The organism is Chitinivorax tropicus (genome assembly GCF_014202905.1).
Taxonomy (GTDB): Bacteria; Pseudomonadota; Gammaproteobacteria; order Burkholderiales; family SCOH01; genus Chitinivorax; species Chitinivorax tropicus.
On sequence record NZ_JACHHY010000024.1, the window covers coordinates 1 to 55,048 of the forward strand.

General features: G+C 56.8%; 50 protein-coding genes and 1 other RNA gene. 28 read left to right on the forward strand and 23 right to left on the reverse strand.

Features of this window, described 5'->3' with window-relative positions; genetic code table 11:
- Positions 1-341, forward strand: a 341-nt coding sequence (locus HNQ59_RS16295) for an integrase core domain-containing protein (RefSeq protein ID WP_184041459.1), incomplete at its 5' end; no start/stop codon positions are given.
- Here the strand turns inward: HNQ59_RS16295 and HNQ59_RS16300 are convergent.
- Positions 322-570, reverse strand: coding sequence for a hypothetical protein (locus HNQ59_RS16300; RefSeq protein WP_184041460.1), 249 nt, complete (start codon positions 568-570; stop codon positions 322-324). The genes HNQ59_RS16295 and HNQ59_RS16300 overlap by 20 nt on opposite strands.
- A 584-nt stretch (positions 571-1,154) precedes the next feature.
- On the opposite strand from HNQ59_RS16300, the gene groES reads away from it, so the two are divergent.
- From groES to HNQ59_RS16325, 5 genes are all read left to right on the forward strand, one after another.
- Entirely contained in the window at positions 1,155-1,445 is a 291-nt protein-coding gene (gene groES, locus HNQ59_RS16305) for a co-chaperone GroES (RefSeq protein WP_184041461.1), read from the forward strand.
- 45 nt (positions 1,446-1,490) lie between these two features.
- The gene (gene groL / locus HNQ59_RS16310) at positions 1,491-3,128 is read left to right on the forward strand and encodes a chaperonin GroEL (protein ID WP_184041462.1); all 1,638 of its coding nucleotides are present in this window, start codon (positions 1,491-1,493) and stop codon (positions 3,126-3,128) included.
- A 181-nt stretch (positions 3,129-3,309) separates the two neighbouring features.
- Positions 3,310-5,304, forward strand: a complete 1,995-nt coding sequence (locus tag HNQ59_RS16315; protein WP_184041463.1) for an Ig-like domain-containing protein — start codon at positions 3,310-3,312, stop codon at positions 5,302-5,304.
- A 127-nt stretch (positions 5,305-5,431) separates the two neighbouring features.
- The gene (locus HNQ59_RS16320) at positions 5,432-5,899 is read left to right on the forward strand and encodes a MarR family winged helix-turn-helix transcriptional regulator (RefSeq protein WP_184041504.1); all 468 of its coding nucleotides are present in this window, start codon (positions 5,432-5,434) and stop codon (positions 5,897-5,899) included.
- Positions 5,900-5,985: 86 nt separating this feature from the next.
- Positions 5,986-6,411 (forward strand): organic hydroperoxide resistance protein, encoded by a 426-nt coding sequence (locus HNQ59_RS16325; protein ID WP_184041464.1) that lies wholly within the window; start codon positions 5,986-5,988, stop codon positions 6,409-6,411.
- 407 nt (positions 6,412-6,818) lie between these two features.
- Here HNQ59_RS16325 and HNQ59_RS16330 read toward each other — a convergent pair whose 3' ends face one another.
- From HNQ59_RS16330 to HNQ59_RS16350, 5 genes are all read right to left on the reverse strand, one after another.
- Positions 6,819-8,177 (reverse strand): DUF3999 domain-containing protein, encoded by a 1,359-nt coding sequence (locus tag HNQ59_RS16330; protein WP_184041465.1) that lies wholly within the window; start codon positions 8,175-8,177, stop codon positions 6,819-6,821.
- Complete coding sequence (locus tag HNQ59_RS16335) at positions 8,174-11,851, reverse strand: DUF2339 domain-containing protein (protein WP_184041466.1); 3,678 nt, start codon at positions 11,849-11,851, stop codon at positions 8,174-8,176. Before HNQ59_RS16335 ends, HNQ59_RS16330 begins: the two co-directional genes overlap by 4 nt.
- 64 nt (positions 11,852-11,915) lie before the next feature.
- Positions 11,916-13,403 carry a CYTH and CHAD domain-containing protein gene (locus HNQ59_RS16340; RefSeq protein ID WP_184041467.1) on the reverse strand — a complete coding sequence of 496 codons (1,488 nt, stop codon included), beginning with the start codon at positions 13,401-13,403 and terminating at the stop codon, positions 11,916-11,918.
- 137 nt (positions 13,404-13,540) lie between these two features.
- Positions 13,541-13,831: RNase P RNA component class A (rnpB, locus tag HNQ59_RS16345), an RNA gene on the reverse strand.
- Positions 13,832-13,884: 53 nt separating this feature from the next.
- On the reverse strand, positions 13,885-14,892 hold the full coding sequence (locus HNQ59_RS16350; RefSeq protein WP_184041468.1) for a zinc-dependent alcohol dehydrogenase family protein: 1,008 nt from the start codon (positions 14,890-14,892) through the stop codon (positions 13,885-13,887).
- An 81-nt stretch (positions 14,893-14,973) separates the two neighbouring features.
- Between HNQ59_RS16350 and HNQ59_RS16355 the strand changes: the two genes are divergently transcribed.
- Positions 14,974-15,918, forward strand: coding sequence for a LysR family transcriptional regulator (locus tag HNQ59_RS16355; RefSeq protein WP_184041469.1), 945 nt, complete (start codon positions 14,974-14,976; stop codon positions 15,916-15,918).
- A 1-nt stretch (position 15,919) separates the two neighbouring features.
- Here HNQ59_RS16355 and pyrC read toward each other — a convergent pair whose 3' ends face one another.
- The 3 genes from pyrC to HNQ59_RS16370 form a co-directional block, all read right to left on the reverse strand.
- A complete protein-coding gene (gene pyrC, locus HNQ59_RS16360) occupies positions 15,920-16,957 on the reverse strand; it encodes a dihydroorotase (protein WP_184041470.1) in 1,038 nt (345 codons plus the stop codon).
- A gap of 48 nt (positions 16,958-17,005) precedes the next feature.
- Positions 17,006-17,854 (reverse strand): 16S rRNA (cytidine(1402)-2'-O)-methyltransferase, encoded by an 849-nt coding sequence (gene rsmI, locus HNQ59_RS16365; protein WP_343074305.1) that lies wholly within the window; start codon positions 17,852-17,854, stop codon positions 17,006-17,008.
- An 89-nt stretch (positions 17,855-17,943) separates the two neighbouring features.
- Positions 17,944-18,222, reverse strand: coding sequence for a hypothetical protein (locus HNQ59_RS16370; protein WP_184041471.1), 279 nt, complete (start codon positions 18,220-18,222; stop codon positions 17,944-17,946).
- On the opposite strand from HNQ59_RS16370, the gene HNQ59_RS16375 reads away from it, so the two are divergent.
- The 5 genes from HNQ59_RS16375 to HNQ59_RS16395 all read left to right on the forward strand — a co-directional run bounded on the left by HNQ59_RS16375 (position 18,221) and on the right by HNQ59_RS16395 (position 21,679).
- Entirely contained in the window at positions 18,221-19,162 is a 942-nt protein-coding gene (locus HNQ59_RS16375; protein WP_184041472.1) for a penicillin-binding protein activator, read from the forward strand. The two genes, HNQ59_RS16370 and HNQ59_RS16375, sit on opposite strands and share 2 nt — an antisense overlap.
- A complete protein-coding gene (locus tag HNQ59_RS16380; protein ID WP_184041473.1) occupies positions 19,159-19,497 on the forward strand; it encodes a YraN family protein in 339 nt (112 codons plus the stop codon). Before HNQ59_RS16375 ends, HNQ59_RS16380 begins: the two co-directional genes overlap by 4 nt.
- A 2-nt stretch (positions 19,498-19,499) precedes the next feature.
- Positions 19,500-20,087, forward strand: a complete 588-nt coding sequence (locus HNQ59_RS16385) for an SIS domain-containing protein (protein ID WP_184041474.1) — start codon at positions 19,500-19,502, stop codon at positions 20,085-20,087.
- On the forward strand, positions 20,088-20,660 hold the full coding sequence (locus HNQ59_RS16390) for a BON domain-containing protein (protein WP_184041475.1): 573 nt from the start codon (positions 20,088-20,090) through the stop codon (positions 20,658-20,660).
- A gap of 134 nt (positions 20,661-20,794) precedes the next feature.
- Positions 20,795-21,679 carry a DMT family transporter gene (locus HNQ59_RS16395; RefSeq protein WP_184041476.1) on the forward strand — a complete coding sequence of 295 codons (885 nt, stop codon included), beginning with the start codon at positions 20,795-20,797 and terminating at the stop codon, positions 21,677-21,679.
- A 76-nt stretch (positions 21,680-21,755) separates the two neighbouring features.
- On the opposite strand, the gene HNQ59_RS16400 is transcribed toward HNQ59_RS16395, so the two are convergent.
- Entirely contained in the window at positions 21,756-23,084 is a 1,329-nt protein-coding gene (locus HNQ59_RS16400; protein ID WP_246491045.1) for an alpha-L-fucosidase, read from the reverse strand.
- 371 nt (positions 23,085-23,455) lie between these two features.
- Between HNQ59_RS16400 and HNQ59_RS16405 the strand changes: the two genes are divergently transcribed.
- Positions 23,456-24,292, forward strand: a complete 837-nt coding sequence (locus tag HNQ59_RS16405) for a transporter substrate-binding domain-containing protein (RefSeq protein ID WP_184041477.1) — start codon at positions 23,456-23,458, stop codon at positions 24,290-24,292.
- Here HNQ59_RS16405 and HNQ59_RS16410 read toward each other — a convergent pair.
- The 5 genes from HNQ59_RS16410 to glnA all read right to left on the reverse strand — a co-directional run bounded on the left by HNQ59_RS16410 (position 24,274) and on the right by glnA (position 29,796).
- The gene (locus tag HNQ59_RS16410; RefSeq protein WP_184041478.1) at positions 24,274-24,813 is read right to left on the reverse strand and encodes a hypothetical protein; all 540 of its coding nucleotides are present in this window, start codon (positions 24,811-24,813) and stop codon (positions 24,274-24,276) included. The genes HNQ59_RS16405 and HNQ59_RS16410 overlap by 19 nt on opposite strands.
- A 175-nt stretch (positions 24,814-24,988) precedes the next feature.
- Positions 24,989-26,386 carry a nitrogen regulation protein NR(I) gene (gene ntrC / locus HNQ59_RS16415; RefSeq protein WP_184041479.1) on the reverse strand — a complete coding sequence of 466 codons (1,398 nt, stop codon included), beginning with the start codon at positions 26,384-26,386 and terminating at the stop codon, positions 24,989-24,991.
- Positions 26,383-27,447, reverse strand: coding sequence for a nitrogen regulation protein NR(II) (gene glnL, locus HNQ59_RS16420; RefSeq protein ID WP_184041507.1), 1,065 nt, complete (start codon positions 27,445-27,447; stop codon positions 26,383-26,385). The genes ntrC and glnL overlap by 4 nt, the downstream gene beginning before the upstream one ends.
- A gap of 247 nt (positions 27,448-27,694) precedes the next feature.
- Positions 27,695-28,177 (reverse strand): DUF4124 domain-containing protein, encoded by a 483-nt coding sequence (locus tag HNQ59_RS16425; protein ID WP_184041480.1) that lies wholly within the window; start codon positions 28,175-28,177, stop codon positions 27,695-27,697.
- A gap of 209 nt (positions 28,178-28,386) precedes the next feature.
- Positions 28,387-29,796 carry a glutamate--ammonia ligase gene (gene glnA, locus HNQ59_RS16430; protein WP_184041481.1) on the reverse strand — a complete coding sequence of 470 codons (1,410 nt, stop codon included), beginning with the start codon at positions 29,794-29,796 and terminating at the stop codon, positions 28,387-28,389.
- A gap of 312 nt (positions 29,797-30,108) precedes the next feature.
- On the opposite strand from glnA, the gene HNQ59_RS16435 reads away from it, so the two are divergent.
- From HNQ59_RS16435 to mtgA, 4 genes are all read left to right on the forward strand, one after another.
- Complete coding sequence (locus tag HNQ59_RS16435) at positions 30,109-30,561, forward strand: rhodanese-like domain-containing protein (RefSeq protein ID WP_184041482.1); 453 nt, start codon at positions 30,109-30,111, stop codon at positions 30,559-30,561.
- Positions 30,562-30,567: 6 nt separating this feature from the next.
- Positions 30,568-30,912 carry a DUF4124 domain-containing protein gene (locus HNQ59_RS16440; RefSeq protein WP_184041483.1) on the forward strand — a complete coding sequence of 115 codons (345 nt, stop codon included), beginning with the start codon at positions 30,568-30,570 and terminating at the stop codon, positions 30,910-30,912.
- A 266-nt stretch (positions 30,913-31,178) separates the two neighbouring features.
- A complete protein-coding gene (gene aroE / locus HNQ59_RS16445) occupies positions 31,179-32,000 on the forward strand; it encodes a shikimate dehydrogenase (RefSeq protein WP_184041508.1) in 822 nt (273 codons plus the stop codon).
- Positions 31,997-32,683: a monofunctional biosynthetic peptidoglycan transglycosylase gene (gene mtgA, locus HNQ59_RS16450; RefSeq protein ID WP_184041484.1), complete on the forward strand. Its 687-nt coding sequence runs from the start codon at positions 31,997-31,999 to the stop codon at positions 32,681-32,683. Before aroE ends, mtgA begins: the two co-directional genes overlap by 4 nt.
- On the opposite strand, the gene HNQ59_RS16455 is transcribed toward mtgA, so the two are convergent.
- Positions 32,671-33,183 carry a GNAT family N-acetyltransferase gene (locus HNQ59_RS16455; RefSeq protein WP_184041509.1) on the reverse strand — a complete coding sequence of 171 codons (513 nt, stop codon included), beginning with the start codon at positions 33,181-33,183 and terminating at the stop codon, positions 32,671-32,673. The genes mtgA and HNQ59_RS16455 overlap by 13 nt on opposite strands.
- Positions 33,184-33,304: 121 nt before the next feature.
- On the opposite strand from HNQ59_RS16455, the gene HNQ59_RS16460 reads away from it, so the two are divergent.
- Positions 33,305-34,309, forward strand: coding sequence for an MBL fold metallo-hydrolase (locus HNQ59_RS16460; protein ID WP_184041485.1), 1,005 nt, complete (start codon positions 33,305-33,307; stop codon positions 34,307-34,309).
- A gap of 79 nt (positions 34,310-34,388) precedes the next feature.
- Here the strand turns inward: HNQ59_RS16460 and polA are convergent, their stop codons facing one another.
- Complete coding sequence (gene polA, locus HNQ59_RS16465; RefSeq protein ID WP_184041486.1) at positions 34,389-37,103, reverse strand: DNA polymerase I; 2,715 nt, start codon at positions 37,101-37,103, stop codon at positions 34,389-34,391.
- 16 nt (positions 37,104-37,119) lie between these two features.
- Here polA and HNQ59_RS16470 point away from each other — a divergent pair, with 16 nt between their 5' ends.
- Positions 37,120-37,848, forward strand: coding sequence for an LOG family protein (locus HNQ59_RS16470; RefSeq protein ID WP_184041487.1), 729 nt, complete (start codon positions 37,120-37,122; stop codon positions 37,846-37,848).
- 19 nt (positions 37,849-37,867) lie between these two features.
- Entirely contained in the window at positions 37,868-38,197 is a 330-nt protein-coding gene (locus tag HNQ59_RS16475; protein WP_184041488.1) for a DUF2782 domain-containing protein, read from the forward strand.
- Here the strand turns inward: HNQ59_RS16475 and HNQ59_RS16480 are convergent.
- A complete protein-coding gene (locus HNQ59_RS16480) occupies positions 38,104-38,556 on the reverse strand; it encodes a hypothetical protein (RefSeq protein WP_184041489.1) in 453 nt (150 codons plus the stop codon). The genes HNQ59_RS16475 and HNQ59_RS16480 overlap by 94 nt on opposite strands.
- Positions 38,557-38,617: 61 nt before the next feature.
- The gene (locus HNQ59_RS16485) at positions 38,618-39,097 is read right to left on the reverse strand and encodes a hypothetical protein (RefSeq protein ID WP_184041490.1); all 480 of its coding nucleotides are present in this window, start codon (positions 39,095-39,097) and stop codon (positions 38,618-38,620) included.
- Between the two features lie 279 nt (positions 39,098-39,376).
- On the opposite strand from HNQ59_RS16485, the gene HNQ59_RS16490 reads away from it, so the two are divergent.
- Complete coding sequence (locus HNQ59_RS16490; protein ID WP_184041491.1) at positions 39,377-40,930, forward strand: sigma 54-interacting transcriptional regulator; 1,554 nt, start codon at positions 39,377-39,379, stop codon at positions 40,928-40,930.
- Between the two features lie 55 nt (positions 40,931-40,985).
- Here HNQ59_RS16490 and HNQ59_RS16495 read toward each other — a convergent pair whose 3' ends face one another.
- Genes HNQ59_RS16495 through HNQ59_RS16505 form a run of 3 tightly spaced genes read right to left on the reverse strand, consistent with a single transcriptional unit; the run spans position 40,986 to position 44,057 of the window.
- A complete protein-coding gene (locus tag HNQ59_RS16495; RefSeq protein ID WP_184041492.1) occupies positions 40,986-41,597 on the reverse strand; it encodes a hypothetical protein in 612 nt (203 codons plus the stop codon).
- A gap of 2 nt (positions 41,598-41,599) precedes the next feature.
- Complete coding sequence (locus tag HNQ59_RS16500; RefSeq protein ID WP_184041493.1) at positions 41,600-43,771, reverse strand: serine/threonine-protein kinase; 2,172 nt, start codon at positions 43,769-43,771, stop codon at positions 41,600-41,602.
- 7 nt (positions 43,772-43,778) lie between these two features.
- Positions 43,779-44,057, reverse strand: a complete 279-nt coding sequence (locus tag HNQ59_RS16505; protein WP_184041494.1) for a hypothetical protein — start codon at positions 44,055-44,057, stop codon at positions 43,779-43,781.
- Between the two features lie 379 nt (positions 44,058-44,436).
- Between HNQ59_RS16505 and HNQ59_RS16510 the strand changes: the two genes are divergently transcribed.
- From HNQ59_RS16510 to HNQ59_RS16530, 5 genes are all read left to right on the forward strand, one after another.
- Positions 44,437-45,933, forward strand: a complete 1,497-nt coding sequence (locus HNQ59_RS16510) for a YifB family Mg chelatase-like AAA ATPase (RefSeq protein WP_184041495.1) — start codon at positions 44,437-44,439, stop codon at positions 45,931-45,933.
- A gap of 207 nt (positions 45,934-46,140) precedes the next feature.
- The gene (locus tag HNQ59_RS16515; RefSeq protein ID WP_184041496.1) at positions 46,141-46,827 is read left to right on the forward strand and encodes an SPOR domain-containing protein; all 687 of its coding nucleotides are present in this window, start codon (positions 46,141-46,143) and stop codon (positions 46,825-46,827) included.
- A 21-nt stretch (positions 46,828-46,848) separates the two neighbouring features.
- Complete coding sequence (locus tag HNQ59_RS16520) at positions 46,849-47,520, forward strand: thiol:disulfide interchange protein DsbA/DsbL (RefSeq protein WP_184041497.1); 672 nt, start codon at positions 46,849-46,851, stop codon at positions 47,518-47,520.
- A 105-nt stretch (positions 47,521-47,625) separates the two neighbouring features.
- Positions 47,626-48,879, forward strand: a complete 1,254-nt coding sequence (locus tag HNQ59_RS16525; protein WP_184041498.1) for an Hsp70 family protein — start codon at positions 47,626-47,628, stop codon at positions 48,877-48,879.
- A gap of 48 nt (positions 48,880-48,927) precedes the next feature.
- Positions 48,928-49,878, forward strand: coding sequence for a ketopantoate reductase family protein (locus HNQ59_RS16530; protein WP_184041499.1), 951 nt, complete (start codon positions 48,928-48,930; stop codon positions 49,876-49,878).
- On the opposite strand, the gene HNQ59_RS16535 is transcribed toward HNQ59_RS16530, so the two are convergent.
- Entirely contained in the window at positions 49,870-51,027 is a 1,158-nt protein-coding gene (locus tag HNQ59_RS16535) for a dipeptidase (RefSeq protein ID WP_184041500.1), read from the reverse strand. The two genes, HNQ59_RS16530 and HNQ59_RS16535, sit on opposite strands and share 9 nt — an antisense overlap.
- Before the next feature lie 256 nt (positions 51,028-51,283).
- On the opposite strand from HNQ59_RS16535, the gene HNQ59_RS16540 reads away from it, so the two are divergent.
- Both HNQ59_RS16540 and HNQ59_RS16545 read left to right on the forward strand, forming a co-directional pair.
- Positions 51,284-53,020, forward strand: coding sequence for a ShlB/FhaC/HecB family hemolysin secretion/activation protein (locus HNQ59_RS16540; RefSeq protein WP_184041501.1), 1,737 nt, complete (start codon positions 51,284-51,286; stop codon positions 53,018-53,020).
- 25 nt (positions 53,021-53,045) lie between these two features.
- Positions 53,046-55,048, forward strand: a 2,003-nt coding sequence (locus tag HNQ59_RS16545; RefSeq protein WP_184041502.1) for a two-partner secretion domain-containing protein, incomplete at its 3' end; no start/stop codon positions are given.

Sequence of the window (55,048 nt, forward strand, 5' to 3'; positions counted from 1 at the left end):
CCAAGGCGATCAGAACCGACAACGGCAAGGAGTTCTGTAGCCGGGCCCTGCTGACATGGGCTCATGCACGAGGTGTTCAACTGTTTCTCATTGAGTCCGGCAAGCCAAGTCAGAATGCTTACATCGAGTCCTTCAACGGACGTTTCCGTGATGAGTGCCTGAATGAACACTGGTTCACCAGCATTCGACACGCACTGGTCGTCATTGAAGCTTGGCGACGTGAATACAACGAGGAACGACCCAAGAGATCCCTGGGCGGTTTGACGCCTGCCGCCTATGCCAAAACACTTATCCAGAAATCGGTTAAATTAGCCTCGGACTCTAAAGCCGACTGCTGCTGAAAACGGGGGGACGTCGATGGAATTCGTTGACTGATTCGTCGTCGAGACGATCTTCTTCTTCTTCTTCTTCTAATTTTTTCAGAAAGAAGCGATACGCCTCCGGGCTGATCACAACACCCAGTACCTTACCGTCACTGTCAAGTATGCCGATATCCTCTTCAAGCGGTTCCTCTTCAGCGAGCATCGCGAGGAGGTCTGTCCCGACTAGCGTGGAATTGATTTCCCGCATATGTAACCCCTATTCTGATTCATTGTTGAATGCAAACCTGCCTTACGCCACGGCTTGCTTATGCTCATATTGCTTAGGCAAAAGCTGACCAGATCGACACAACCATATGCGTTAGTGTGAAAATAATTCCAATGTCATAATGTATTTACCAGCATCAGTCACCTCTTAGTGTCTGGCAGGTTTCCAGTAAGGCACGCCAATCAAAAGCCTGAAGCTGCCTGACATATTTCAAACATAAAGTGTGCAGGCCATGTTTCTTGTTGTTCCTGCGATTACCGATACTGCGGAAACTACCTTCACCGGTTTTCCATGCATTTTGAACGGATGACCAGGCTGACTGTTGGCCCCACCACTCTATAGCTGATGCAGCGATATAGCGGTAGCACGTAGCGCATTGTGCAGGATGTACAGCTAGTAGCTGTGAACAAAAGCTGATGCCGCCCCTTGAAATCCCCAACACCCGCCCCTATTATTAGCACTCACACTCGTTGAGTGCTAGTAAACGATTCTGTGATGCTGCCTTGCGCAGCACAGCGTTTGCTTTGCACACTGACTCAACACTTATTTCTTGTCAGGAGATATCTATGAAAATTCGTCCTCTGCACGACCGCGTTATCGTGAAGCGCCTCGAAGCTGAAGAAAAGACCGCATCCGGTATCGTTCTGCCGGGCAATGCCGCTGAAAAGCCGGACATGGGCGAAATCCTTGCTGTTGGTAAGGGTAAGGTTCTCGAAAATGGCGACATCCGCGCGCTGGAACTGAAAGTTGGCGATAAGGTGATCTTTGGTAAATACGCAGGCCAAACCGTCAAGGTTGATGGCGATGAGCTGCTGGTTATGCGTGAAGAAGACATCATGGGCGTGGTTGAAGGCTGATTGTAGCCATCCCATCTAGCGAATACTGAAATCAGGAGATATTAAATGGCTGCAAAAGACGTTAAGTTCGGCGATTCCGCTCGTCAAAAAATGGTTGCTGGTGTCAACATCCTGGCTGACGCTGTCAAGGTCACACTCGGCCCTAAAGGCCGTAATGTAGTGCTGGATCGTTCGTTCGGCGCGCCGACCATCACCAAGGATGGCGTTTCGGTTGCCAAGGAAATCGAGCTGAAAGACAAGTTCGAGAACATGGGCGCGCAAATGGTCAAGGAAGTTGCCTCCAAGACTTCTGATGTTGCGGGTGACGGTACGACTACAGCTACTGTGCTGGCTCAAGCCATTGTTCAAGAAGGCATGAAATACGTTGCTGCTGGCATGAACCCAATGGATCTGAAGCGTGGTATCGACAAGGCAGTCGTTGCTTTGGTCGAAGAGCTGAAGAAGAACAGTAAGCCGACCACTACCAGCAAGGAAATTGCACAGGTTGGTTCGATCTCCGCCAACAGCGATAGCTCCATCGGCCAAATCATTGCGGACGCAATGGACAAGGTTGGTAAAGAGGGCGTGATTACCGTTGAAGATGGCAAGTCACTGAACAATGAGTTGGAAGTGGTTGAAGGTATGCAATTCGACCGTGGCTACCTGAGCCCATACTTCATCAACAACCCTGACAAGCAAATCGCTTCGCTGGACAATCCTTTCGTCCTGCTGTTCGACAAGAAGATCTCCAACATCCGTGACCTGCTGCCGGTTCTGGAGCAAGTTGCCAAGGCGGGCCGCCCACTGCTGATCATTGCTGAAGATGTTGAAGGCGAAGCGCTGGCAACATTGGTTGTGAACAACATCCGTGGCATTCTGAAGACTGTCGCTGTCAAGGCGCCTGGCTTTGGTGATCGCCGTAAGGCCATGTTGGAAGACATCGCCATTCTGACTGGTGGCACGGTCATTGCTGAAGAAGTCGGCCTGACTCTGGAAAAAGCTACTCTGGCGGACCTGGGCCAAGCCAAGCGTATCGAAGTGGGTAAGGAAAATACCACCATCATCGATGGCGCTGGCACCGAAGACAATATCAAGGCACGCGTTGCAACCATCCGCAAGCAGATCGAAGAAGCAACCAGCGACTACGATCGTGAGAAGCTGCAAGAGCGTGTTGCCAAGCTGGCAGGCGGCGTTGCCGTGATCAAGGTTGGTGCGGCAACTGAAGTCGAGATGAAAGAGAAGAAGGCTCGCGTGGAAGATGCGCTGCATGCGACCCGTGCGGCGGTTGAGGAAGGCATTGTTGCAGGTGGCGGCGTTGCGCTGCTGCGTGCACGTTCCACCTTGTCTGCCGTGAAGGGCGACAACCATGATCAAGACGCCGGCGTGAAGATCGTTCTGAAAGCAATTGAAGCACCGTTGCGTCAGATCGTTGCCAACACCGGTGACGAGCCCTCTGTTGTTGTCAATCGTGTCCTGGAAGGCTCGGGTAACTTTGGCTACAACGCAGCAACTGGCGAATATGGTGATATGGTTGAGATGGGCGTTCTGGACCCGACCAAGGTAACCCGCTCCGCGCTGCAAAATGCTGCATCTGTTGCTGGCCTGATGCTGACAACGGATTGCATGGTTGCAGAACTGCCCGAAGACAAACCCGCCATGCCAATGGGTGGGGGTATGGGTGGAATGGGCGGAATGGATATGTAATATCCCAATCCCATTAATTTGTCATATAATGAAGCCCCGTGATAAGCGGGGCTTTTTATTTGCGAGTAGCATGGGCTTGCGAAGAGCTAGAACTTGGGCTTAAATTCCGAATGAATTAGAAATATAGTCTGGATCATTCCCGCCTCGATTTAAGTTAACCAGCGCTATAAGGAATACAAAATTGAAGACGTCATTTGTTCCGCGGATTCTGCAGCATGCGCTGTTGGCCGCATCGTCATTGGCCTTCGTGGCCCTCACTGCTTGCAGTGGCGGAGGGGGGGGCGGAAGTACCACTCCACCACCACCTGCGACTCCACAAGTAGCAAAACTATCGATCGCAACTGTTGCGGACACGACAACCAATCAACCCAAAAATTCAGTAAAAACAGACAATAGTGATTCACTGCATGTTGTTGTGACTGCCTTGGATGCGAACAATGTCGCTGTGAAAGATGCTGTTGTCCAGTTCAGTAGCGGATCTGGTGAAATTCAGGCGACCACTACCACTACAGATGCCACGGGTAAAATTTCTGCCAAATTCAGCACAGGCCTTTCCGCCGAATCCAAGTTCAATCGCACTGAGACCATCAGTGTCGTTGCGCCTGCCACCAATGTGAAAGCTTTGGTTCCAGTCGATATCGTTGGAACTACTCTGACCATGAAGCTCGCAACCGGCAGCAGCACGTCTGTTCCCAGTGGTGGGAACGCGGGTGTTGTAGTCTCTGTGAGAGATGCCGGTGGCAAGGCAATCACAAATGCGGCGGTATCCATTTCTTCAACTGGTACGGGTAGCGTCACCAGCAATAACACGGTCAATACTGATGCGAATGGTGATGCATCACTGTCAGTAACCGGCGCAAATGCGGGTGCCACGACTGTGGTTGCCAAGGCGGCAGGTGCTTCAGGCAGCCTTGACTTGACCGTTACCGGGGGAACGGGTGGTTTCGCATTTACTCAGCCCGCGAGCAATACAATCATTGCTATCGGTTCGGAAACTGAAGTGGCTGTTGCGGTTCCTGGTGCTGGGGCGCAAACGACCGTTGTCTTCGCTGCATCGACAGGTGCTTGGAAAAATACGGACGGGACTTGGACAAACAAAAGCGTGATTTCAGTTCCTGTTGTAGGCGGGGCTGCAAAAGCAACATTTAAATCGGCTGCCTCGGGTGCGGTGACCATTGATGCCTACCGCGCTGATCAGGTAAGTTCCCGTGCCAATCTGACGTTGGCGGTGGGTACCGGTAATACAAACAACGCGACCGTGGTACTCCAGGCTTCTCCAGCTTCTGTTGCAGTGAGTACAGACACCAAGAAGAACAGTGTATTACTGAGTGCCAGGGTAACTGATCCAGCTGGTAATCCTGTGCTGAATGCACCTGTCAGCTTCAGTATCGTAAAATCCACTTCAAGTGGTGAGTCGGTGGGCCCAACCATTGCATTCACTGATGCGACCGGGGTGGCGACTACCACCTTTACATCGGGCTCTCAACCTGGAAAAGTGACGCTGAATGCGGATATCGTGGGTGGTGTCGGCGTCAAGGCGGGCCCTGTAGATATTGATGTTGGTGGCCAAGCTGCATCGATTGGTTTCGCACAAGATACCAAACTTGCAGTGAAAGATATCGACCCCAACTACTACTTGGCAATGTCTGTTCATGTTGTGGATGGGAAAGGTAATCCGGTTCCTGGTGCTAAAGTCACACTGAGCGTGAACCCGATATATTTCTCGACGGGTAGTGGTTGTGCTATCACCAACAATTACATCACTGAGTGGCCTAGTGAAAAGGCGTTCCTTAAATCCCTAGGCTTGGATCTTTCGTTGAATGGTGAGAAAGATCCAGTTACTGGTGCCGTTACCAGCCCTGGTTTATGGCGGGGTGTGAAGTACGATTTGGGTGCAGCAAGTGATGTTCCTGACGCATTCCCCGGCCAGTTGACGCCGACAAATGGTAATGTTGGTTCAGTTCCTGGTGAGGTAGTGACTGAAAGTGACGGGAAGGTGAATTTCACTTATTCCTATCCGAAGTCCAGCGCGCTCTGGCATGTGGTTCGTATTTCTGCACGAACCATGGTGGCAGGTAGCGAGGCGACCACAAACTACGTATTTAGGTTGTCTGCACTGGAATCGGACGTGAAACCTTGCCGTATCCCGGACTCTCCTTACACGCCACCTAAGTAAGTAGCGGTAAGAAAGACCATTTCCCCGTATCTCTGATTGAAATTGGAGATATGGGGAATTTTTTGAACTATTAAATAGTTTGCTATTTAATAGTTTGGCATGTATTATGGGTAGTAATAACTGTGCAATGGGATTAAAAGCAGTGGAGAGTAACATCGACTCATTAAGGTTGGACAATCAGTTGTGTTTCACACTGTACTCAACCTCATTGGCGATGAATAAGGTATATCGGCGACTTTTGAAGCCGCTGGCGCTGACCTATCCCCAGTATCTGGTCATGGTGGTGTTGTGGGAAAAGAATTCGCTTCTGGTCAAAGACATCGGTGAGCGTTTGTTTCTGGACTCCGCCACGTTGACACCGCTTTTAAAGCGTATGGAGGCTCAAGATCTGGTGTGTCGAACCCGTGACTTGAGCGATGAGCGTCAAGTGATCATCACCTTAACTGAGGCGGGCCAAGCGTTACGGGAGAAAGCGTTGGCAATTCCAGACATATTGCTCTGCGCAGTGGCATGCGACGCAGAAATATTGTCGTTGATCAAGCGAGAATTGGAAGCCTTAAGAAGCAGGTTGATGCAGTTTGCTGATACGCCTTGATTGGCGCGGGCGGTACGTTGGCGTGCACTCCTATTTCCATTTAAATGGTAGTGTGCTATTCAATAGTATTTAAAGGAGTTATACAGATGGCAGTTGAAAAAGTGTTGTATCGGGCTACCGCAAAAGCAACTGGCGGTCGGGATGGTCGTGCGGTATCGTCCGATCAGATGTTGGATGTCAAGCTGACCACGCCTAAGGAGCTAGGTGGCGCAGGTGGTGAGGGTACCAATCCTGAGCAATTGTTTGCTGCGGGATACTCTGCATGTTTCATCGGCGCGCTGAAATTCGTTGCTGGCCGGAACAAGATGGCCTTGCCGGCTGATACTGCCATAGAGGGCACGGTTGGTATTGGCCCGATTCCAAATGGCTTTGGTATTGAGGTTGAGTTGAAGATAGACCTGCCAGGAATGGATCGTGCCTTGGCGCAAAGCTTGATCGATCAGGCGCATCAGGTGTGCCCATATTCCAACGCGACGCGCGGCAACATTGATGTTCGCTTGATCCTGGTGTGATGTGCGGCAAGTCATGCTGTGACATGGGCTGCTTTTCAAGCAGCCCTTTTCATTTGGTCAGTTTGCCTGTGGCAGTCACGACCTGATTTGAAATCACGCGCTTATGCGGGGTTTCATAGCTTGTCCGGTATTCCGCACTGGCCCAGTAAACCTGCCTAGGTGTAAAGCGCACGGGCAACCAGTCCTTGCCGTGCCCTTTCTACTTTGACCCCGGTGCTGACTTTGCCTGCCGCCTCGGATCGTCAATTCATTTCATTTCGCGCAATTTGGCCGGTCGCTATGTGGTGTTCCTGCATGATTTGCACGACATAGCCCGCCAATGTATATGCCATGGCGGGCGTTTTCATCTGGTGCCTGATGCGTGTGCGCTTGATTGGAACGCCATACCCTGTCACCAGGTGATGCCTTCATTGTTTGGGTCTGGAGCGGGTCAGTTGCCAGACCATGCCACCCAGCACCGCAACGCCAAGCAGCAAGACGACCCATAGTGCGGCTTTGTTCCAATCTGGGGTGGAGGTGTCGTTGAGGGTGACACTTTGGCCCAAGTTGGCACCGCTCGATGAGTGTAGCTCACCCAGCGAGGCTGTCGTGATGGTGGGTGCACGTGGGGTGCCCCAGCCGGGGATCAGTGTGTCGATGGGCAGGCTGATCGATTGCTTGCCCGCTTGCCCGACCTGTAGTCGGTATGGCCCGTTGCCCTTGGCCAGAAACACCAGCTGATGGGCGGTACTGCCGATACGGAAGGTGGGCAGCGGCTGGCCGAAACCACCACCGCGTTCGTCGGCCTGGATCGATAGATATTTCACCAGCGTGCCGGGCAGCTGAAGTTGCTGGTGTGTCCATTCTCCCCCCTGTTGCTGCAGGCGGTATACCACATCGCTGACCAATGGCATCCAGGTTTGGCGGGCTTCTTGACGGCCAGCAATCTGTACTGGGATCAGGGTGTTGGTCTGCGCCAACTGGATGTCCAGTTGATCGATCTGCAGGGGGCGGGGCAATGTCAATACCAAGCCGTGCTTGGCATCGTGGCTGGCTTGCAGCGGGCCAGACCACACGGTGGGAGCCGCCTGCCAAGTGCGGTCGCCATAAGCCAGGCTGACTTTGTCCAGGCGAGGCGCGCTTTGTGGGGATTCCCACAGCAGGCGCAGGTAACGTGCGCGAGTGTGATCGAGCTCAATGGTTTGTTGGCTGATCTGTTGCCCATTGTAGGCAAGCCGTGCCAGTTGCGCGACATTCAGTGGGTGCCAGCTGCGCAGGTCGTCGCTGGTTTCGATACGGACACGCTGAAAGCCGGTCTGGCTCGCGTCCCAGTCCAGGTTGAGCCGCACCAGAGGCGCATCGATACGGCTGGCATCCAGCACATAGCCAACGGTTTCGGCTTGGCGGCTCGGGGCAGCCTGCGGGCTGACCTGTATTACCGTGCCCTCGTTGTTACGTGACACCTGAACCATCATCGTATCAGCCGGCTGGCCGGGCTCGCCCTTGAGCGGGAAGGGAAGCAGCTCGGTGTGGTTGAGTGCCTGCCTGCTTTGGCCTGTCTCGCGGATCAGGCTGAAAGGGACGGCCTCGCCTTGGTTGTTGAATACGCGCAGATCGGCAAGATAGGGGTCGCTGGCGGCCAGCACGACTGACATCGGTACTGTCAGCCGGTGAAAAGGCCCACTACCTTGGACGTGGATCGGTGCTTCTGCTGCGGGGCTGGCCAGGGCAATGCTCGGCAGGGTGGCCAGCAGCCATGCCCAGGCAGGGCGGTTCAAGCGTTTCATGGGTTGTCCTCTTTTGCTTGGCTGGCGGGTTTGGGGGGCAGGGGGGCAAAATAGCCCACGATCAGCAGCAAGACGCCTACGCCGATGAATGAGACGATCCGTGCCAGTCCACCTCGGTTGCCCAATTCCACCAGAAACAGTTTGGTGACGACGATGCCAGCCAATGCTGCGCCGATCATCCATACCTGCCGCCAGCCACGACGATGGGCGGTAATCATCAGGCCCAGCGCTGCGAGGCTCCACACCAGCGACAGGCTGGCTTGCACCAACATTGAGCGCATCAGATCCTCAAACTGGAAGGGCACATCGGCCAGCTGATGGGCGCCACGGAAGACCGCGCAACTCAGCATCAACCAGAGCGAGGCGCCTACTGCGACCTGCCAATGTGGCCGGGCGATGGTGGGCGGCCATGTCTCAGCGCGGGCTTGCAGCCAGAGCACAATGCTCGCCAATACCAGCAGTTGGCCAATTTCCAAGGGATTGAGCAGCGGCAGGTAGGGGAGTGGGGCAGCCAGGCCTGGGCTCATCACATTGCTGAGCCAGAACCAGCCCAGGCTGACCACCGCCACCGGCCAGGCCGCAGTATTGCGGTAGCGGGCCTCGTACTGTTGGATGGGCCACCAACGTGCAATGCGTTGCGATGTCATGGCGACCAGATAGGCTGCGGGTACCACGACCCCGCCCAGCCAGCGCCAAGCGGTATGTTCATCGCTCAGCTGCAGCAGTAAGGCACGCATCTCACATGACAGCATCAGTAGCATCACCCATACGCCACCCACATGTGCCATGCGGGCAATCGGCACCGGGTAGTGCTGATCCAGCTTACGTAAGGTCAGACCGTGCATGGCCACCACCAGCGTCCAGCCCAGCCAGCCCCAGTCGGCCAGTGGGTGATAGGGAGAGGCATCCACCACGCTGATCAGCAACAGGCCGCCTGCAGCGGGCATCAGCATGGCGCTGAGCACGGCCATGGCCTGCCATTGCCAGCGGCGGGCGACCGCTTGCCATGCCCAGACCGACAAGGTCAATACCACGAGTAGCAGGTGCCGGGTGGGTTGGGCGTCGAACAGGCGCCAAAGCTCGGTTGACCAGGCATAGGCCCACCAGGCGGTGGCCCATGTCAGCAATACGCTGCTGATGTGGCCTAGGCCGGCCATCAGCTGATCTGCGCCGGGTTGCCGCTGGGTTTCACGCCACAGGCGCCATCCGCCCAGATAGGCTGCCAGTGCCAGGGTGGCGGGTGCCCAGAAATCGATATGCCCCAATGGTGTCAGCGTCGGGTCTAGGAAGACATGATCGGACAATGACCAGATCAATGCAGCGCCACCAACGATCTGTAGCACCAGCCCAAACAACAGCGCCCAGCGTTGTTTCAGCCAAGCGCTCAGCCAGATGATGCCCAGCCCGCTGACGGCCCACACCGCGCTGGTGGTCTTCCAGGGGGCGACGAACAGCACAGCCAGATTGATGAATACCAAACCGGACAACATGCCCAGACCCAAAGGCCGCATCACGGCGGGATCAGTTTTGGCGACCGGGTCGCGCATGGCCATGGCCAGCCCGGCAATGGCTGCCAAGCCCAGCATGCTGGCGGCAAGTAAGCCTCGCCAGCCCGATGCCAGCACGGCACCTTGATCACCAGCCTGTAGATGCAGCAGGAAGACGAGCCCCCCCATGGCCTGAACAGCCAGCGCTGCAAACAACCAGTTGCGATCTTGCAGGCGTAAGCCGAGGTAGAGCGTGATCAGCCCCATGAGCGCCCAGGCCATGGTGGCACCCTGGGCATCCAGCCACAGGGCAGGGATCAGATCGAGCATGGCCAGCCCAGCCCAGGACAACAGGCCAGGGCGTTCCCAGCGGTGTTGCGGCTCGACTGGTGCGTTGCGCAACTGCCAGTAGCTGAACAACAGGGCGCCACCCAACATGATGGCCCCCAGCGCCGAGCCTGTCAGCAGTGTGTCCGTGCCCGTGCTCAAGGTGTTCAGGTAAGCCAGCAACGCAATGAATTGCAGACACAAGGCGAAGGCACGCGCAATCGGGCGTCGTTGGCGCAGGCCCACCCAGAAGATGCCAGCTCCTTCCACCGCCCAGGCGGCGGAAGTCCATTCAGCATCCAGCCCCAGAGGGATGGCCAGCGTGCCGAAAACCACGCCCAGCGCCAGCAGAATCTCCATCAACAACATGTGTCGCCATTGTGAGTGACGATGCAGCCAGCTGGCCAGGATCAGATACACCCCGCCTATGGCCAGCGCGCTGAATGCCGGGCCAAAAGTCAGGTGGCGGATTACCGCATATTGCAGACCAAACCCAATCAGCGGTGTGCCAAACAACACCGTACCATCGACATAGTTGGCTTGTCTGGCCGACCAGGCAAGCAGGGCCTGTCGGTCAGCTGGGTTCGGCGCAGCCTGGGCGTCGCGCAGGGTTCGCCGGGCAAACAGCAGGCCAATGGCGAGATACATCAGGAAGAACAACACCAGAAAGGGCTCGGTGCTGGCAAACAATGTCGGGTGGTAGCTGCGCAGGCCCCATGCGGTGCCGATGCCGAAGGTGCCGATAAAACCGACTAGATTCAGCATGCGCCAAGCTTTGAACCAGGCAATGCAGAAGATGCCCGCGTTCAACAAGGCAAAATAGCTGAACAGCGCAACATGATTACCACCGCCAGTCGAGGCCAGGATTGGTGCGGCAAACCCACCCAAGGTGCCCGCCAAGGCAAGAGCCAGTGCGTCCTGCAAGATCGCCAGGGCGGCGGCACACAGGGTGATGAGCACCAACAATGCAAACCCCACTTGAGGGGGGATCAGTGGGTGCAACCGCATCGCGGCAAATACCGTGAGATAGAGGACTGCGATACCCGTCCCTTGCATGGCCAGCCCATAAGTGGCTTGCTTGGTCCGCACCCGCCAGCCGATCACCAGCAACGAGACCGCCGCCAAGGCCACGCTGGCGTAACGTAGCTCCACCGGCACTACGACCCGCTCCGACGCATAGCGCAGCAGGAAAGCCAAGCCCAGGAACAACAGCAGGATGCCGATCCGCAGCACCGTATTGCCGCCCAACAGCCAGGCCTGCAATGCCGCCAATCTGCGTGATAGCCAATCGGGCTCGGCAGGTGTGGGCTGGGGCTGCCGCTGGTGCACTGATGCTGGGGGGGCGGGCACTGGCGAAACGGGCGGTGGTGTAGTCTCAGCGGGCTGCTCGATGGTCTCGTTGCTTGCTGGTGGCGGGCTGAATTCGATGAAAGGAGGCTCAGCTGGTTTGTCCTCCTCATGGGTCGGCTCTGGCATGGCCTGTAGAATCGCCGCCTCATCAAATGCCAATGCACGGATTGGTTGATCGTCCTCGGCGGGGGCTGCATCTGCCGGCGGCGGAGCAGCCGTCAGGGGCTCGGCCATGACAGCAGGGGGCGCCGTCGTGGCTGGTTGGGCGTGTTCCAGGCGGCTGATCCGCTCATGGATATCGAGCGTGACCTGGTTGAAATGCGCTCTCAATTGATCGAGCTGTTCATTGAGCCGGGCATTGTCTGTGTTGCTGTCGGCCAGCCGTGATTGCATGGTCAGCAACATGCCTGTCAGCCAGCCGATGATGGCGCCCAGCAGCCCTGCCTGGAAGCTTTCAAGTAAAGCCCCGGCGACCAGGGCCCCGATAATGAGTAGGACAACACTGAGCAAAATGTGCTCCTTGGGTAAGGCACATGACCGGCTGCGATGGGTGGGTCAAACCGGGCACATTGATTTACCAGTACGGTTTAGGCGGTAGTCTATCGATATCCTGCGGTGCCAGCTGGCTGGCCATCAACCAGCCACGCAGCATGCCGATCAACTCAGCCTCATCAGTCTTGCGGATGTGTCCCATCACCCCCGCCAGGCGGGCAATGGCTACACGATGATCATTGCTGCGGCCCAGCTCGGTCTGCAGCCGGGCCAGCCAATCTGCATATCGCTCATAGCGACGGCCTGCAAATGTCGTTTCTGAAAACTCACCCAGATAGCGGAGCTTCTTGGCCTGGATGCGACTCTGATGCAACGCTTCATCGACCTCTGCAGCCGCCTGCAGTGCTTTCTGCAGGCGTTTGGATTGTCTTTGCAGCAACGGAACCAACGCCTCACCGAAAGTGGTGCTGGCTACATGGTGGGCAAGCGCCGTGAAATACCGCCCCCAGGTCAGCAGGCAAAGCTGATAGCGTCGGCTAGTCAGGGCCAATCTGGCTTCATCATGTGCGCTGTAGCCGCATGCCACCAGCCTGGCGTGCAGCCGGCTGCGTGCGGGGTGTGGGCCAATGTTCTGCAATAAGGGGGGCAGCGTTTCGTTCAACAGCACGTCCCAATCCCGGGCCTCACCCAGCAGCCCTCCCAGCCAACGTAATTCGCCGTTCAGGTGCTGGACTGTCGCCGGGTCGGGGAGCACGTCGCGGAATGTGCCCAGCAGCACCCGCAGCCGTCGCAGGGCCACTCGCATCTGATGCAGGTATTCCAGATCATCCGGGTGCGTGAGAAAGCCACGTTCATTCTGCTGGAAATGGCCAAACAAGCTGTCCGCCAAGGCTTGCACCGCCCCAAACAGCGGCATGGTGTCATCGATCATGGGCAGCGCCCACTTCTGGGGAGGCGTCACCGACTCACCATAGGCCAGACGATAGCCCCGCTCAGCCTTGCTGGCATTCTCGATCTGGATATGGAACCGCTCCGCCAGCGCCAAAGCCAGGTCGAACAATGCAGACACTGGGCCGCGCTTCAGCTCCAGCTCGATTTCGCACAGCGGCTCGGATTTGTCCGCCACGACAATTTCACCTTGATCCAGCGCCAGCTCGATCTCGACATCTTCTGCAGGGCGCAACAGGCGCACCGTGCGGTGGAAATTGGTTGCAAACACCGGTGCCAGGCGGCTGACCCGATCTACATCGAACCAAGCTGCCCAAGGGCTGTCTGCCGCTGGCTCAAAATCGAGTACACGGCTGCTGACGGGGTATTCCAGCTCTGGTCTGGCGTGTAATCCACCGATCACCTGGCCGCCGCCTTTGATGGTTTGCAGCCACTGATTGCCTATTCGCCTCAATCGCAGGCCGATCCGAGCGGCCTGCAGCTCACGCTCGGCGGTATCGAAATAGATGTTTTCCAGTTGGATCTGCCGACTGCGGGTCTTTGCGGCAGGCTTCAGGAGCGGGTCTTTCAGCAGCTTGCCGATATCACTCGCATCGATCAGTAGTTTGAGTTCAACTTCCATTTTTGGGGAATCAGCGGCCAAATCAACTCAGACTAGATTAACGTGAAACCCGCTCAGCGGCCAGTGCCAGGGTGGGTGGCATGCTATTTCGCCCTGGAAAAGTAAACGGGCTGCACTGGGCAGCCCGTTGAGATGACAGGAGAAGTCAGCCGGTAAGCCGGGTTCTGTCGTGGACAATCATTCCTCTAGGCCTTGCATTGCTCCAAGGCTCAAGCTGCCTACCCGCGGACTCGGCGAGCAACTTCATCGTCCGCCTATTTGGCATTGCTCCGGGTGGAGGTTACCGCGTTTCACCGTAACTGAATACGCTCGTCTCTGTGGCCCTATTCCTCGCCTTGCGACGTACGGCTGTTAGCCGTCACCCTGCTCTGTGGAGCCCGGACTTTCCTCCCCCCGATTGCTCGGGCAGCGATTGTCTGGCTGACTTCAGATGGCATTCTATCATGGCTTGTATTCGCATCGGCTGCTGCTGGCCAATTTGTCATGCCGCAATCTGCAAAGTGATCTTACCCAGATGCTGGCTGGTTTCAAGGCAGGCCAGCGCCTCGGCACTGTGTCGCCAATCCAGGCTTGGGCCGAGCAGTGGTCGGATCTGATGGGCGGTGATGGCCCTGGCCGCTTCCGCCAGATCCGCCACACTGCCAGTGTTGTTGCCCTGCAGGCGGAGCCCCTTGGTGATGAGTGGCAGCAGGTTGAGTTGCAGCATGTGGCCGGTGACCATGCCGATTACAAAGATAGTTGCCCCAAGTGCCGCGGCGTTCAATGATTGACCGAATGTCGCATTGCCGCCTGTCTCCACGACCAGATCCACGCCTCGGCCTTCGGTCAAGCGTTGGACTTCCACATCCCACGCCGGTGTGCTCCGGTAATTGATGGTGTGATCGGCACCCATCCGACGCACAGCATCCAGCTTGGCATCTGAGGACGAGGTAATGATGACCTTGGCGCCACTGGCCTTGGCGAATTGCAAGGCATACAGGCTGACCACGCCGGTGCCGAGCAATAGCACGGTGGAGCCGGGTGTCAACCGGCCTGCTTTGATGGCATTCCAGGCTGTGGTGGCGGCGATGGGTAAGGTGGCTGCCTCCCGATCGGTCAGGTGCGCAGGTGTCCGGATCAGACCGGCGGCGGGCACCACGGTAAACTCTGCCAAAGAGCCAGGGACGGACAGCCCGCGTGCGCGCTGCAAGCCGGTCGGTGAGATGGGGCCAGTTGCCCAGTGTGGGTAAAAGTGTGGAACAACACGATCACCGACTTGCCAATCCGTTACCCCATCACCCAGCGCGGCGATTTCGCCGGCCCCATCGGCCACAGGGACGATAGGATAAGGTATGCCGGGGAACATGCCTTGCACGATCATCCAATCCACGTAGTTCAGGCTTGCGGCATGGAGCTTGACCAAGACTTCGCCATGGCCCGGTGTGGGTGTTTCCAGCGTCACGGATTGCAGGTTTGCCAAGCCTGGTGCAGATAAAGACATGACTTTCATTTGTAGACCTCCCAGTTCAAAAGGAAGTTCGATTAAACTATTGCATGCATTGCATATCAATTCTTGAAAGGCAATTTACTCATGCAAATTATGCAAGAATCAATGTTGCCACCCTCCATCGAGCAGCTCACGACGTTCATGGCGGTTGCCAGGCAGGCCAGTTTTGCTGGGGCGGCGGATGTGATCGGGAAAGATGCTTCGGTGTTGACCCGCCGGGTTCATGCACTGGAGCAGCATCTAGGCGTCAAGCTGTTCGAGCGGACGACGCGCCGCCTTGCACTGACCGAGGCTGGGCAGCGCTATCTGGAACGGGTCAGCCGCGCCTTGGAGGAATTGACCAGTGCTCAGCAGGAGGCCAATACCTTGGTCAGCGTGCCACGTGGTTGGTTGCGCCTGTCATTGCCGCGCACGTTTGCTCATCGTTGTATCTCACCTTGGCTGCCGGAATTCATGGCCGCCCACCCGGAAATCCAAGTGGATGCACGGCATACTGATCAATATGTGGATCTGGTGGCTGAACACTTCGATGTGGCGATCCGGCTGGGCGAAACCCTGTCTGACAGCGGTCTGGTGGCGAGGCCGGTCGCGGAATACGGTAAGTATCTCTATGCCTCGCCAGATTATCTACAGCGTAAAGGCATGCCCACTCACCCGGCCATGTTGGATGCATTTGATGGGCTGATCTATACCGGCGCTGCACAACCCGCTGAATGGCTGTTGAGCGAAGCTGGGCAGCAGGTGCTGGTGCAGCCCATCGTGCGCTTGGCATCGGATGACGTAGTCACCTTGTTGCGTGCGGCTTGTTGTGGTCTTGGGGTGATCGCATCGGCGGACTGGGCGGTGCAGGACGAATTGGCAAATGGCGAGCTGGTGAAGATTCTGCCGACGTGGTCAGTGGGGCCGCGCCGCTCGGTCTATGTGGTCACGCCTTCACGTACACTGTTGCCCGCCAAGACTCGGGTGTTCATCGACTGGGCCAGTCAGCGGCTGGCCCAGCAGCTTGAAACCGCCAACGGGATGAGCTGACTCAGCGCATCTTCCAGCTGATGATCTCACCCGCACGCAGGGGTACGACAGTCGAGTCACCGAATTGATACTCTGCAGGCACCGTCCAGCTTTCCCTCGCCAGGGTGATGGTGTCGGTATGGCGTGGCAGCTCGTAGAAGTCAGCGCCGTTGAAGCTGGCGAAGGCTTCCAGCTTGTCGAGCGCGTCAACACTTTCAAATGCTTCAGCGTACAGCTCGATGGCGGCATGGGCGGAGTAGATGCCGGCACAGCCACAGGCCGCTTCCTTGGTGTGTTTGGCGTGAGGGGCGGAATCCGTGCCGAGGAAGAATTTCGGGCTGCCGCTGGTGGCGGCTGTCAGCAGCGCCACGCGGTGCTCCTCGCGTTTCAACACGGGCAGACAGTAGTGATGCGGGCGCACGCCGCCGATGAACAGTGCGTTGCGGTTCATCAGCAGATGCTGTGGTGTCAGCGTGGCGCCGATGTTGTCAGGGGCAGCCATCACAAACTGGGCGGCCTGTTTGGTGGTGATGTGCTCGAAAACCACTTTCAAACCAGGGAACTGGCGGGTGAGCGGTATCATGACGCGATCGATGAACACCGCCTCGCGATCAAACACGTCCACCTCGCCGTCCGTGACTTCACCATGTACCAGCAGTGGGAGTCCCTGTTTTTCCATCTCGGCCAGCACGGTGGCACATTTGCCCAGCAGGTCTGTCACGCCGGAATCCGAATTGGTGGTGGCCCCGGCGGGGTAAAGTTTGATGGCTTTGACGAACCCGCTTTGTTTGGCCTTGACGACCTCGGCTGGCGAGGTCAGGTCAGTCAGATACAACACCATCAGCGGCTCGAACCGACTGCCTGCCGGCAGGGCCGCCAGAATGCGCTCGCGATACGCCCCAGCCAATTCGACCGAGGTGACCGGTGGCTTCAAGTTCGGCATCACGATGGCTCGCCCGAATTGGCGGGCCGTGTCTTGCAGCACGTCGCGCATGGCAAGGCCATCGCGGAGGTGGAGATGCCAATCGTCAGGGCGGGTCAGGGTGAGTTGCTGGGTCATGAGGCGGCTCGCAAGATCAATGAGAACAAGCAAGCATTATAACGTGCTTCAATCATTTGCCTTGAGCTTGAGCGCCGCGTCGTATAGCTGTTTCTTGTTGGCGCCGGTGATCTCCGCCGCCAAGCCCGCCGCCTGCTTGACCGGCAGATCTTTCAGCAAGATGCCAAGCACACGCAGTATCTCGGGGCTGATCGACGCATCGGCTTCGATTGCCGGGGCTCCCTCGATGATCACCACGAATTCACCCCGGGTCTGATTGCTGTCTGCGGCAAACCAAGCCGCGACCTCGCCCAGTGGGCAGCGGTGAATGGTCTCGAAGGTTTTGGTCAGCTCGCGGGCCAGCAGAACACGCCGCTCAGCACCAAAGACCTCGGACATGTCTGCGAGGCATTCCTCGATACGGTGCGGCGCTTCATAGAACACCAAGGCGTGAGGCGCATCCAGCAAGGGTTGGAGCGCCTTTTTGCGCTGCCCTGATTTAGGTGGCAGAAAACCATAGAACAGGAACTGATTCTGGGTGAAGCCGCTGGCCGACAAGGCGGTGACCACGGCGCTGCAGCCGGGGATGGGGACAACCTTGAAACCAGCCTCCCGGACAGCATCGACCAGAATCGCGCCTGGGTCACTGACGGCGGGGGTGCCAGCGTCGGACACTTGCGCCACGGATTTGCCCTCACGTAGCCATGTGATGATACGTTCTGCTTCGCGCCGCTCGTTGTGCTCGCGTACCGATACCGTTTTGGTCAGAATCTGGAATGAGGCCAGCAGCTTCTGTGTGACCCGTGTGTCTTCCGCTGCGATCACATCGACACCCCGCAGGATATCCAGCGCACGCGGACTTAAATCGCGTAAATTCCCAATGGGGGTGGCCAACACATATAATACGCCTTCTTCCACGGCGCGATTCTCCAGATGCGACAACGTATTACCTCATTCCTGCTAGCGATAAGCTGCATACTATACGCAGGCTGTGCCCACCAGGCCAGTCATACGCCTGCTCCGATCGAGTCACGGGAAGCCAAACCTGCATACAAATTGGCACCGGTGCCAGCTAGCCCGCCTGTGGCGGCGAGCAAGACAACGCCCGGCAAGGCGACCGCCGATCCCAAGCCGCTTGCCACACCGGTAAAACCTGCCACGCCGGCCAGCCCCCCGCCTGCCCGTGAGGTCGAGGTGACGCCATTGCAGGCGACACCTCCTTTGACCACGCCGGCACCAGATACACCAGTGACATCCAGTACACCTGCAGCTGCCCCGACGCCCATGATCGCGTTGTTGCTGCCAATTGGAAACAAGGCATTGGGTGTGCCTGCAGAGGCGTTCCGAGATGGGTTCATCGCTGCTGCCAATGCCAAGCCGGAAACCGATCTGCCGATCCGTGTCTACCCGACCAATGAGCTGACGGATGATCTGTTGTTCAACTATAAGCAAGCGGTGGATGAGGGCGCCAGAGCTGTCGTCGGCCCGCTGACCAAGCCAGCGATCAGCACGTTGTCCAGTTCGGGGCTGGTGTCTGTGCCCACCCTGGCCTTGAATACCGTCGATTCCGGGGCCAATTTGCCTGATCTGCTATACACCCTGAGTCTGTCCGCCGAGGCGGAAGCCCGGCAGGTGGCCAGGGCAGCATATGGCGGTACCCAGTCCCGAGCCATGATCATCGGTAATGACAGCCCGCTCAATCGGCGCATCGCCCAAGCGTTTGGCGAAGAGTGGCGACAGCTGGGTGGTACGATCGAGGCGGACTATCAAGTAGGTAGCCAGGCAACTTTGCAACGCCTGCGCGAGACGCTGGACCGTATCCGCCCTGAGTTGGTCTTTTTTGCGCTGGATGCCAAGCGGGCTCGCCAAGTCCGGCCCTATCTTGGCTATGCGATGCCGGTCTATGCCACCTCGCAGGTGCACAACGGTCTGATGAATGCGCCGGTCAATCGCGAGCTGCTGGGGGTGCAATTTGTGGACATGCCTTGGTTGACCGACAAAGCGAATCCCCTGGTCAGCCAATACCCAGCCATCCCTCAGAAATTGACAGCCGATCTGGAGCGTCTGTATGCATTGGGTATCGACGCCTATCGGATTGCTGCCCGCATGGCCAAAGGCGACGTGATATCGAGCTTCGAAGGGGTGACCGGACATGTGGAGCTGAAACGTCAACAGTTTTTACGTACCGTTCCGTTGACTTCATTCGGTAGCGATAGCAACCCATGAGCATGGATGGCGCCGCAGCAGAAGAGGCGGCGGCCCGCTTTCTGGTGCGTCACGGCCTGACCATCGTGACACGGAATTACCGCTGCCGCTTTGGTGAAATCGACGTGATTGCCAATGATGGGAACACAATGGTGTTCGTCGAGGTCAAAGCCCGTTCCGGGAAAGGCTTCGGCGGCAGCATCTACAGCATTACACCGGCCAAACAACGCAAGCTGTTGGCCGCCGCTCAACACTATCTCGCCAGCCTGGGTCGCGAGCCTGCCTGCCGATTCGATGCAATTTTGTTCGATGGCAGCGGCGACCCGACTTGGCTGCGTAACATTCTGGAAGCCTGACAATGGATTTGGTTGAACGAATCAGCCGACAATTTGCCGACAATATCGAGCTGACCACACGCGTGATGCATGAATTGTCACCAGGGATTGCCCACGCTGCCGAACGTATCGTGGCTTGCCTGATGGCCGACGGCAAGCTCCTGGCCTGTGGAAACGGCAGCTCTGCGACCGATGCCCAGCGCATTGCCTCTTTATTGTTGAACCGCTTTGAACGCGAGCGGCCCGGTTTGGCTGCATTTGCCTTGACCAGTGATGCAACTACACTGGCAGCGATTGCTGAAGACTACGACTTTGACTTGGTCTACTCAAAACAAGTGCGTGCTATCGGCCAGCCTGCTGACCTGCTGCTGGCGGTATCCGCCAGCGGCAGCGCGGCCAATGTGGTGGAGGCGATCCATGCCGCACACGAGCGGCAGATGGGTGTCATTGCGCTATCTGCCGAGGGAAGCCTGATCGGTGATGTGCTGACCTCTGACGATGTGCACCTGCAAATTGCCGACGACCACGCCCCCAGGGTGAGAGAACTCCATATGTTGACGTTGCATGCCCTGTGCGACGCCATAGACTGCATGCTATTGGGAGCTGATTAAATGAAGAAAACCTATGTACTGATCGGCCTGATGACTTTGGCCATGCCCGTTTTGCAGGGTTGTGTCCCTTTGGTGGTCGGCGCGACCGCAGGGACGGTCTTGGTGGCAAATGATCGCCGCACCACTGGCACGCTGATCGATGACCGGTCGATTGAGTTGAAACTGGAAAACCGACTGAAGGACGAGTTTGGTGATCGTGCCCATGTCAACGTAACCAGCTATAACCGGGCCGCGCTGTTGACCGGCGAGGCGGAGAGCGGCGATGTGAAACAAGGTGCAGAGCGCGCAGCCAGAACCATCCCTGGTGTGGGCAAGATCCACAACGAGATCGTCATCGGCCCGAATGCCTCACTGGGCTCGCGTACCTCGGATGCCACCACGACGACGCGTGTCAAGACGGCGCTGATCGGCAATACCAGCATCAACGCCAATCAGATCAAGGTCGTCACCGAGGCCGGGAGTGTCTATTTGATGGGCATGGTGAGCCGATTTGAAGGGAAGACGGCGGCAGACATCGCTGCCAGCATTTCCGGCGTGAAGCGGGTGGTGACGCTTTTCGAATACCTGGATTGAGCGGGGCTCAAGCTGCTGCCTGAAACAGCCGGGTATGGTTCGTACCCGGCTTTTTTGTGTTTGTCACCTGTGATGGCCAGAGCTGCAATGCATTCGACAGAAGCAGGCTTCCATCAACAATACCGTATTGAGTCATGTGGAAATCTACTTCGCCACGCTTGGTTGGCACCTTGTTCATCTTGCTGTCTGCGTTGGCATTCGGGGTATTGCCGCTATTTACGCACTATATCTATGCCGCTGGCGCAGATACCCGCACGGTTCTGATACTGCGCTTTTCGATTGCTGGGGCGGTGATGGTGGGTGTGATGCTGGCCCGGAACGAGACATGGCCGCGTGGCCGGGCGTTGCTGGGGCTCATAGCCATGGGGGCGATCGGCTATGCCGGTCAGTCATTCTGCTATTTCACGGCTTTGCACTATGCCAGCGCAGGTTTGGTCGCTTTGCTGCTTTATCTGTACCCGATTCTTGTCACACTTTTGGCAGTCATTTTGTTGAAGGACAAGATGACCCGCCCCAAGCTGATCGCGCTGGCCCTAGCCAGCGCGGGCCTGGTGATGACCATCGGGCCAGCGCTGGATGGTTCCTTGCTGGGCATTGGTCTGGGGCTGCTGGCGGCGATCATCTATTCACTCTATGTCATTGCCGGCTCGCGTCTGACTGTCGGCGCGAGTCCAATGGCATCCGCCACGGTCATCATGCTGTCTGCCGCCACCACATTCAGCCTCAGCATGGTCAATGGTGAGCCGGCGTGGCCAACAGGCATGGTGGGTTGGTCGGCCATGGTGATGTTGGCCTTGATCTCTACTGTTGTGGCGATTGTCACCTTTTTTGCGGGATTGACCAGGCTGGGGCCGAGTGAATCATCAATGTTGTCCACGTTCGAGCCGGTGGTCAGTGTGGCGGGTGCGGCTTGGTTGCTGGGTGATCAGATGAGCATCTGGCAGTGGTTCGGTGGTGGCTTGATCCTGGCATCGGCATTGCTACTGGCTAGGTCGGGCACCGCTCAGGCCGCAGACTGACAGGCAGTGCGACCCAGTGCAAGCTGGGATGCCACCGTGCCCTACGGGCCGGGCGCGGTGGTGCGTGGTGTCTCGATCAGCTTTCTACCTCAAGCACGACGACAGTATCGGGATCAACGGTTTCTGCGGGCAACTGAAGGGTGACAGTCTTCTGCTTCAGGCTGACGGATAGCTTACGTTTGTCCGCCAGATAGTATGCCTTGGCAATCTTCTTGAAGGGGAAGCCTTCCAGTTGAATCTGTTGATTACCCTTGAAGACATGTACATACATCTTGTCACCCTTTTGGGTGATGGCACCCCATTTCTGTGGCTTGATATAACCAGCGGTGGTGTTGTAGATGCTGTCACCATTCGCCTCCAGCCACTTTCCTGCCTCCAGCAGGCGTTCGGTGAATTCAGGCTGAATTTTGCCATTGGGCATCGGGCCGATATTCAACAACAGGTTGGCGCCCAGTGCAGAGGCTTTCACAATGTAATGGATGATGGTCTCGGTTGACTTGAAGGTATTGTCCGCCAGGTTGAAACCCCATGAGTTATTGATGGTTTCACATGTTTCCAGTGGCAACTTCTCAGAAGGTTTCTGAAAGCTCAGGCCCGCCGTGTTTTCCCCCGGCAGATCCCGCTCGAACATTTGAAAATCTTCACCAGGGAAAGGTGAAAGGTGGTGGTTGTTGCCAATCAGCGTCTGTGGCTGCAGGCGATGGATCAATGAATAGATCTCATCATAACGCCAATCGATTCGGGATGTCCGGTCGGCATGGCCTTCGGGGTTGGTCTGATCCCAGTGACCGTCGAACCAGATACCATCGATTTTTCCGTACTGCGTCAGTATTTCAGTCAATTGGTTTTTCATGAACGTAAGGTAGTCTTCCCACTTGCCTTGCGTTTTTCTACCGCTGGATTGGCCAGTTCTACCGGTCTTCCATGCGTAGTCTTCCCTGCGCCAATCGAGCAAAGAATAATACACAAACAATTTGATGCCCTGCTTGTGGCACTCGTCGGCAATCTGCTTGAGGATATCCTTCTTGTAGGGAGTATTCATGATATTGAAATCTGAATACTTGGTATCCCATAAACTGAATCCATCATGGTGTCGAGCAACGAACGTGATGTACTTCATGCCCGACTTCTTGGCCAGCCCAACCCACTCCGCCGCGTTGAATTCGGTTGGGTTGAAGAAATCCTGCAGCCGCGAGTAACTATCGACCGTGATTTTTTTTTCATCCATTACCCACTCACCCGCGCCCGGGATGCTGAATGGCCCCCAGTGGATGAACAAGCCGTATTTGGCATTGCTGAACCATTGTCTTGCCGCAAGGTTGTCAGCGGTGGGTGTGTAATTCTCTTGAGCAGCGGCGATACTTAAGGAGGTGAGCATCATCAATATGGCAAAGAGTTTTTTCATGGTGGAGAGAAGTGGCGTAAGGGTGAAAAAATGATAACACGCTGGATGGTGCTACTGGCCATGAAAAGACCTGCTTGCTACCCTGCAGGCCTAGTCATCAAGGCGGCTGCTTTCAAGTGGCGGGTTGCCTGGGCTGAAGGCGAGAGGAGGGTATCTGGCAACCGTTCCCGCCATGACTAACACTTTGCTGATTACATGTTATGCTCAACAGAGAGGCTGTCGAATTGCCCTTGAGAATCTGGCTGCTCCCTATTGGAAGCGTAGCAGCCAGTGCTGGTTTACATGGATTCATGGCCCTGCGCTGTAGCCGCCAGCCACGGGAACCGAGCAAGATGCGGCGCGGGCTACGACGCGATGTCAACAGAATCTGGGTGAGCTTGGAATTGACTCGTGAACTGAGCGTGCTGACTGTTATCCGTATTGGCTTGCTATTGGCGAGTCTTTGGCTTCCATCCTTACATGCCGCACCTGAAAAGCTGCCTGCTGGCCTGGAGATCGGCATTTGTGATGATCAGGCTGAATGGCCCCCATTCATCTATTTTGAACGGGCCTCTGGCAAAAAAGGCAAACAGATTGTGGGGTATTCGGTTGACGTGATCAGCCGCATCCTGAATGAAGCGAAAATATCCTATTCCGTGCAATTGCTTCCATGGTCAAGATGTGTGGCCGAGTTGAAGCTGGGCAAGCGTTTTCAGCTGACATTGAATGTATCTCATAACCCCGAGCGGGCCAGGGACTTCCTGTTCAGTCGCCCCTATTATCGGCTGCACAGCTACTATTTCTATTCCAAGCATACTTTTCCCGATGGGCTGGCACTGGCATCGGCACAGGCGTTGAAACGGTATCGGCTGTGTGGGGTGGCCGGCTTCAATTATGTGCCTTATGGGCTGACGCCTGATGATCTGGATACCAGCGCGCGCAGTTTGCTGCAGCTGCCGCCGAAATTACACCGTGATCGTTGTGATGTGTTCGTTGAAAAGCTGGAAGTGATGGCTGGCTATACCAGCCTCGGGCAAGACATATTGGCTGATTTCAGCCTTGGCTATGCGCCCCTGCCAGGCATCGAGCCTAGCCCTTTCCATATGATGGTGTCTCGGCAATGGCCTTACGCAAGCGCCTTGATCGAGCTGCTTGATGCAGGTATCAACCAGCTCGAATCCAAAGGAGAATTGACGCGTTTCAAGCAGCGTTACCGTTTGTCGCAATGAGGGTCGCTGCTGCCGCAAGTGACCGTGCCAATGGAAGGCCGGATCTGTTTTTGTTTTTCTTCTTCCTGCCGGGCTTGGTCGATTTTCCGTTGTAGCTCCTGAATGGCTTCGTCGGCGCGGCGACGATCTTGCTCTTTCATATGTTCGTCCATACGCTGACGTTGCATGTCCGCCATCTCTGCTTCAAACCGCTCACGGGTTTTCTGATATTCGTAGGTGTATTGATTGCGTGCGCTTTCCCTGCGTGCATCAGCCATGGATTGTTCAGCGGCGGTTCTCAGTTGCGCGGCTTGGCTTGCGGACATTTCGCTACGCTTGCGCTCGTTCTCCAGGCTGTTGACTTCCACTTCTGCAACTTGCAGAGCGGCTTGTTGACGGGCCTCCTCAGCTTCACGCTGTGCTTGTTCTGCCTGCTGGGCCAGCGCTTGACGACGCGCCTCAGAACGCTCTTTCTGAATCCAGAGGCCACTCATCAGGGCAATGGCAATTACACCAGCACCCACCATGACTTTGGTACTCATTGTGTTTCAGCCTCAACTAAGGTGTATGGAAAAATGGATTCTAGCATGCGCTTGTATAAATGGAATGGTGTGGTGATGCATTTATAGTGGTATGAATTATATGGATAAATGAATAACGCTACTGTGTGATGAAATGAATTTGTCGTGGCCAGCCCCAGCATGCTGTAGAGAGGCGTCATTGACGCGAATCGAGATCCAATTCCTGGATCTTACGGGTCAGTGTATTTCTTCCTAGGCCGAGCAATCCCGCCGCTTCAATGCGGCGGCCACCGGTGTGTGACAGGGCCGTCAGAATCAATGTCTTCTCGAACTGCCGGGTCAGATCGTCGATGATGCCGCTTTCGCCACGGCTCAGGCGCTGTTTGGCTTCGTTTTCCAGCGCGGCAACCCAGTTGGTGTGGCCGCTGCTTGTGTCTGCCTGATTTTCACGAATCTCGGGGGGGAGGTCGGCAATCTCGACATGTTGTCCCGGAGCCATGACAGTGAGCCAATGGCAGACATTTTCCAATTGTCGTACATTGCCGGGAAACTCGCATGTGGCCAGGAATGTCATGGCACTGTCCGATAGACGTTTGGGCTCCACGCCAAGCTCCCGTGCGCTCTTTTGCAGAAAGTGGCGGGCCAGGATTGGAATGTCTTGCTGTCGCTCACGGAGTGGCGGTAAGCGCAATCGGATGACATTCAAACGATGGAACAGATCCTCGCGGAAAGCACCTTCTTTGACGCGTTGCTCCAGATGTTGATGTGTCGCGGCGATCACCCGGACGTTGGCCTTGATTGGGGTATGGCCACCCACCCGATAGTAGAAGCCATCTGACAGAACACGCAGCAAGCGGGTTTGCAAATCCGGTGGCATGTCTCCGATTTCATCCAGAAACAGCGTGCCGCCTTCGGCTTGCTCAAAGCGGCCACGCCGCTGTGCTTGGGCGCCGGTAAAGGCGCCGCGCTCATGGCCGAACAGCTCGCTTTCTAGCAGATCCTTGGGTATGGCGGCAGTGTTGATGGCGATGAATGGGCTGGCTGCCCGTGGGCTGTGGCGGTGTAGGGCGCGGGCCACCAGTTCTTTGCCCGAGCCCGATTCTCCGGTGATCAGAACCGTTGCTGCAGATTGGCTCAGGCGGCCAATCGCCCGGAACACCTCTTGCATGGCTGGGGCTTGTCCGAGTATCTCTGGCGTGCCTTGTATATCTTCAGCGGTGGCGCCTTTCCGCATACTTTCATCTATGGCTCGCCTGATCAGCTCGATGGCATGATCGATATCGAAGGGTTTGGGCAGATATTCAAAAGCACCGCCTTGAAAGGCCGCGACCGCGCTGTCCAGATCAGAATGCGCTGTCATGATGATCACCGGCAGATCCGGCAGCCGCTCCTTGAGCTTTTGCAGCAAGTCCAAGCCTGATTCGCCGGGCATGCGGATGTCGCTGACCACGACTTGTGGCAGCTCCTGCTCAAGTGCAGTCAGCGCCTCTTGTGCGCTGGAATAGCTGCGGAAGTCGATACTTTCCCGACCCAGTGCTTTTTCAAATACCCAGCGGATGGAGCGGTCATCATCGATAATCCAGACGGGTTTCATGTCTTGTCCTTCGATTCGGCGCCAATCGGCAGCAGAATGGTGAAGTTGGTATGGCCAGGGCGGCTTTCGAAATCGATGGTGCCCTGGTGCTGCTGGATGAAATTCTGTGCCAGTGTCAGGCCCAGCCCGGTGCCATCAGGGCGGCCAGATACGAGCGGGTAGAACACATTGTCTTGCAGATGTGGAGGAATGCCAGGCCCGTTGTCGATGATCTGCAGGCATAAGGCCAAACGGTAGCGCTTGCGCGCCAGCGTCACCTGTCTGGACACCCTGGTCCGCATGATGATTTCACCCCGGCCATGCATGGCCTGCACTGCATTCCGGGCAATGTTCAACACGATCTGGATCAGCTGCTCCTTATCGCCAATGATGGCTGGCAGGCTGATGTCGTAGTCCCGCTTGATGGACAGGCCATGTTGCACCTCGGCAAGCAACAAGCTTCGTACCCGCTCCAGCACCTCGTGGATATTGACCTCGGTTACCTGGGGGATGCGATGGGGGGTCAGCAAGCGATCTATCAGCGATTGCAGGCGCTCCGATTCTTGAATGATCACCTGGGTGTATTCAGTCAGCTCCTTGCGGTCAAGCTCGTGTTCCAACAACTGCGCTGCGCCACGTATCCCCCCCAATGGGTTCTTGATTTCATGGGCCAGGTTTCGGATCAATTCTTTGTTCGCTTGTTGTTGAACCAGGATGCGTTCTTCATTGGCGATTTTCAGCTGTTGATCAATAGGGCGGATCTCCAGCAAGCAGGCCGCATGTGGTGATTCGATGGGCGTGACATTGCAGTCCACCCGCACATCGTGACCTGTTGCGGTGCCGAGTTTGAGATCGTGCTCAGCAATGCTCACATTTTTACTGATTGCGCTATCGACGACCTCTTGCAAACCAACACCCATCTTGGGTAGTGCGGCCTGCAGGTTTTGCCCCTGGATGCTCCGCAAAGGAAAGTCCAGTAAGGTTTCCGCTGCTGGGTTGGCGTAGCAGATGGCCTGCCGGTGATCAAGCGCAATCACCGCTGTATCGAGCAGATCCAGCCCTGAGAAAGCATTGAAAGACATGGTGCGCATGGTAGCCAATGATTCTCACCAATTAAGCAAATAATGGGCCAATTTTATTGGCCGATTGGTTTTATATCTTAAAACAATATTTTATAAGTATTTTGATGGCTTTCGATGCGTGGGTGGTCGCATCGTTTGCCCCAAGATGGAGCAGGGCGATTGAAAGACCGTCGCCATGCACTATATTAGTGCATGGTGGGTATGGGTGGGCAAGTCTGACGTGAGCAGGGAATCGGGCAGCCCCTACTCAGCGGATGTTCGACAACTCGCGGCGGATGGCATTGATGTTGGACTCGTGGTTGGATACCGCTTCGCGAGCCTTGCCCATCTTTTCCAGGCGGCGGGTGGCATCTTCACCAGGTTTGGCCACTTGCAGTTCATCGAGGTTTTTTCTGGCATCAGCCAGGAGTTTCTCTTCACCACGCAGCTCGTCTTCCAAAATGCCACGTCTGGTGGTGTCACGTTTGCGTTGGGTATCGCCATCGACGCGCGGGAAGTCAGAGGGGCCGACATTGATCGGCGCGGCTGATCCGTTGGACTTACCACCACGCACGCGTGGGCCGCTGATCTGGTTATAGATGCCTAGATCAAGTTTCTTTGCGCCTTTGATGGGCGTATTCGAGTAGGTCACCTGCCCATTTTCGTCCACGTATTTGTAGATTTCGGCTTGGACAGCAGCGGTGATTGCGCCAAACATCAACAAGGCCATCGTGTACGGGTAGCGTTTCATGTGGGCAGAGACTCGGGGAAAACAGGGGTTGAGACAGTTTGAGTTTACGGACATTCCTACTCGGGCGACAAGTGGTCGTGCGCAGGGCGTGGAATTCTATGTGTTCCTGGGCGAGTAATGCAAATGGAATATCTGCGCCGTGGCTGGTGTGGAACAAAGAAAAAGGAGCGGCGAGCCGCTCCTTTTCATGCCGCTTTTCGCTGATCGCCTTAGGACGAATAGTACATCGCGAATTCGACAGGATGGGTGGTCATGCGGAACTTCTGCACTTCCTCCATCTTCAACTCGATGTAGGAGTCGATCCAGTCGTCGCTGAATACGCCGCCGCGTGTCAGGAACTCGCGATCCTTGTCCAACGCTTCCAGCGCCATTTCCAGGCTGTGGCAGACTTTGGGAATCAGCTTGTCTTCTTCTGGTGGCAGGTCGTACAGGTTCTTGTCCATGGCATCGCCAGGGTGGATTTTGTTCTGTACTCCGTCCAGACCTGCCATCATCAGTGCGGCGAAGCACAGATATGGGTTGGCCAGCGGATCAGGGAAGCGGGCCTCGATGCGGCGTGCCTTGTCGGAAGCCACATACGGGATACGGATCGACGCTGAACGGTTCTTGGCGGAGTAAGCCAGCATGACTGGCGCTTCATAGCCAGGTACCAAGCGCTTGTACGAGTTGGTGCCAGGGTTGGTGATCGCGTTCAATGCCTGAGCGTGCTTGATGATACCGCCGATGTAATACAGTGCGAATTCAGACAGACCAGCATAGCCATTGCCTGCGAACAGGTTCTTGCCGTCTTTCCAGATCGACTGGTGAACGTGCATGCCAGAACCATTGTCACCAACGATCGGCTTGGGCATGAAAGTTGCGGTCTTGCCATAGGCATGGGCAACGTTGTGTACCACGTATTTCAGGACTTGCGTCCAGTCTGCACGTTGAACCAGGGTCGAGAACTTGGTGCCGATTTCGTTCTGGCCGGCAGTTGCCACTTCATGGTGGTGAACTTCAACCGGTACGCCCATTTCTTCCAGCGCATTGCACATGGCGGCGCGGATGTCGTGATGTGAATCGACTGGAGGGACGGGGAAGTAACCACCCTTCACGCCAGGACGGTGACCAGTGTTGCCGCCATCGTAATCTTCGGAGGAAGACCAGGCTGCCTCTTCGGACTTGATTTTGACATGGCAGCCGCTCATATCAGAGCCCCAGGTCACGCCATCAAAAATGAAGAACTCGGGCTCTGGGCCGAAATAGGCGGTGTCACCCAGGCCGGATGCCTTCAGGTACGCTTCAGCACGCTTGGCGATGGAGCGAGGGCAGCGGTCATAGCCTTTGCCATCGACGGGGTCGATCACGTCACATGTCAGAATCAGGGTTGGCTCGTCAAAGAACGGGTCAATGTTGGCGGTGCCAGCATCGGGCATCAACAGCATATCTGAAGCCTGAATGCCCTTCCAACCGGCAATCGACGAACCATCGAAGGCGTGGCCGCGTTCGAACCACTCTTCGCTTACCACGCTGGCAGGCACGGATACGTGCTGTTCCTTGCCACGGGTGTCGGTGAAGCGCAGGTCAACGTATTTCACTTCGTTGTCCTGAATCATTTTCAATACGTCGGCGACCGCCATGTTGTTCTCCTGACGAGTAGGTGGTGTACAGTTGTCTCAAAGCGCAGATTGTGCTGCTGGCCCGGCGGGACAGCGCCCGCAATATTGTGCAGGGTGCAGCGTTTGCGCGACACGGCTAGGTAAAGCATGAACTATGCCATGCTCAAAAATGAGCCAAGTTATTGTGCCATAACGGAGCATACCGTTGCCATTGCATTTGCTTGCACATATTTGGTGCATTGGGTGATGGACTGCACCGAATTGGTGCGTTTTTCCAGGTTGGCATGCACTCAGCTGATTTGTAATAATCAGCTCTTCAATACAGGAGGCACCATGAGCAAGACCAACGATATCCTGCTGGCCGCCAAAGCCCGCGCTGAACAAAGCAGCCTCCCTTATTCCGGCGCACTGACGCCAGATGAGGCCTATGAATTATTGCAGACGGTGCCGGGCGCCAAGTTGGTGGATGTACGTTCAAGTGCCGAGTGGAATTTTGTTGGCACGGTGCCGGGGGCGGTGAATATTGAATGGAAGCGTTTTCCTGGCATGATCGACAACCCGGATTTCCTGTCGCAACTCAAGCAACAGGTCAGTGCTGAGTCGCTGATCATGTTTTTGTGCAGAACCGGTGGCCGTTCTGATCAAGCTGCGCGCTTGGCGGCAGCCAATGGGTTCACCGACTGCTTCAATGTGTTGGAGGGTTTTGAAGGTGATAAAGATGGTGAGCAGCACCGAGGAACCGTCAGTGGCTGGAAGGCCCGCAAGCTCCCCTGGATTCAGAGCTGATCGGCCATGCTACGTTGGCTCTTGATTCTGGCTGTGTTGGCGGGTGGCGCGTATTGGCTGAATGTCGGTCAGATCCGCGAGCGTATTGCTCCTCAGGTGGCCCATCTGACGGGCGCACCGCCTGCATCCGCACCGCATAAGACTGCGGAAGTGGTGCGTTGGCGTGACAAAAATGGTACGTGGACTTATGGTGATGCCGCTGCCGCCCCCAAAGGTGCCAAGGTCGAGCGAGTCTCGCTGAGGCCACTCACCACCGTGCCGGCACATCAGATCGGGGAGCAGGCGGCTCAACCCGCTCCGACTCAGCCGCCCAGGTCTGCGCTGGATCGCAATCGGCAGGAAGCGCCTTAGTTCCATTGACATGGCTGGGTGGCCGACTCGGCCATTGGCGCCATCACCGGCGCCACGCACGTCAGCCACCATGCAGGGCTGTCAGTGACGCCCTGTCAGCTGATTGGCTGGGCGCGGCACCGATCAAAGCAGATCAAACAAGCAAGCCCTGATCAGGGCCGCTGCCTTTTCGATGTTTTCTTCAGCACATCACCGTTGGTGGATGTAAATCATCCAGGTAATCTGGCATGATCCTGATCCCGAATCCATCCAATCCGGCTCATATCATGTCTGATCGCTACGTTGTCATTGGCAATCCGGTTGCTCATAGTAAATCACCATTCATCCATGCGGCTTTCGCTGCACAATGTCAGCAAGATATCGTGTACGAGCGTTTGCAGGCACCGGTGGATGGGTTTGAACGTGCGGTTTCCGATCTGATCGCGAAAGGCGCAAGTGGGGCCAATGTCACCGTGCCATTCAAGCAAGAGGCTTGGCGGTTATCGACACGGTTGAGCGAGCGGGCCAAAGCGGCAGAGGCGGTCAACACGCTCAGTTTCCAACGAGGTGAAATCATCGGTGACAACACGGATGGGGTGGGGCTGACGAGGGATATCGCTGACAACCTGGCTGTGCCCGTGCAGGGGAGGCGGGTGCTGTTGCTGGGTGCGGGGGGCGCGGTGCGGGGGGTGTTGCTGCCGCTGTTGGCGCTGGCGCCAGCCCAATTGGTGATCGCCAACCGCACGGTCGAAAAAGCACATGTACTGGCTCAACAGTTTTCGAGCTTCGGTGATGTTCATGCCGCTGCCTATGCCGAATTGGCCGGTGAGACATTCGACATGGTGATCAACGGCACCTCGGCCAGCTTGAGCGATGACCTGCCCCCGCTGCCGCAAGGGGTATTCGCAGTGGGCAGCTTGGCGTATGACATGATGTACGGTAAAGCATTGACGCCCTTTCTGCAATTTGCACAGGCGCAGGGTGCTGCACAGCTGGCGGATGGTCTGGGGATGTTGGTCGAGCAGGCGGCTGAGGCATTTCAGATCTGGCGAGGCGTCCGTCCTGACACCGCACCCGTATTGCAGACATTGCGGGAGCAGTTGGCATGAGGTTGGTTGGGCGTGTCTTGTTGTTTCTGCTGATTGTGATGTTGGGTTATCAGCTGTGGCTGTTTGGACATGTCTGGTGGTGGGTGGAACACAACCCCTCTGCTTCTGCTTTCATGGAGGAGCAGCGCGCCCGTTTGCTGGAGGAAGACCCAGAGGCTGAGTTGCATTATAAATGGGTGGCATATGATCAGATTTCCCCGCATTTGAAGCGCGCCTTGGTTGCCAGCGAAGATGCCAAGTTTCTGGAGCATGAAGGGTTTGATTGGGAAGGCATCCAGACAGCCTGGGAAAAGAACCTGAAAAAGGGGCGGATCGTGGCGGGTGGCTCGACCATCAGCCAACAGTTGGCCAAGAACTTGTTCCTGTCATCCAAGAAGACGCCATGGCGTAAGGCGGAAGAAGCCGCTATCACGCTGATGCTGGAGCAGATGATGACCAAACGCCGGATCTTCGAGATCTATCTGAATGTGATCGAGTGGGGCAATGGTGTATTCGGCGCAGAGGCGGCTGCACAGCACTATTACAAGACCTCCGCCGCCAGGCTGGGTGCTGGGCAGGCAGCCAAGCTGGCCGCCATGGTGCCCAACCCACGTTACTATGACAAGAATCGTGGGGACCGTAAGCTATTGCGCAAGGCCTCGATCATTCAACGCCGCATGTGGGCAGCGGATTACCCAGCTTGAGTGGCGGCAGGCAGCTTCTTTTCAAAGAACATCGCCTGCCCCATGGCCGGATCGAGCGTATAGGCCTGATAACCCACCTTTTCATACAGCTGGCGGGCCAGTTGATTACCAGACAATACTTCCAAGGTCAGCTTGCAGCAGTCCCGTTCATGGGCGATGTGCTCTGCCGCAAGCAATAGCTGCTTGGCAATGCCTTGCCCGCGAAAGTCTTGATGCACCACAATGTCGTGGATATTCAACACCGGGCGGGCCGAGAAGGTCGAGAACCCTTCAATCAGGTTGATCAGGCCAGCTGGGTGGCCATCCACATAAGCCAGCAATGCAACGAAATCCAACCGATCCTGCAGCCGCTCGATCAGATGGGCCTTGGCGTAAGGCGAAAGGCCAGTGCCGCCCCCCATCGGGTGGTGGGCATAGTGATCCAGCAAGGTCAGAAAGTCGCGGGCATGGGCCAGATTGTCGAAATCAACTCGCACGATGATCGGTGTGGCGAATGGCATATGGTCGGTTGGCTTGGTCGGTGAAAGAGCGCCAGTGTGCAAGAAGCCTGGTGCCTTGTCGAATGATTCCATTGGCTTGGTGTGATCATTCAATACCAAGTCATTCAACAAGAGGTGCGTTTTGTCAATTCGCTTTCAGATTCTCGGGCGCCCGGAGACCGATAATGCGCTGCTGGTGCAGGTCGATGGCGGGCAGGGTACGGATCGATTGCTGTTCGATTGCGGTGATCGGTGCATGGATGAGCTGTCATATGGCGAGATCCAGGCCATTGATCATCTGTTTTTCTCGCATTTCCATATGGATCACGTCAGCGGCTTTGATAACTTCTTCCGTTGTGTATTCAACCGTACCAACAAGCCCAATCGCATCTGGGGGCCGCCTGGGGCTGCCGCGATCCTGCAGCATCGCTTTCAGGGGTTTCTGTGGAATTGGGTGGATCATATGTCCAGCCAATGGCGGGTCACCGAGATCCATCCCGACCTGCTGCGACATTGGCGCTATGAAACCAGCGAGGCGTATGCCACGGCCCACGCGGAGCCGGCAACCGCCTATGATGTGGCTTGCTGGGATGGTGGGCACTATGTGGTGGAAGCGATGGCGATGGATCATCGTGTGCCCAGCATGGCCTACGTGGTACGCGAAAAGCCGCGTTACAACGTTGACCCTGCCAACATGGCGGCATTGGGGTTGACCCCAGGTAGCTGGTTGAAAGCGGTCAAAGAGGGCATGCAGCAAGGCGAGCTGGAAATCAACGGCCAGCGCCATGATCTGGCTGTCTTGAGGCAGCAATTGCTAACAGCCGTGCCGGGCGAGTCGATTGCCTATCTGACGGACTTTCTACTGGACGAACAGGCAATCGCGCGTCTGGTGCCGTTTCTGAGCGATGTGCGCTGGATGGTGTGTGAGAGCCAGTATCGACATGTCGATGCCGAACTGGCCCACCGAAATTTCCACATGACAACCACCTGGACGGCAAAATTGGCTGCAGCCGCACAGGTGGACGAGCTGGTGCTGTTTCACATCTCCAATCGCTATCCCAAGACCGAGTGGCCAGCCATGTTGGCTGAGGCGCGGGCGATTTTCCCGCGCACGCGGTTTCCTGAGCATTGGGATATCCCTGGTTGACCCAGTCAACAGCAACAGCCGCGAACGTGATCGACCCGCTCTTGGGTAGCGGTCGATCATCGTTGTCGATCAATGATGATTAATGCGCCTCTTCCCAGCTTTGGCCAATGCCTGCATCGGCCACCAGTGGCACTTTCAGCTCGGCCACACCGGCCATCAGCTCGGGTAGCCGCATCCTGACTTGATCCAGCTCTGCATCGGGCACTTCCAGAACCAATTCATCGTGTACCTGCATGATGATGCGGGTGGCCAGTTGATCGCGTTCAATCCAATCCTGAACGGAGATCATTGCCAGCTTGATCAGATCAGCGGCAGTGCCTTGCATCGGTGCATTGATGGCGGCACGCTCAGCGCCTTGGCGGCGCATGGCTTGGCTGGAGTGGATCTCGGGCAGCCACAATCTGCGCCCGAACACGGTCTCGACATAGCCTTGCTGCTTGGCGGTCTCGCGGGTGCGGTCCATATAGGCCTTCACGCCAGGGTAGCGTGCAAAATAGCGGTCGATGTACATCTGCGCGGCGCTGCGTTCGATTTCAAGCTGGGCAGCCAAGCCAAAAGCGGACATGCCATAGATCAGCCCGAAGTTGATGGCTTTGGCGTAACGGCGTTGCTCGCTGGTGACCTCGATCGGGGTCAGGCCGAACACCTCGGCGGCGGTGGCGCGGTGAATGTCTTCGCCACGCGCGAAGGCGGCCAGCAGATTGTCATCGCCAGACAGGTGCGCCATGATGCGCAGCTCGATCTGCGAATAGTCTGCCGAGATGAGATGGTGGCCGGGGGCGGCGATGAAGGCTTCGCGAATCCGGCGGCCTTCTGCCGTGCGGACAGGAATGTTCTGCAGATTGGGGTCATTGCTGGCCAGGCGGCCAGTGACAGCGACAGCCTGCGCATAGTTGGTGTGGACGCGCCCGGTGCGGCTGTTCACCATCAGCGGCAGTTTGTCGGTGTAGGTGGATTTCAACTTGGACAGGCTGCGATGCTGCAGAATCAGCTTAGGCAGCGGGTAGTCTTCCGCCAATTTCTCCAATACATCTTCGTCTGTAGAGGGCGCGCCTTTCGGTGTCTTCTTGACCACCGGCAATTGCAGTTTTTCAAACAGGATCTCACCGATCTGCTTGGGCGAGCCTAGATTGAACGGCTGGCCCGCCGCCTCATGGGCCTTGGCCTCCAGCGCCAGGATCGCCTGCCCCAGCTCATGGCTTTGTTGCTGCAGTTTCTGCACATCGATCAATACGCCCTGGCGCTCGATCTTGAACAGCACCTCGCGCACCGGCATCTCGACCTGTTCATAGATGTGGCGTAACTTGTCATCCAGCTGCGGGTACAGCGCCTGGTGCAGTTGCAAGGTGATGTCAGCGTCTTCGGCGCTATAGCGGGTGGCCGTGTCGAGATCGACTTCATCGAAGCCGATCTGTTTGGCACCCTTGCCACAGATCTCTTCAAAGGTGATGGTCTTGACACCTAGGTGGCGGGCCGCCAGATCATCCATATTGTGCGTTTTGTGGCTTTCCAGCACATAAGATTGCAGCAGGGTGTCGTGGGCTACGCCGCGCAAGCTGATGCCATGGTTGGCCAGCACATGTTGGTCATATTTCAGGTTCTGCCCGAGTTTTTTGTAGTGAGCGTCTTCCAGCCAAGGGCGGAGTGCATCGAGCACGAGGGATAGACCGAGCTGCGGTACCACACCCGGGCTGCGATGCGCGACAGGAATATAGGCACCCTCATGGGGGCTGACGGACAGGCTGATGCCGACAATCTGCGCCTGCATTGGGTCCAGGCTGTTGGTTTCGGTATCGATACAGGTCAGCTCGGCAGCGCGGATCTTGTCCAACCAACTGTTGAGCTGTGCTTCGGTCAGCACCGTTTCGTAGTGGCGCACGGCCTCGGGTGCATCGAATGCAAAACCGCTTTGCTCGGGTTGCGCGGTGGGTGCAGCCTGCACGGTTGCGGCTGATTTCAGCTCGCGCAGCCAGGTTTTGAACTCATAGCGGGTAAACAGGTCGATCAGCGTTGCATCGTCACGCGGGCGCCAGGTCAGGTCTGCAGGCCCGACTGGCAAGGCGACATCGCATTTGATGGTGACCAGTTTGCGACCCATGGGCAGCCACTCCAAGGTGTCTCGCAGGTTTTGGCCCACCACGCCGCCGATCTTGTCGGCATGGGCGATGATGTTGTCGAGGGATTGGTACTCCGCCAGCCATTTGACCGCTGTCTTGGGGCCGACCTTGGGTACACCCGGTACGTTATCGACGGTGTCACCGATCAGGGTCAGATAATCGATGATGCGCTCGGGCGGGACGCCGAATTTCTGCAGGACGCCATCGATGTCCAGCGTTTCGTCGGTCATGGTGTTGACCAGCGTCACATGTTCGTTGACCAGCTGGGCCATATCCTTGTCACCCGTCGAAACGAGCGTTTTGATGCCAGCCTGCCAGGCTTGTTGGGCCAGGGTGCCGATCACATCATCCGCCTCGACACCATCGATCATCAATAGGTTGAAACCCAGTGCCTGTACCGCAGCATGCACAGGCTCGATCTGGCAGCGCAGATCGTCGGGCATGGGGGGGCGGTTGGCCTTGTATTCGGGGTACCAGTCGTCGCGAAAGGTCTTCCCTTTTGCGTCGAAAACGCAGGCGCTATAATCGGCTTGTACCTCCCGCTGCAGCCTGCGCAGCATATTGACCACCCCATACAAGGCATTGGTGGGCTCACCGGCAGAATTGCGTAGATTTTGTATGGCATGGAATGCCCGATACAAATACGATGAGCCGTCTATCAGCAGTAGCGTTTTCATAGAAGAAGAAATAATTATGAGCCTGACCGAGAAATTACCCAAAATCGAAGATCCGGGCGTGCTTGCGCAAAGTTATCGTGCGCGGGAATCATGGCGCGTGTTTGAAATCATGGCCGAATTTGTCGAGGCCACTGAGCGTCTGCAGGCGATCCAGCCTGCTGTGAGCATTTTCGGTAGCGCCCGCACCCCGCGAGACCATCCATATTACAAGCTCACCGAGGAAATCGCACGCTTGCTGTCAGATGCCGGCTTTTCCGTCATCTCCGGCGGTGGGCCCGGTATCATGGAGGCCGCCAATAAAGGGGCGTATTATGGCAAGAGCCCGTCTGTCGGTTTGAATATCCAGCTACCGCACGAGCAGCACGCGAATCCGTATCAAGATGTCTCGCAGACCTTCCGCCACTTTTTCGCGCGCAAGGTCATGTTCGTCAAGAACGCCACCGCCTATGTAGTGATGCCGGGTGGGTTTGGCACGCTCGATGAGCTGACCGAGGCCCTGACGCTGATCCAGACCGGTAAGTCGCGCAAGATGCCGATCATTCTGGTGGGTAGCGCTTTCTGGGGGGGGCTGGTGGACTGGTTCCGTGACCGGCTGGCGGGCGAGGGTATGATCAATCCAGATGATATGGATCTGATCCAGGTGATTGATGAGCCGGTTGCGGTCATCGATGCCATCTTCAAATTTTACGAGACCCGTGGCTTCGACATGTCGCCTACTGAGCGCGAAATGCAGTTCAGCCTCTGATCTGGAGTGTGGAAAGCGAATGAAACGTCTGACGTTAGTATTGATGTTGGCGGGAGCCGCTACGGCCCTGGCTGCACCGCCCAAGGATACTTCGGTACCGCCCCCCCCGCCCATGCCTGAGAAGACCAAGGAGGATCGTGCTCAAGCCGAGCCGCAGGTGACGGTGATTGAAAAGGCGGATGAAACCATTGCGGAATATCGCATGAACGGCAAGCTCTACATGATCAAAGTGACGCCACGCAATGGGCTTCCCTATTACTTGATCGATGAAAGCGGTGCAGGCCAGATGGTGCGGCGTGAGGGTGAGCCTGCCCTCAAGCCACCGATGTGGGTGCTGTTCACTTTCTGATCCGGTGCCAGGATGGTCTGCAGATCGACGCGGAAGGTCAAAGGGGTGCCGGTGATCTCGAATACTGCGGTCATGCCGTTTGGCGCATAGCGCAAGGGGGGGCCTGCCTGTTCGTCGCCCCACACGGCATTGACCACGGGGCGTATCCAGTCGTGGACGTCCAGTTGCAGGTCGCCACCGGCCACCGCTTCCAGGTCGATCGTCCGGTGTTGGCCGTACAGGATATTGCCACTTTGGCCTGCCTTGGCTTGCACGCCATCATACAAGCGCTGGATCTGGAAACGACAGACCAGGCTGCCACGGTTGATGCAGACGATATGCTGCACAAAATTCAGGTTGGTGTTGTCGATCATGAGCATGGGAGGTATCCCGTGTGGTGGGCCGTTGGCCATTTAGGCAGGCGGGCTGCCGGGTTTATTGTCAATGCAGGACAGCGTGTGGGTTGCTCAAGGTGAGCCCGACGATCTGTTCCAGATCACCCCAATCCATCCCGTCATCGATGTCTTCGCAGCAAAGCAGGTGCACCATACTGTCTTCCAGCTCATCCATGAGCTGGCGTAGCTCAATATGCCAATCGCTCTTCAAGCGGGCGTAGCAATGGGTCTGCAGGTTGATCAACATACATGGCACTTTGTCGTCCCCCTCCAGATGCAGGTTGGGGCCTCCTTCATAGGTTTTGACGAGCCCCTTGCCAGACAGGCTGGCCAAACCGATGAAAATACGGCTGATGGATTCGATGTCTTGTGGATTCAGGCGGATGGCGTGCAGCGCATTGATGGCGGCACTGATGGGCAGCAGGCAGCCCGGTTCGCCCCAGTACACCACCTCGCTGTGGTTGGGTGGCGTGAAGCGTTCGTCGTCCTGACGTTCCCCATGGCATAACAATATATAGCTTCCCATGATCGTTTCCTTCATTCGGTCGAAACCGGTATGGCATCTGTACAGGTGGGTACCGGGCTGACCGGTTTCGGGTATGGGCGTGGGGCCGTCCAGTTACAACGCCTCAAGCAGATGACTTGCCTTATTCAAGTTTCGTGCCAGCATGAATCCCCTTGAAAACTACGCTTTCAGGCAGGTTGGTGTGTCAAATTGACATACAACTCTGTCGGTTTTACACATCGGTTGTAAAATCCCGGTGGCAAGTTTCTTTTTTTACCCTGCCAGCAGAAAGCCCATGCCGTGATCGAGCCCGATAACGACAGCACCCTGACCTCACCCTTACTCAACCTCGCCAATCGAGGCGGATATCTGTTTGGCGTAACAGTGTTATGGCACCCGGATTCGGCCATGGTCGGGGCGCAGTGGGTTGCGCCTGCCGATATGGGGCAAATCACCCTCAACCGATTCTCGCCGCTCTTTCTGCCGCCAGACCAACTGACGCCATTACCGATTGGGCATCAGGCTGTCAGTCGGGTGCCGATCATGCTGTTGCTCAATATCTCCGGCGGGTTGCAGATCGTGCCGCCAGAAAGCCGGATGCTGGTCGAGTTGAATGGTGTGGCCATGTCTGGCCCAATGGAGCTGACTGCCGACCAGTTGGGGCGTGGCGTGGTGTTGGGGTTGGGCGGGCTGGTGCTGCTTTGTCTGCATCGGGTGGCCACCCTGCCCAGACGAGGGCTGGCAAGTGAGTTGATCGGTGTCGGCAGTGCCATGACACGGGTGAGAGAGTTGGTCGCGCAGGCTGCGTCTACAGATCTGCCGGTTTTATTGCTGGGTGAGACCGGATCAGGCAAGGAAGTGGCGGCGAGAGCCATTCATCGCTTGAGTAAGCGACGGGATAAGCCGCTGGTGAGCGTCAATATGGCCACACTTGGGGAGTCGCTGGCGGCTGCCGATCTGTTTGGGGTGACCAAGGGCGCCTACACCGGCGCACAATCGCAGCGGCCAGGTTTCTTTGCTGAGGCCGGCGAGGGCACTTTGTTTCTGGATGAGATCGGGGACACCCCCAGCACGGTTCAGCCCATGTTGCTACGTGTGCTGGAAACCAATGAATATCGACCTTTGGGCGCCACTCGTAATGAAATCAGCCAGGCTAGGCTGATTGCGGCGACCGACCGCCGCCTGGGGCCTGACTCTTTCAACCAGCCGTTGTTACGGCGACTGGAGGCGCTGGTGGTGCACATTCCGCCTTTACGCGCTCGCCGTGAAGACATCGGTGTGCTGATCGGCCACCTGCAGCAACAGTGGCTGGCCAAGACGGGCGTGTCGGCCCAGCTGCCGTTCAGCTTCATCACCGAGCTGTGCTGTTACGATTGGCCTGGCAACGTGCGACAACTCGCGCATGTGCTGCAGAATGCCGTGCTGACCTGCCAGCGTGGCGAGTGGCCGACGTTGGCGAATCTGGTGGGGGAGGCGGATCGCTGGTATCCAGCCCATTTGGCCTTGACAGCCACCGCCACGCCAGCGCCACCTCATCAGCCCTCGCCCGTAGCCATGGCGGTACCCAAGGTACGCCAAGCCCCTTCCGCGTTGACCGAACAACAGGTAGTGGCTGCGCTTGAGCAAGCCGGATGGCGAATCCGGGCGGCGGCTTCGTTGCTGGGGATATCCCGGCCTTCGTTGTACGCCCTGATCGAGATCAACACGTTGATCCGCCAGCCCGATGCTTTGTCTATCGACGAGCTACAGGCTGCCCTGCTGGCCTCGGATGGCGATATCGATCAGTGCGCTGCCTGTCTCAAGACACCACGGGAAGCCTTGCGCCGTCATCTGAAAGCGCAAGGCTTGCTGTAGCGCTCAGTGGCGCTGGCCCAGTCACCCTGAAACCGTGTTCCAGCACTGGGTTGGGTCAACGGTGGGTGCCGTTCCCGACTTCACTTTCCGGGTCAAACGCAAAGGAGCGCACTTCGCTGAATGTGTGCACTTGGCCATTGATCAGCGCGGTTCGGGTGATTTCCACATTCAGGACGAAGGACAGCTCCCAGAAGCCAACCTTGTCGGTGATCTGCAGTTGTTGGAGGTAGCTTTTTTCCACCTCCAGATAGATGCCGCCATCATCATCTTGCCAGTTGTAGCTGGTCTGCCACTCCTGTTCGTTGGTATCCAGTAACAAAATCGAGTTGCTGTTAGCAAGCATCGATGGATTCTGGGAAATGATGTCGCCGTCGTTATCCTTATATGGGCCCTTCGGGGTGGATATCAGCCCGGCTTGCAGGATGCGGAAATCGAATGATTTGAGCTGGTGTGGCTGCCCATCGAAGAAATAGGTCTGGAAGCAACCGCCGGTGATCGTGAAATTGAGGATCTCATTTTCATGCAATTTCAGCAGGCCTGCGGAACGCCCACGTGTCCGCAGCGCATCGCGGTGATCTGCCGAGGTGACGCGCCAGATGAGATTCTGCGAGTTTTGGTTGATATCGAAGGAGACAGCGAACAGTGCAGGTTTTTTTGAAATGCCCATGGTTATCTTTCAGTTGATATTTGTTGATAATGGTGGTCACGGCGTAACTCAACCAGATCCGGTTCGGTTTCGATCAGGGCCTCTGGGTAGCCAAATTGCTTGGCTTTGATCAACGCATCAATGGCCGCTTGTCGCTGCCCTAGCAATTCATATGCCAGCGCTGCCCGGAAGTGCACATCCGGATTGTTGGGTGCCTTGGCCAGTGATTGCACGATCTTTGGAATGGCTTGCGTTGCCAATTGCTGTCTGGCTTCATACAGGCCGGCTCTGGACAACAAAGTGATGTCATCCGGTGACCGGCGCAACAAGGGCTCGATCAATCTGCTGGCTTTGGCATAGGCTTTTTGGGCGTCATGCTCTCTGCCTGGCACCCAGCGCAGCGCATCTGCCAGGTTGGCCCAGCGCAGATAATCTTTGGGGTTGCCTTTGCTGCTGGAGACTGCCCGCTCGAAGGCTTCAGCAGCGCCCAGGTAGTCGCCCTTGGCATACAGTGCCGTACCCAGGTTGCTATAAAGTCTGCCGCTGGGGCGAATCTGCAAACCCCTCTGCAATACGCTCAGCGCCTCATCCAGCCGGTTTTGCCTGAGCAATGCGGCATTCAGATTGGCATAGGCATAGACTGCATCGGGCTGCACCTGAATGCTCTGCCGGAATGCGGCCTCAGCGGCAGCGTAATTGGCCTGTCTGTAGTGCCAGGTGCCTAGCAGGTCGATAAAGAGCCGATCCTGTGGATATCGGCGCAATGCCTCATCCAGCACGGCTTTGGCCTCGATATACCGTTCCAGGCTGATCAGACGGTTGATCTTGGCGTCCAGCGCCTGTGGATTATATGGGTCGAGCTTCAAGGCTAGATCCAGAGCGGCCAGGGCCGCCTCATGCTGGCCGTGGAACCCCAGCACCCTTGCCTGGGCTACATGGGCCAGTGCCAATTGATCATCCTGTTGCAGCGCCAGCTTGGCGCTGACCTCCGCCTGCTTCAACCAAGTCTCATCCATGCTGTCCCCAGCGTAGCGCAGGCTATAGGCCAGCGATAACCAGGCGGCTGCGGCGGCATGGTGGGGGAGTGCCTGCAGGACGGCTTTGAAATGGATGATCGCTTCATCCAGCGCGCCATCCCGATCAAACCGCTGCATGGCTTTTTCCCCCCGCTCAAGGTGGGTGGCGGTGGTCAGCTGAGTTTCGGTGGGCGTCGAGGTAGCCTGGGCCAGCCACCAGATCCCCCCGCCGCCAGCCGCCAGTGCGCCGGATACCGCCAGGATGGCTGCAACCCGCTTCCAGGTGAGCCGGAAGGTTCCGGTTGGCTTGGCTGGGGGCGGGTCGATGTGATCCAGGGTCACGGCTTGATCAGTGATCCGCTGGCGGATTGCGGCCATGCTGCCAGGCCGGGCGGCTGGGTCGCGTGCTGTCATGGCGCGAATCAATGACACTACCCATGGTGCCAGATCTGCTGGCAAAGGCCAGCCGGTGGTATCACCATGGATGCGGGCCGAGGCCAATGCGAAGCCATTCAGAGCTGCATCGGGGCGGGTGCCGGTGACCAATTCATAAAGCACCAGACCCAGGGCGAAGATATCACTGCCAGCATGAGCACGTTGCCCAAGCAGTTGTTCCGGGGCCATATAGGCCGGGGTGCCAATCGGGGATTGGGTATAGTTGGTCTGGGTCTGTAGTGGGTCGGTCTGGTGGGCGATGCCGAAATCCAGAATCCGAATGGAGCCATTGGGCTCCTGCATCAAATTCGAAGGCTTGATATCACCGTGCACCAGCCCTGTCTGATGGGCCTCTGCCATCGCATCGGCAACCTCATCGATGATCCGCAGAGCTTGATCTGCGCCAATAGGCCCTTGCTCGATCAGCTGCCGCAGCGTCTGCCCTGGAACCCGCTCCATGACGATGGCGGGTAATCCTTCCAGCGTGGCAATGGCAAAGATCTTCACAAATGCAGCATGGTGCAGACGAGCCGCCAGCCTCGCCTCGTGCAGCAGCGATTCCGTTTCACCCTGGCCGCTGGTCTTCAGCAGCTTGACGGCGACCTCGCGTTGCAGCTGGGTGTCCCATGCTACATAGACTTGGCTGTATCCTCCTTCGCCAAGTTTCTCACGTAACTCATATTGTGCACCCAGGCTGCCAGTGATCAATTTTCCGCTGGCCGTATCGACCGAGTTCTCCAACATGCTGTCCTTATGCGGGTGACTGACCAATGATCGTCACAAGTTCTGCCGGTTCTGCCGGTATGCCTTCAACAGGTTTGTAACCATGATGCGGTACGTTTGCTTCAATGTAAGGCATGTCATCCTGCCTTGTGGAACAATCTGTGGTGATCATATTGATGCCAGCTGGCCTGGCCAAGCCACTGATTTGACGGACCATAATGATATAGCGGCGTTCGCCGTGCCCATCATGACCAGCCCTGTGCACAGGGCCGGTTCGTGCTTCGTGATGGCGCTTTTTACCAGTCACAGGCACCTCCACAGGGCCTGTGGTGCCGCCAATTATCCCGGGTGAGCATGGGGGGGCGTCAAGTTTATATTTGGTTAAGGTTATATTTTACAAATGCTTTACATATATTAAGTTCAACGGAACCCGACAAGCAGTATTTGAGCTTATCACCATTCCAAGCACCTGCCATGTCCGCTGGCGCAGTCGGTGGCCTTGTCGAAGCAGATCTGACGGGCGGCGCGGCAGTATGGTAGCAGTGTTGCCACGGCGAAGTGGGCTGAATTGCCTACACTCCTATCATGTATGTGATCGGGAGGGGTGTGATGGCCTGCAACGGGGCAGATGGCAACGAGCAAGGTTTCGCCTGGAGCAGCTGTGCCAAGCTGGTGTGGAGCGGATCGTGAGTCTGGCTGTCCTGTATAGTCGTGCGCTGTCTGGCATGGATGCCCCGCTGGTCACGGTGGAAGTCCACCTGGCCAACGGTTTGCCATCGTTCACCATCGTCGGGTTGCCAGAGGCAGAGGTGAAAGAAGCCAAGGACCGGGTTCGTGCCGCCTTACAAAATGCCCGATATGAGTTCCCGGCCAGGCGGATCACTGTCAATCTAGCACCCGCCGATCTGCCAAAAGACTCTGGTCGGTTTGATCTACCGATCGCCATCGGCATCCTGGCGGCTTCCGGGCAGATACCCATCGATCATCTGAGCGAATATGAAATGGCAGGCGAGCTGGCGTTGACTGGTGAGCTGAGGTCTTTCCGTGGTGCATTGGCCATGGTTTATCGGGCGGCTGACAGTGGCCGTGGTTTTATCCTACCTGAGGCAAACGCCCTGGAGGCGGGATTGGTCGATGATGCCAGTGTCTATCCAGCCCGTAGCTTGTTGGCTGTGTGCGCCCACCTGGCGGATGTGGAGCGGCTGGGCCGATTGGAGACGGCACCCGTGGTGGATCGGGTGCATTACCCGGATATGGCGGATGTAAAAGGCCAACATCAGGCCAAACGTGCGCTTGAGATCGCCGCTGCAGGTGGCCACAACTTGATCATGGTGGGGCCGCCTGGCAGTGGCAAATCGATGTTGGCACAGCGACTTCCCGGTATTTTGCCAACCATGACCCAAGCACAAGCACTGGAAAGCGCTGCCATCCAATCATTGGGCAGCAATGGTTTTCAGCTGACGCAATGGCGTAAACGACCGATACGTAGCCCCCATCATTCAGCTTCTGGCGTTGCGTTGGTGGGCGGTGGCGGGCAACCCAAGCCCGGAGAGATTTCCCTGGCGCACCATGGGGTATTGTTCTTGGATGAGCTGCCAGAGTTTGATCGCAAAGTGTTGGAAGTGCTACGCGAGCCGTTGGAGTCCGGCGTGATCCATATCTCCCGTGCCGCCCGACAGGCCGCATTCCCAGCTCGATTTCAGCTGATCGCCGCCATGAACCCCTGCCCATGCGGCTATCTGGGTGACCCCAAAGGGCGTTGCCGCTGTACACCGGATCAGGTGGCGCGTTATCGAAGCAAAATCTCGGGGCCCCTGCTGGATCGTATCGACCTGCAATTGGAAGTCCCGCCATTGCCGCCTGAGGCATTGCTCTCCGCAACTGTGGGCGAGCCGTCGAGTGCCATTCAGCAGCGCGTCGAAATGGCCTATCAACACCAACTGGCGCGGCAGGGCAAGCCCAATGCCCAGCTGGGCACACGTGAGATCGACAGATGGTGCGAGCTGGATGACCAGGCCGAGGCGCTGCTGAAAGCAGCCATCGCCAAACTGAATCTATCTGCCCGCGCCTATCATCGTGTACTCAAAGTTGCCCGCACCATCGCAGATCTGGCCCAGCTGCCGGCTTTGACAACCGCTCACATCGCTGAAGCGGTGCAACTTCGTAAATTCGACCGGCAGTGACCCCTGCCAGCAGCGCCTATGCTGTTCAGCATTGGTTTATGATGTTGGGCAGATATTCAACACGCAGGACGGTTCTCGGCGTGTGGCATGCAAATGCAACAGAATGTCTGATCTGTGATGATCATGGGTTAAAAAAATGCTGGCTATCGGTATAATCGATGGTCATTTTCTGAACTTTGATGGCCCTTTTGGGGCATAGCAGGCAACATGACGAAGGACTATAAATCCTCCTCTCGCTCCGGTGGACGGCGTTCGGGCGGGGGGGGCGGTAGTGGCGGTGTCTGGAAAGGCATGCTGATCGGATTATTTGTTGGGGTGGCTGGTGCTGTGGGTGCCGCATTGTTCCTGAATCGGCACAACAACCCGTTCATGCAACCTGCGCTGAAGCCAAGTGAGCCGCCAAGGGTGACCAAGGCGGATGACCCCAAGCAGACGACCCAGCCAGAGACATTGCAGCCGGGAATGGGTACCAAGCAGCCGACGCCACCTGAATCGAAACGTTTCGATTTTTATCAGATTTTACCGGGTAATGCGGAACCTGCGGTTGCGCCGACTGCCAAACCGGCTGAGTCAGCGCCGACAGGCAAAGAGCCGGTGACGCCTCCCCCAGCGGGCGAGAAACCAGGCCAGTTCCTGCAGGCGGGCGCATTTCAGAATGAAGCAGATGCAGACAATCTGAAAGCCAAGTTGGCCATGTTGGGGGTGGAGGCCAATATCCAGACCACCACGATTCCAGACAAAGGTGTGTGGCACCGGGTACGGATCGGGCCGCTGAAGTCGATGGATGAAGTGGACAGGATGCGCCAATTGCTGACCGGTAACGGGATCGACTCCAACCTTGTAAAGCAGAAACAGGAAACCAAGACCGCTCATGCGGATGGTGCCAAACAATAACCATCTATTACGGAATCAGATATGACATTGCTCAAGCGTCTTTTTGCTGCAGTAACGGTTGCTGGCGTGATGGCAGCAGGTGCCGCGCATGCTGGCGAGCCCTACACCACCTTGCCGCAGCCGCAGCCAACGCAAAGCAAGGACAAGATTGAAATCCTTGAATTCTTCTCCTACCACTGCCCGCATTGCTACCATCTGGACCCGGGCATCAGCGCCTGGGCGGCTAAATTGCCTGCAGACGTGCAATTCCGTCGCGTTCATGTTGCCTGGCCGGGTATGACCAACATCCAGCCTTATACCAAGTTGTTCCACACCATGCAGGCATTGGGTGTGCAGGACAAACTGCATACCAAGCTGTTCGATGCCGTGCAGCGTGACAAGGTCGAGGTACGCAACCCGGAAATCGCCGCTGACTGGTTCAGCAAGCAAGGGGTGGACAAAGCCAAATTCAATCAGGCGTGGTCATCTTTTGGGGTTGAGTCGGCAGCCAGGCAGGCCGAGAACATCAGCAAGAATTACCGTGTCGATGGCGTGCCCACGGTCATTGTAAATGGCAAGTACAAAACCAGTTTGGCTGATGTCGGCGGCGAGTCACAATTGTTCGCCCTGCTGGATCAACTGATCGACCAGGAACGTAAGGCAATGGGTGGTAAAAAGCCTGCAGACAGCAAAAAGCCGGCTGAGAAAAAGTAACTGCTGAAGTCTACTGCAGCCCAAGCCGACGCGTTGTGCGTCGGCTTTTTATTTTTCTTTTAGCAACAGCGTGTTAGAATCCGCGCCCTTTTTCTGGACGGAGGCATGATGGCGATTTGTGGTATTGACTTCGGCACATCCAATTCAACCGCTGGTTGCATGATTGATGGCCGCCCCGCGCTGCTGCCGCTGGAGCAAGGCAAGGCAACCATCCCTTCCGCTTTGTTTTACGACTATGAAGAAGAAGCGGTCTACACTGGACGGGCGGCGATCCAAGGCTATCTTTCCGGTAGCGAAGGCCGGCTGTTGCGTTCCTTGAAAAGCGTGCTGGGCACCTCGTTGATGGATGCCACCACCGAGATTTGCAATCGCCCGATGGGCTTTCGTCAGATTCTGGCGACATTCTTCAATGACCTGAAACAGCGTGCAGAGGCTGCTGGCGGCGAGCCGCTGACCCAAGTGGTGTTGGGGCGGCCAGTTCAATTTGTCGATGATGATGCCAAGGCGGATCGGCTGGCACAGACTACCTTGGAAGGCATTGCCAGGGATGCTGGGTTCCATGAAATCGGCTTCCAGTTCGAGCCAATCGCTGCGGCATTTGACTATGAGCAGCAGGTCACCCAGGAGGAGCTGGCATTGATCGTCGATATCGGTGGAGGCACCTCCGATTTTTCGCTGATTCGCCTGTCGCCTGATCGCCACCGGCAGGTGGATCGTAGCGCAGACATCCTGGCCAATGCTGGTGTGCATATCGGCGGTACGGATTTCGACCGATTGTTGAGCTTGAGCGAAGTGATGCCCCTGCTGGGTCTGGGTGGGCGGCTGGCCCACAAAGATGCACCGGTGCCTTCCAGTTACTATCATCAGTTGGCGACCTGGCATACCATCAACTTCCTGTATGAGCGCAAGGTCAAGCGGGAGCTGAATGAAGTGTTGGCAGAGGTAGCGGACAAAGCGACTTTCATGCGACTGATCAAACTGGTGGAAGAGCGGGCTGGCCATCAACTGGCGATTGCAGTCGAGCAGGCAAAAATCGATGCATGTGACAGTGGCCACGCTGATGTGTCGCTGAGTATGGTAGAGGCTGGGCTGCGGCTGGCATTTGATCTGCCGACACTGGAAGCGGCCATTGCCGATGCCGTGGCGTCGATTGACAGCACCGTTGCGTTGATCTTGCAGCAGGCAGCCATTTCACCAGAACAAGTGACAACCTTATTCTTCACCGGGGGAGCCAGCGGTATTCCCTCCTTGCGGCACGCCGTGTTGGGGCGATTTGGCCACGCGAAGCTGGTGGATGGTGATCGTTTTGGTAGTGTAGGGACGGGGCTGGTCATCGACGCACAACGTCGATATGGCTGAGCAGGCAGCGAGTAGCCCTGCCGTACATAGGGCAAGGAGGGGTGCGGTATGCGTATTGCAATCGTTGGCTCAGGGGGCGTGGGTGGCTATTTTGGTGCCAGATTGGCTATGGCCGGGCATGATGTCCATTTCATCGCCCGTGGTGCCCACCTTCAGGCACTACAACGGCAAGGCCTCCAGATCCATAGCATACTAGGCGATTGCCACCTGAAGGCGTTGTCGGCAACCCACGATCCAACCCAGATTGGTGTGGTGGACGTGGTGATGCTGACATGCAAATTGTGGGATCTGGAGCAAGCCGCAGCGCAATGCCAGAGCATGCTAGGCGAGCGGACCGTGGTGATTCCTTTCCAGAATGGCGTAGAGGCCCAGGACATGGTATGTCGCCACCTGCCTGCGCACTCCGTTGCTGCTGGCGTGGCCTTCATTGCAGCAGCCATTGACGCGCCAGGGGTGATCCGCCACACCGGGGACTTCGCCAAATTGCGCTTTGGTTGGTCAGATCAGCCAGCAGAGCCGCGTTTACAGGCATTCGAATCAGCCTGCCGTGACGCAGGGGTGGATGGCCAGCAAAGCTCGGATATTCAGCGCGCCCTATGGGAAAAATATGTCTTTCTTGTCACGCTATCAGCCTGGACGGCAGTCACGCGCTCGTCGATCGGCACCATTCGACATGACCCCGCCATCCGCCCGTGCCTCATCGCTACATTGACCGAAGTTGTCGAATTGGCGCGGGCACGAGGCGTGGCCTTATCGGAAGAGGTGGTCGCCAAGCAGCTTGCCGTGATCGACAGCATGCCAAGTGAAATGAAATCGTCCATGCTGCATGATCTGGAGCGGGGCCACCGACTGGAAGCACCTTGGCTGTCTGGTGGTGTCACCAGGCTGGGGGTGGAATCAGCCATATCCACGCCGGTCAATACAACGCTCTACGCCGCACTCAAGCCCTTTGTAATGGGGTGGATGGTTGATCAACCGCTTGCCCAGTGTTCAAGGTAAAACCTGCAACAAGTATCGAAACACGTTTTCCCCCATGATCTGCTGGATGTCGTTTTCTGAAAAACCGACATCCAGCAGTGCCTGTGTCAGCTCGGGCAACCGTTCGACATCAATGGGTGTGCCAACCGCACCATCCCAGTCCGAGCCCAACGCCACATGCTGCACACCGATACGGTCTGCCGTATAACGCATGGCCTTGGCGATGCCTTCCACACTGTCGTCGCAGACAGCTGTATCCCAGAAGCCGATTCCCACCAACCCACCATTGCGGGCGATGGCGGCAAGTTGCTGATCACTCAGGTTGCGGTTGTTGTCGCACGTCCCTTTCACGCCCGTATGAGAGACAACCACAGGCTTGGTGGCAAGCCTCAATACATCATTGATGGTGTTGGCCGAGGCATGGGCCAAATCGACCACCATGCCCAGTTGCTCCATCTGTTTCAACCACTGCAGGCCTTTTTCACTCAAACCGCCTTTTTGCAAGCCATGTGCTGAGCCACCAATGTCAGTGTCGAAGAAATGACTGGGTGATATCAAGCGAAAGCCTGCTTGATATAACTTGATCAGATTGTTCAGGTCGCCATCCAATGCATGCGCTCCTTCGATACCGAGCAATCCGGCCACTTGTTTGGCACCCTGCTTGCGACGCGTAATGAATTGTTCCAGATCCTGCCGGGTTTTGATCAATACCAGATCGCCATTGGATCGCGAGGCCATCTCTGTCAGCCGCCCCGCTTGATACATGGCCCGTTCGAACAGACTGTGACGGGTTGCCAGCGGCCAGCGTTGGGCCAGGGCCAGCAAGGCAATATTGTCGGTCTGATCATCATTGCGTTCGATATTCAGATGCTTTGGGGTCTTGGTGACAACCGTGAATACCTGAAAAGCATGGTTCCCTGCCTGCATGCGGGGAATGTCAACATGGCCACGCTGGCTGCGTTGCAACAAGTCACGTCCCCACAGCAGGCTATCTGCATGCAGATCCGCCGTCTGCAACTGCATGTGTAACGCCTTGGCTTTGTCGGAAACGGGCCGGGGCGGCCTGGTGATCGGGTTCATCTGCCGCTCGGCCAACGCAGGGGCAATGAAGAAAAAAACACCTAGACCCACCAGGACGACACCAAGCAAACCGATCAGCAGCTTATCCATGTTTTTGCCTTGTTCGAGGTGATAAGACAAGGTTATGCCATGGCAACATGAATATTTGAAGATGTTCAGTTTTTTATCTATGCGTGTGTTTTTTCGAATGTTTTGCTATTGAATTTGAAAATTATAATATGCTAACATTCGACCTGTTGAATAATTCTGACTATCTGAAATCGTGAGTGATCGTGTAGGGGGCCTGTTGATGACGCAAAGCTGAGCGCGTCAGCCTGATGATCCAGCCGTATTTCGATCTTTATCTATGCCTAGTTTGAAACGCCTCATCCAGCGCGGCCTGTCGGCGGTGTTGGCTGGTCTGTGTGGTATCGGAGCAACTCATGGCGCACTTGCCGCCGATGATCTTGCTGCGCAAGAAGAAATCCGTCGCCGTCAGGCCGAGGAGGCCCAGTCGCGGCAGGCAGTGTTGGAACAGCCACAAGTCAACCTGTCGCCAGAAGTCCCACCAGATGAATCAGCCCCTTGGGTTGCAGAGCAGCCCTGTTTCACCTTGAGCACCATCGAATTGGCGGGTTTGCCAGTCGAAGGCTGGTTGAAGGCCGAGCCGTTTGCCTGGTTGCAACAAGACTTGCAACGTCATGTTGGGCGCTGTGTTGGAGAGCAGGGGCTGCAGAGAGTCGTCCGAGAAGCCAGCAATGCACTGATTGCCAAAGGCTACACCACAACCCGTGCTGGCTTGGTTGCACAGGATCTGTCCAAAGGCACACTACGCCTGCAGCTGTTAGTCGGACGGGTGCGGGAAATCCGCCTGGCCGAGTCCGCGCCCATACATCTTGCATCAGCTTTTCCAATCAGCTCAGGGGATATTCTGAACCTGCGCGATATTGAACAAGGCCTGGAACAGATTCGCAGCCTGGCCTCACAGGATGTGGAGATCGATATTGTGCCGGCGGAGACTGCTGGGTTCAGTGATCTGGTGATCAAAGCGCGCGTTGGTCGCCGCTGGCGGGCAGGTTTGACGCTGGATAACAGCGGCAGCCGCGCCACAGGCTTGCGTCAAGTATCCGGCTCGTTATCGCTCGATGCCCCGCTGGGTCTGAATGATGCATTGACCCTCAGCTTGAATCAGGATGCTGAACGGGATGGTCTGGTACGAGGTTCGCGAGGACATTCTCTGAGTTATGCATTGCCATGGGGCTATTGGGTCTTGTCCGTCAGTGCCAATCGTTACCGCTACCATCAACGGGTTGAGGGCAGCAATCAGGCATTCCAGAGCTGGGGGCGGTCCGCAGGTGAGGAATTGAAACTGTCTCGTGTCATCTGGCGGGGGCAATTCGGCAAAACCACGGTGCAAGGCAAGTTCATCCGCCGACGCAGCCAGAGCTTTATTGATGATGTCGAAATCGAGATTCAGCGCCGTGATACCACCACATCAGAATGGGCCTTGTTGCACCGTCAGCAGCTGGGCGCGTTGCAGTTAGATGTGCAGCTGAGTGAGCGACGGGGGCGCCCGTGGTGGGGTGGCCAGCGCGACACCGGAGCCCATCAGTCGGATACGCCAACTTTCAACTACACCATTCACGCGTTGGACATCAATGCCAATCTGCCATTCAAGCTGGCAGAGCAAAACCTGGTCTGGGCTAGTAACCTGCGCGGGCAGACCAGTCGCGAAGTGCTGTATGGCGCGGATCAGTTCAGCATTGGTGGGCGACATACAGTGCGGGGCTTCGATGGTGAGCAGACCCTGGCTGGCGAGAGAGGTTGGCTCTGGCGAAATGAACTGAGCTGGGCGGTGTTGCACAGCGGACATAACCTGTTCACTGCCTATGACGTGGGCGGTGTGGGTGGCATCAGCGGTGGACAATTGGTGGGCCGCTATCTGGCTGGTGCAACCTTGGGCATACGCGGCGCTTGGCGTGGGCTGGCCGATGCACAATCCAGCCTGAGTTATGAGTTATCCGCCAGCCGTGCAACCCGGCACCCCGATACGTTGACGACCCGGCATCCAGTGCTGGCGTTCCAGATTTCCTATCAATACTGATTAATTTGTTGAAACAGGTGATGCGATGATGTTCCATCGTGCAGATTCCACTTTGGCCAATGACAATGAAACCGTAGCGAAGCAACCCGGCTGGTTCAAACGGCTGGTGCTGTCGTTCACATTAGCCACCTTTGTGCTGCAACCAGTGATGGTTGCTGCGCAGGACATCATCGCTGACCCTAATGCTGGAGCACATCGACCAATTGTTGGTGCAGCCGCCAATGGGGTTGCTGTGGTGGATATTGCGACACCTTCCGCTGCGGGCGTGTCTCGCAACCAATATCAACAGTTCAATGTATCCGAGCGTGGCGCGATCCTGAACAATGCCGCAAATATCACTGCTACCCAATTAGCGGGCCAGATTGTGGCTAACCGGCAATTTGCAGCTGGGCAAGCGGCTCGCATCATTGTCAATGAAGTCACCGGAACCAACGCCAGCCGACTGGCAGGCTATCTGGAGGTGGCAGGGCCGCGTGCCCAAGTGGTGGTCGCCAACCCAAATGGCATCACCTGTAGCGGTTGTGGCTTCATCAACGCCCAACGCGGGGTGTTGACCACAGGTATCCCTCAGTACGCTGCAGACGGCAGCCTGGATACCTATCGGGTCGGTCGCGGCCAGATCGTTGTCGAGGGGCAGGGGCTGAATGCCAGTAACGTTGACCAATTTGACCTGATTGCCCGTAGCGTGACCATCAATGCGCAGCTTTGGGCCAACTATTTGAATGTGGTGGCAGGTAATGCCCAGGTCAAACATGATGGTTTGACCATCAGCCCACTGGTGGGTGAGGGTGCGGCCCCTGCGTTTGCAATCGATGTCGGGGCCCTGGGTGGCATGTATGCCAACAAGATCCGCCTGGTGGGCACCGAGGCTGGGTTGGGTGTCAATCTGGCCGGTAAATTGGCGGCACGGGCGGGTGACTTCAGCCTGAAGCACGACGGAAAAGTTGTCATCAGTGGCGAGTTGCAAGCCAGTGAGCACATTACATTGAGTGCTGGTCATCTGGAGATGGGTGGTAAAAGCGCCGCTGGCGGTGAGTTGGTCGCCCAGGCAAAACAACTGGCCTTGTCCGGTGAGCATCAGGCCAAAGCAGTCCGGCTTGCCAGTGAGCAATTGTCCACCACTGGTGTGTTGAATAGCCAATCAACCATTGATCTGTCAGCAAAGCAGCTGACCCAGCAAGCGATTGTCCGTGCTGGAGGGGCGGTCAAACTTGCTGCTACCGATACATTGGATCAACAAGGGAGTATCTCTGCCGCTGGTGATGTGGCGTTATCTGCCCGTAACCTGACCCAATCTGGGCAGGTGGGTGCAGGGGTGGACGAGGCTGGTGCGACTACAGGGGCTGGGGCGTTGTCAATGACTGCGACCGAGACACTGAACGCAACGGGTGCGCAGTTGGCTGCCGGCCAATTGACCGTGGCGGCACGTACATTGAGCCTGGACGGAAAGACACAGGCCAATCAGATTGATGTGAATTCAACAGGCGCGTTGAATGTCGCTGGTGAGCTTCGCAGCATCGGGCAAGCCAAGTTGACGGCTGTCGATACGCTGACACAGCAGGCTAAAGTGGCGGCAGGCGGCCAGCTGACCCTGGTGGGACAGGGCAATGTGTCCGTCGCTGGCTCCCAACATGCGGGTGGGCAGCTGTATGTATCAGGCCGCCAAATACAGCTCGGCGGCAATAGCCAAGCTGCAACGGTGGCAGTCGAAGCCAGTGATTCCCTCAAGGTGCAGGGCGCGTTGCGTGCGCAGCAAGGAATCAAACTGGCTACAGGTGGTGCGTTGGAGCAAGCCAGCCAGCTCATTGCCGGCAGTCATGTCGATCTCAGTGCCAACGCTATCAATTTGACCGGTACCACCGCAGCGGGGGTGGATGCCAAGGGTGTGGCAAACCAGGCAGGGGATTTGACAATCCAGGCTAAAACCACATTGACAGCGACAGGCAGCCAGATTGCCGGTCGGCAACTGACCATGGCGGGACGGCAGATCACCCTGGCAGGCCAGACCCAGGCACAAAGCGTGCTGGG

What these genes read in the sequence shown, in the direction of transcription:
- HNQ59_RS16540 (WP_184041501.1), top strand. Translation starts at nt 51,284, where the DNA reads ATGCCTAGTTTGAAACGCCTCATCCAGCGCGGCCTGTCGGCGGTGTTG.
- HNQ59_RS16530 (WP_184041499.1), top strand. Translation starts at nt 48,928, where the DNA reads ATGCGTATTGCAATCGTTGGCTCAGGGGGCGTGGGTGGCTATTTTGGT.
- HNQ59_RS16535 (WP_184041500.1), bottom strand. Translation starts at nt 51,027, where the DNA reads ATGGATAAGCTGCTGATCGGTTTGCTTGGTGTCGTCCTGGTGGGTCTA.
- polA (WP_184041486.1), bottom strand. Translation starts at nt 37,103, where the DNA reads ATGAAAACGCTACTGCTGATAGACGGCTCATCGTATTTGTATCGGGCA.
- HNQ59_RS16375 (WP_184041472.1), top strand. Translation starts at nt 18,221, where the DNA reads ATGATCGCGTTGTTGCTGCCAATTGGAAACAAGGCATTGGGTGTGCCT.
- groL (WP_184041462.1), top strand. Translation starts at nt 1,491, where the DNA reads ATGGCTGCAAAAGACGTTAAGTTCGGCGATTCCGCTCGTCAAAAAATG.
- HNQ59_RS16370 (WP_184041471.1), bottom strand. Translation starts at nt 18,222, where the DNA reads ATGGGCGTCGGGGCAGCTGCAGGTGTACTGGATGTCACTGGTGTATCT.
- HNQ59_RS16320 (WP_184041504.1), top strand. Translation starts at nt 5,432, where the DNA reads ATGGGATTAAAAGCAGTGGAGAGTAACATCGACTCATTAAGGTTGGAC.
- HNQ59_RS16470 (WP_184041487.1), top strand. Translation starts at nt 37,120, where the DNA reads ATGAGCCTGACCGAGAAATTACCCAAAATCGAAGATCCGGGCGTGCTT.
- aroE (WP_184041508.1), top strand. Translation starts at nt 31,179, where the DNA reads ATGTCTGATCGCTACGTTGTCATTGGCAATCCGGTTGCTCATAGTAAA.
- HNQ59_RS16350 (WP_184041468.1), bottom strand. Translation starts at nt 14,892, where the DNA reads ATGAAAGTCATGTCTTTATCTGCACCAGGCTTGGCAAACCTGCAATCC.
- HNQ59_RS16525 (WP_184041498.1), top strand. Translation starts at nt 47,626, where the DNA reads ATGATGGCGATTTGTGGTATTGACTTCGGCACATCCAATTCAACCGCT.
- HNQ59_RS16400 (WP_246491045.1), bottom strand. Translation starts at nt 23,084, where the DNA reads ATGAAAAAACTCTTTGCCATATTGATGATGCTCACCTCCTTAAGTATC.
- HNQ59_RS16485 (WP_184041490.1), bottom strand. Translation starts at nt 39,097, where the DNA reads ATGGGAAGCTATATATTGTTATGCCATGGGGAACGTCAGGACGACGAA.
- HNQ59_RS16300 (WP_184041460.1), bottom strand. Translation starts at nt 570, where the DNA reads ATGCGGGAAATCAATTCCACGCTAGTCGGGACAGACCTCCTCGCGATG.
- HNQ59_RS16385 (WP_184041474.1), top strand. Translation starts at nt 19,500, where the DNA reads ATGGATTTGGTTGAACGAATCAGCCGACAATTTGCCGACAATATCGAG.
- HNQ59_RS16410 (WP_184041478.1), bottom strand. Translation starts at nt 24,813, where the DNA reads ATGAGTACCAAAGTCATGGTGGGTGCTGGTGTAATTGCCATTGCCCTG.
- HNQ59_RS16355 (WP_184041469.1), top strand. Translation starts at nt 14,974, where the DNA reads ATGCAAATTATGCAAGAATCAATGTTGCCACCCTCCATCGAGCAGCTC.
- HNQ59_RS16395 (WP_184041476.1), top strand. Translation starts at nt 20,795, where the DNA reads ATGTGGAAATCTACTTCGCCACGCTTGGTTGGCACCTTGTTCATCTTG.
- HNQ59_RS16330 (WP_184041465.1), bottom strand. Translation starts at nt 8,177, where the DNA reads ATGAAACGCTTGAACCGCCCTGCCTGGGCATGGCTGCTGGCCACCCTG.
- HNQ59_RS16475 (WP_184041488.1), top strand. Translation starts at nt 37,868, where the DNA reads ATGAAACGTCTGACGTTAGTATTGATGTTGGCGGGAGCCGCTACGGCC.
- HNQ59_RS16455 (WP_184041509.1), bottom strand. Translation starts at nt 33,183, where the DNA reads ATGCCATTCGCCACACCGATCATCGTGCGAGTTGATTTCGACAATCTG.
- ntrC (WP_184041479.1), bottom strand. Translation starts at nt 26,386, where the DNA reads ATGAAACCCGTCTGGATTATCGATGATGACCGCTCCATCCGCTGGGTA.
- pyrC (WP_184041470.1), bottom strand. Translation starts at nt 16,957, where the DNA reads ATGACCCAGCAACTCACCCTGACCCGCCCTGACGATTGGCATCTCCAC.
- HNQ59_RS16440 (WP_184041483.1), top strand. Translation starts at nt 30,568, where the DNA reads ATGCTACGTTGGCTCTTGATTCTGGCTGTGTTGGCGGGTGGCGCGTAT.
- HNQ59_RS16500 (WP_184041493.1), bottom strand. Translation starts at nt 43,771, where the DNA reads ATGTTGGAGAACTCGGTCGATACGGCCAGCGGAAAATTGATCACTGGC.
- glnA (WP_184041481.1), bottom strand. Translation starts at nt 29,796, where the DNA reads ATGGCGGTCGCCGACGTATTGAAAATGATTCAGGACAACGAAGTGAAA.
- HNQ59_RS16515 (WP_184041496.1), top strand. Translation starts at nt 46,141, where the DNA reads ATGACGAAGGACTATAAATCCTCCTCTCGCTCCGGTGGACGGCGTTCG.
- HNQ59_RS16520 (WP_184041497.1), top strand. Translation starts at nt 46,849, where the DNA reads ATGACATTGCTCAAGCGTCTTTTTGCTGCAGTAACGGTTGCTGGCGTG.
- groES (WP_184041461.1), top strand. Translation starts at nt 1,155, where the DNA reads ATGAAAATTCGTCCTCTGCACGACCGCGTTATCGTGAAGCGCCTCGAA.
- HNQ59_RS16390 (WP_184041475.1), top strand. Translation starts at nt 20,088, where the DNA reads ATGAAGAAAACCTATGTACTGATCGGCCTGATGACTTTGGCCATGCCC.
- HNQ59_RS16480 (WP_184041489.1), bottom strand. Translation starts at nt 38,556, where the DNA reads ATGCTCATGATCGACAACACCAACCTGAATTTTGTGCAGCATATCGTC.
- HNQ59_RS16425 (WP_184041480.1), bottom strand. Translation starts at nt 28,177, where the DNA reads ATGAAACGCTACCCGTACACGATGGCCTTGTTGATGTTTGGCGCAATC.
- HNQ59_RS16495 (WP_184041492.1), bottom strand. Translation starts at nt 41,597, where the DNA reads ATGGGCATTTCAAAAAAACCTGCACTGTTCGCTGTCTCCTTCGATATC.
- HNQ59_RS16380 (WP_184041473.1), top strand. Translation starts at nt 19,159, where the DNA reads ATGAGCATGGATGGCGCCGCAGCAGAAGAGGCGGCGGCCCGCTTTCTG.
- HNQ59_RS16325 (WP_184041464.1), top strand. Translation starts at nt 5,986, where the DNA reads ATGGCAGTTGAAAAAGTGTTGTATCGGGCTACCGCAAAAGCAACTGGC.
- mtgA (WP_184041484.1), top strand. Translation starts at nt 31,997, where the DNA reads ATGAGGTTGGTTGGGCGTGTCTTGTTGTTTCTGCTGATTGTGATGTTG.
- HNQ59_RS16340 (WP_184041467.1), bottom strand. Translation starts at nt 13,403, where the DNA reads ATGGAAGTTGAACTCAAACTACTGATCGATGCGAGTGATATCGGCAAG.
- glnL (WP_184041507.1), bottom strand. Translation starts at nt 27,447, where the DNA reads ATGTCTTTCAATGCTTTCTCAGGGCTGGATCTGCTCGATACAGCGGTG.
- HNQ59_RS16435 (WP_184041482.1), top strand. Translation starts at nt 30,109, where the DNA reads ATGAGCAAGACCAACGATATCCTGCTGGCCGCCAAAGCCCGCGCTGAA.